The following is a 56,208-nucleotide window of genomic DNA, read 5'->3' as shown; positions in this document are numbered from 1 at the left end:
TGCGGCGACGACCTGCAGGTGACGCTGCACGTGGCGCAGGGCCAGGTGCAGGACATCCGCTTCAGCGGGCAGGGCTGCGCGATCTGCATCGCCTCGGCCTCGATGATGAGCGAAGCGGTTCGCGGGCACGACGTGGCGTTCGCACGGCAGCTGCAGCAGCGCTTCCGCGCGGTGCTCACCGGCGAGCTCGAGCCCGAGTCGGCCCACCTGGGCAAGTTGATCAGCCTGGCCGGCGTGCGGCGCTATCCGGGCCGCATCAAGTGCGCGCTGCTGGGCTGGCACGCGCTGATGCACGCGCTGGATGACACGCCGTGAGACCGCTGCGCGAACCGGTGGTGACCACGCGCGCCGTGCGCGTCGAGTGCATTCCCGACGGTCGGTCGGCCGACCTGCCGCCCGGCACGCCGGCACAGATCACGCAGGCCCTCGGCGGTTCGTTCACGCTGTGGGTCGAAGGCCAGTTGATGCGCCTGCGCGGCGTCGATGCAGACGCCATCGGCAAGCCGGTGCCCGATGCCGCCGTCGCCACCGCGGGGTCGGCGGACATCGGGCCCGATGAGCTGCGCGCTCTGGTCTGGCAGACCCTGAAGACCTGCTACGACCCGGAGATCCCGGTCGACATCGTGGAGCTGGGTCTGGTCTATGTCTGCGAGGTGCTGCCGATGGAAGACGAAGGCACCCACGACGGTGCGTTCCGCGTCGCCATCCAGATGACCTTGACTGCACCGGGCTGCGGCATGGGCGCGGTGATCGCCGACGAAGTCTGCGACAAGCTGCTGGCCCTGCCCGGCGTGGGCGAAGCCACCGTGGACATCGTGTTCGAGCCGCCCTGGAACCGCTCGATGATGTCCGAAGCCGCGATGTTGACACTCGGCCTGTGAGCCCGCGCAATACGCCCACGCCCGAGTGCGACTTGCCGTCGATCGGTTGCAGGGGCGAAGCGATGCCTCTAGAGTCTTCTCATGAGTTCCATTCCCTTCACCGGCGCCCGACGCGGTGCAGCTTGCCAGGCGGCCGCCCCGGTCGCGTGCCGGCAGCCTGCGCCCGCCCTGCGGGCCCGGGCAGGGACACGCACCTGTCTGCCGGCCGCACATCACTGAGCCCGGCGATCACTTCCACCCTTGTTGCGCAAACTTCAGATCGCCGGGCCACCTGCCCGCGCGAAGGCGTGTGTCGGCGCTGAACTGGACCATGTCCGCCTGCTGAACCTCGTGCGCCGCGACCGGCGCGGCGAGGGCCCCGCCACACCGCGGCTGGCGATCGAGCAGGTGCTCGACGCCTGCGCCATCGTGCCGTCGCGCCAGGCGCCGCCCGACGTGGTGACGATGTACTCGCAGGTCTTGCTGCAGGACCTCGGGACTGGCCAGCGCCAGGAGCTGACGCTGTGCTACCCGGCGGACGCGGAACCTGCCGCGGGATTCGTGTCGGTGCTGTCACCGGTGGGCGCCGGCCTGCTCGGCCTGACGGTCGGCAGCGTGGCGCGCTGGACCACCCCTGCGGGGAGCGAGCGAAGGGCCGAGATCCTGGCCATCCTTTTCCAGCCCGAGGCGAGCGGCGACTACACGGCATAGCCGCCGCGTGCAGCCACCGGCGGCGAGCGCGATCAAGGCCGGGGCCGACAGTACCAGGCCGATGCCGGCGCGGCCTTGATCGTCCTGCAGGTAGTTCACGCACAAGCGATCCGGCGTATCGAGAAAGAGGAGGCCGGCCGTCGCCAGCATCCAGGCCAGGTTGCCGACGAAGAACAGCCGCAGCTCGGCGTCCATGCGCCGCCAGCCGTCGGCCAGCAGCCAGCCGGCCAGCCACCAGCTGGCGTACTTGGCCGCGGCGACGTCGGGCAGCAGCAGCGCAGCGTCCAGGGCCGACGGCAGCATCCAGACCAGGGCGACCCCGCTGGTCAGCGTCGCTGCCGTCCAGCCATGCCAGTCCAGCAGGCGCTGCCGGCGCAGCCAGCGCCGCGACCGCAGGCGGCACAGGGCCAAGCTGCTGGCGCACCAGCCGGCGATGAACAACAACGGGAACTCGCCCAGCATGTGCAGCGACATGCGGCTCTCGACCGTGTGGCGCAACGCCGGCCACAGCAGCGTCAGCGGCAGCAGGGCCAGCACGAGCCGCCAGACGCCGTAACCTCGCGCGAGCCCTTGCTTCACCGCGTGGCCTCGGGCCGCATGAGCGCCAGCCGCTGCGCGGCTTCCAGCGCCTGCGGCCACTGGTCGAACGCGTAGAGGCCCCGCAAGCGCCCGCGCTCGTCCAGCAGATGGATGGCGCCGTTGTGCACGAAGCCGCCCGCCCCGTCCGGAATCACGACGACGCCGAGCGAGCGCAACAACGCGCTGGCGTTGTCTTGTGTGGCGGGCACCGCCAGCGTCCAGTAGCGTGGGTCGATGCGCATGTTGGCGGCGTAACGCGCGAGCTGCGCTGGATCGTCGTGCTCTGCATCGAACGAGATCGACACCAGGCGCACGTCGCGCCGCGTCGGCCCCGCACCTTGCCGCGTGGCCAGCTGCCGCTGCATTTGCTGGTACTCATCACCCAGCACGCGACAGACGCTCGGGCAACGTGTGTAGACAAAGGCGACGAGAGAGGCGGCCGGCGCAGCGTCGGCATCGCCCCACCATCGCAGCACGCTGCCGTCGCTGGCACGCAAAGGCACCGGACGCGCGCGCAGTTCGCCGGCTTGTACCTGTGCCTGCCGCCGCCCTTCGAAGGTCCAGACCTCGAAGCCATGGGTCCAGTGCGCCAGCCCCACGACGAGCACGACCATCAGGCCGAGGCACAGCAGGGCGCTGACGCGGCGCGCCATCGCCTCTGTGGCCAGCGCGGGTACACGCACGGTGGCGGGACGCGTGTTCACCTCAGCGGCATCAGCTCGGCGTCGCCCTTGAACGGCTCGGTGCGCGCTGCCGTTGCCTTGCGCACCGTGGCCACGGTGTCGGCCGTCACTGGCGCGGCGCTGTTGCCCCACTGGCTGCGCACATGCGTGAGCACGGCGGCGAGCTCCGCATCCTGCAGCTGGGAACCGAAGGCGGGCATGGCGCCGTTGTAGGTGCTGCCCTTGACCGTCAATGCGCCGCTGGCGCCGTGCAGCACCAGGGCCGCCAGCGTCGTCTCCTTGCCGGCGACCCATTCCGAGCCCGCGAGGGGCGGAAACACCCCGGGCAGCCCGGCGCCGCTGGCCTGGTGGCAGGCCACGCAGCGCGACGCATAGACCGCTGCACCGTCCACCGCGGCGCCGGCCGCCGCAGGGGCGGCCCCCTGCAGTTCGGCGGTCGAACGGCCATCGCCGAGTGCGGGTGCGTTGCCGATGGCCGATCGAGCGATGTAGAGCACGCCGAATCCCAGCAGCAGCGCGGTCAGGACGACAACGAACCACGGCATCGGGTTCGCGCCTTCCTGCGGCTCGGGGTTTTCGCGCTGCTGCTGGGGGTGGATCTCGGCGGGCTTCATCGGGGCGCTTCCTGCAAGGCGATGGTCATGGCTTCACCGCGGGTGCCGCGATCACCGGGTAGCTGCGGTTCAGCGACTGGAGGTACTTCACCAGGTCCACGGCCTGCGGGCGCGCCACGACCACCTGGCCAGCGGGCGCGTAGCCCGCCGGCAGGTTCACGACCACGTCGTCCCTGTCCGCCTGGGCCTTGGCCTCGAACAGGAACGGATAGCTCGGCATGATGCTGCCCGGCATGTAGGCGCGCGGCTGGTACAGGTGCCCGAGGTGCCACTGCTCGCTGGGTTGGCGAACGCCGATGTTCATCAGGTCCGGTCCGGTGCGCATGGTGCCCAGCAGGTGCGGCTGGTCGTAGGCGTAGTCGCCGGCCACGGTGGCCCGCCCCCAGCCGCGCGAGAAGTCCGGCGCGAAGGCCTTGGCGCGCGGCTGCTGCGAGTGGCAGTAGACGCAGCCGTTGGCGATGTAGACCTCGCGGCCGCGCAGCTCGGCGCTGCTGTAGGGCTTGAGGCCGGGCAATGGCGGCGCATCGTGCACCTGCAGGTAGGGCAGGACGACCAGCGCGCTGGTGGACAGCGCGAGCATCACCATGGCGCCGGAGACAAGCTTGATCTCGTTGTTCATGCCGTGGCCGCCTTGCGGAACAGGTGCCGGAACAGCGCCGGCTGATCACGATTCGGCCCGAAGCCCAGGGCCAGGGTGACGAAGTGCACGGCAAACACGATGTGGCCCAGCACCATGAAGGCGCCGCCCAGGCTGCGCCCCTTCAGGTAGGGCAGCGTCACCGCCACCGAGTCCATGAAGGGCCGTGCTGCGTCCAGCATCGCCACACCCTGCAGCCAGCCCGCGGTGGTCAGGCTCACGAAGTACAAGGCGAAGCCGCCGCTGACGAGCCAGAAGTGCGCCGTGATCAGCCAGGGGTAGGGCCACTCGCGCGCCGTGATGCGCGGCATCACGAAGTACATCGCGCCGAAGAACACGAAGCTCACGAAGCCGTACAGGCCCAGGTGCGCATGGGCCACCGTGTAGTGGGTGAAATGGGTGACGGCGTTCATGCTGCGCAGCGCCTCGAACGAGCCCTGCACCGAGCTGGCGGTGTACATGAGCCCGCCCACGCCGATGAAGCGCAGCGTCGGCGACCAGCGCAGCGCCGACAGGCGGCCCTGCAGCGTCTGGTACTGATTCACCGTGAACGCGGCGACCGGAATGATCATCATCATGCTCTGCACGATGGACAGCGTGATCATCCATTCCGGCACCGGCCCGCCGATCAGGTGATGGCCGCCGACCTGGCCGTAGAAGAACGCCAGCCCCCAGAAGCCCAGCAGCGACAGGTTGTACGACTGGATCGGCCGCCCGATCACCTTGGGCAGGAAGTAGTAGACCGAAGCCAGTGCCAGCGGTGTGTAGAACAGCCCCAGCACGTTGTGGCCGAACCACCAGTTCATCGCCGCCTGCTGCACGCCCTGGTGCAGACCCGGCATCTTCGCCACGACGAACAGCACCGGCAGCCAGAACAGCGCACAGGCCATGTACCAGACCGAGACGTAGAGGTGCTCGACGCGCCGGTTGACCAGCGTGAACACCAGCGGCAGCGCGATCAGTGCCCCGCCGACGGCGAACAGGATGCCGATCTGCCACGGGATCTCGAGCCACTCCAGGCCGTCGTTGATGCCCGCGGCGATGCTGCCCAGGCCGGCGATCAGCGCCGCATTCCAGAACACGGCACCGACGAACGCAAAGCGCGCGCCCAGCAGCGGCGTCTTCAGCAGCCGCGGGATCACGAACATCGCGATGCCCAGGCCCGCCATCGGCGCCCAACCGTAGGCCACCGCATTGAGGTGGATGGTGCGGATGCGCCCGAACGTGAGCCAGGCCTGCTGCACCAGCCAGTCGGGCTCATGCAGCTTGATCGACGCGGTGAGTCCGGCGGCAGACGCCACCAGCAGCCAGGCGATCGCGCAGCAGAACATGAAGAACACCAGCGGTGCGGTGGACGCGTCGGCGCGCGCGCGCTCGGCCAGTTCGTCCGCGTCGGCGCGCGTCGCGTGGCCCGCGCCCGCCGTGTCGATGGCGCCTTGCAGGCTGCCCTGTGCCGCGGGGGCCGCGGCAGGCTCCTCGACCCGCCCGATTTCGCCGGACGCGAAGATCACTTCGGCGCCCTTGCTGCTGCGGTCGAACAGGCCCGTGCGCTGCGACCAGATGAAGGCCAGCAACGCGACGAAGGACAGCACGAAGGCCGACAGCAGGATGGCAACGGTATGCATGGCGGTCAGCGTTCGAGTTCAGCGCGTTGATCGGTCACCGTCGGACGACACCGCACTCGCGCCTCTCTCTCTTCGATCGGCACCCGCCATGACGCGTGATCGATGGTGGTGGTCGGTGCAGCGCGCATGGAAGTCATTGGCTTTTAAGAAGCATGTTTGATGCATCTTAAGGCCCGGGTCGACCAAAAGCAATACACTGAATGCCTCTTTAGGGGCATCGATGCGTCTCGCCGAATACACCGACTACACCTTGCGCGTGCTGATGTACTGCGCGGCCCGCCCGCAGCAGTTGGTGACCATCAGCGAACTGGCCGAGCGCCACGCGGTGTCCAGGAATCACCTGATGAAGATCGTCACCGATCTCGGCCGCCAGGGCGTCCTGGAGACAGCCCGCGGGCGCGGCGGCGGGCTTCGCCTGAAGAAGGATCCGTCCAGGATCCGCATCGGCGACGTGGTGCGCGCCTCCGAGACGGACTTCCGCCTGGTCGAGTGCTTCGACCCGGGCACCAACCAATGCACGCTGACGCCTTCGTGCCGCCTGAAGGGCTTGTTCAATGCCGCGTTGCGGGCCTACTTCAAGGAGCTCGACGGCATGACGCTGGCCGACATCGTCGTGCCCGCATCGGCACCGGCCCCGGGGCGCACCGTGGCGCTGCGTGGTCGCGCGGGGGGCGAACCGGTGGCGGCGCCGCCAAGGCTTCGCAAGCCCGTCAGGACCGGGAAGTCCGATGCGTGAGCGCACCGCACCCGCCAGGCCGCTCGACCTGCCCGGGCACTCCGCGCCGGCCGCCGGCTTCGAAGTGCCGCTGGAGATGCTGGCGGCCTGTCACGGCCGTGTCCAGGCGCAGTGCGCCACGTTGCGGCGTCTCGCCGCGCACCTGGCCCGGCAGGGTGTCGACCAGCAGGCGCAGGACGCCGCAGCTGCGCTGATGCGCTACTTCGATACCTCCGCCGTGCATCACCACGCCGACGAGGAGGTGGATCTCTTTCCGGCGCTCCTCGAATCGATGGCCGGGTCCGATGCCGTCTGCCTGCGCCAGCTGACGGCTTCGCTGGCCGCCGAGCACCGGGAACTCGAACAGCGCTGGCGCGATCTGCGCCGCCGGCTGGAGCAGGTGACACGCGCAGACGCGACGACCCTGCCGGACGATGAAGTGCATGACTTCATCGACCTGTACGAACGGCACATCGCACGCGAAGAGGCCGAACTGCTGCCGATGGCCGGGCGGCTGCTGAGCGATGCCGAACTGGACCGCATCGGCCAGGCGATGCGCGCGCGCCGGGGCGCCTTCGAGCCCAGCGGGCGGTCCGATGCTTCCACCGCGTGACGCCTCGCGTCAGGCCCCTTCACTGAACCTTCCAGGAGCCCTCATGTCACAAGCTCATCTGCACTTGTCCCCCGACGCCATCTATCCGTTCGACGCCCGCGGCGTGGCCAAGCGCTTCCGACACGCTGCCATCTTCGGTGCACTGGACAGCCTGCAGCCGGGCGAGACCATGCGCTTCGCCAACGACCACGACCCGCTGCCGCTGCTGTCGCAGATTGCGCAGCGCTACGGCGATCGCGTCAGGGTGGACTACCGCCAGCGCGAGCCTGGCGCCATCGTGATCGACTTCAGCGTGCAGTGAGCGGGTCTGGGGGACGCTGCGGCCGCGCGCGCAAGCTCATGTCGCGCGCCGCACCATCATCTCCTTGATCTTGCCGATGGCCAGGGCCGGGTTCAGTCCCTTCGGGCAGACGTCGGTGCAGTTGAGGATCGTGCGGCAGCGAAACAGCCGGTAGGGGTCCTGCAGGTTGTCGAGCCTCTCGCCGCTGGCCTGGTCCCGGCTGTCGACCAGGAATCGATAGGCCTGCAGCAGACCAGCCGGGCCCACGTACTTGTCCGGGTTCCACCAGTAGCTCGGGCAGGCGCTGGAGCAGCAGGCGCACAGGATGCACTCGTACAGGCCGTTGAGCTGATCTCGCGCTTCGGGTGACTGCAGGCGCTCCACTTCAGGTGGTGGATCCTCGTTGACGAGCCAGGGCCGGATGGAGTGGTACTGCTTGAAGAAGCCGGTCATGTCGACGAACAGGTCGCGGATCACCGGCAGACCCGGCAGGGGCTTCAGGACCACGGTGTTCGGAAGCGAGCGCATGTTCGTCAAGCAGGCGAGCCCGTTCCTGCCGTTGATGTTGATGGCGTCGGAACCGCACACGCCTTCGCGACAGGAGCGCCGGAAGCTCAGGGACGGATCGATGGCCTTCAGCCTGATCAGCACATCGAGCAGCATGCGGTCCCCGTGCTCCATCGCCAGATCGTAGGTCTGCATGCGGGGCGATGAATCCTGGTCCGGGTCGTAGCGGTAGATCTGGAAACGATGCATGGCCAACCCTCCGCAACAACGGTGCGCGCCCGTCGGGTGAGCCCACTCTAACGCCGGGTGCTCGACACCCATCGGCCCACGCACGCCACAACCCCGGGCCGAACGGTGCCGTTCCGGATGCCCTGTGGGGCTTGACCGCCGAGCCAAAGACTATAAGATGCACGTCAGATGACTCTTTTAATCACCCGCCCGTTCACCGACCTGTTGGGAAACCTGCCATGAGTACCCCTGCTCCCGAACCCACGCTGGCCTCGCGTGATGAACTGCTGGCGGCGCTGAACGAACTGCTGGAGGCCGAACGTGCAGGTGCGCGGGTGGCCATGGAGACAGCGCGCGACATGCCGCCGAGCGCCTTGACCACGCTGGTGCAGGATGTCCACAAGGATGAAGTCCGTTGGTGCGGCATGCTGATGCGCACCATCCAGTCGCTGGAGGGCACACCGTCCAGCACGACGGGTGCGTTCTGGGGCAAGGCCATGGCGATTCCCGATCTCGAGCAGCGCCTGAGCTTCCTCAACCGCGGCCAGGCCTGGGTGGTGCGCCGCCTGGAGGCGCTGATTCCGCGTATCCAGGACGCGCAGGTCCGGACCGATCTTGGGGTCATGCTGGAAGCGCACCAGAGGAACATCGAGCGGGTCGACGCACGCGGCGGCGCGTGAACGCACACCGTGGTCAAGAAGTTCCCCATCCACCCCAAGCACCCCGAGCGCATCTGCTGGGGTTGCGACAAGTATTGCCCGGCGGATTCGCTGATGTGCGGCAACGGCAGCGTGGCGACGCTGCATCCGTCCGAACTGTTCGGTGAAGACTGGATGTCGTGGGGACTGGATGCTCCCAAGCCCGATCCACCCACGCCGCCAGAGGCTTCTGACTGAGTCGGCCGCCGCCGCGTGACGGACCACGGCACCGGATCGACACACACCCATGAGACTGAACGTCCTATCGGATCTGCACCTGGGATTCGATGCGATGGATTGGCCGGTCAACGATGCCGACGTGGTCGTGCTGGCCGGCGATATCGCGCGCCCGCGCGAAGCCATCGCCTGGGCCCGGACGTTCGACAAGCCCGTGCTCTACGTGCCCGGCAACCACGAGTTCTACGGCAGCAGCATCGACGGAGCGCTCGAAGAACTGCAGCGCCTGTGCCAGGGCACCCAGGTGCAGCTGATGGACCAGCGCGAGCTTGTCATGGGCGGGGTACGCTTCCTGGGCAGCACCTTGTGGACGGACTTCGAACTGTTCGACGACCCGCAGCAGCGCGCCGCGGCGAAGTCCGAGGCCCGGCGCCTGATGCGGGACTTCAGCCGCATCCGGGCCCGCGAGTCCTCGCCCGAAATCTTCACGCCGGAAGACTCGGTGCGTCTGTTCAGACAGCACTCGGCCTGGCTGGAGCGCCGGCTGGCCGAGTGCCATGCCGGGCCCACGGTGGTGATCACGCACCACGCACCGTCGCGCCACAGCATCCACCCGCGCTTCGCCGATTCGTTGCTCAATGCCTGCTTCGTGTCCGACGCCGCGCACCTGCTGCGCGCAGACCGGGTGTCGCTGTGGATCCATGGCCACACCCATGACAGCTTCGACCACCAGGTCAACGGCACCCGCGTCGTGTGCAACCCGCGTGGCTATGCCCGCGCCGGCGTCAACGAGAACCCGGCGTTCGATGCGAACTTCATCGTCGAGGTGGAGACCTCGAGCGACCCCAGCCGTCCTTCGCGGGGGCCGGCCAGCGATGTCGGCGGTCATCGGGGGAATGACACGCGGGAATGAACGGTGAGGGAATGGCACAGTCTGCGGTCCCGACGAGCGAGCCACTGGATCGCCTGCTGCAGGAGGTGCGGGCGTGCACGATCTGCGCGCCGCACCTGAGCACGCCGCCGCGCCCGGTGCTGCAGGCCGCCGCAGGGGCCCGCATCCTGGTCGCGGGGCAGGCGCCGGGGCGCAAGGTCGCTGCCAGCGGGGTTCCGTTCGACGACGCCAGCGGCGAACGGCTGCGTGCGTGGATGGGCATCGACAGGTCGTCGTTCTACGACCCCGACTTCATCGCCATCCTGCCGATGGGCTTCTGCTACCCGGGCCCAGGTCGCTCGGGCGACCTGCCCCCGCGACCCGAGTGCGCCCCGACCTGGCGGGCACGACTGCTGGACAAGCTGCCGTCCATACGGCTGACGCTGGTGATCGGCGCCTACGCGCAGGCCTGGCACTTGAAGCCGGGCACCGGCACGACCTTGACCGCGGCCGTGAGGTCCTGGCGCGAGCAGGGGTCGCAGGTCCTGCCGCTGCCACACCCGAGTCCACGCAACAACGGCTGGCTGCAACGCAACCCCTGGTTCGAGGCCGAGGTGCTGCCCGAATTGAAGGCGCGCGTGAGCGCGCTGCGCGGCCCGTAGGCGCACAGTCTGGCTGTCGCGCACTGCCGCCTGGTGGCACCGGGTGCCATTCTCGCGCGCAGCCCCCACCCTCACCCCTTCCCCTTCGGCGCTAACACCCAAGTCACGCGGCCCATCTCCTGCTCTTCCCACACCTGCCGCACCGCCACCTGGTAGCGGTGCGCGCGCAGCTTGTCGGGAATGGCCACCAGCAGCCGCAGCCGGTGCCGTGCCTTGGCCGCGAGCGACAGCCACGGCAGCGCATGCCGGCCCGAGGGCCGCAGCCGCAGGCGCACGACGCGCTTCTCGCGGTCGATCTCGGCCTGCTGCGCGGCTTCGCCCAGCTGGCCGGCCAGGCGCAGCGGCAGCTCGAGCACCAGCTTCGCTTCGGCCGGCAGCTTGGCCAGCACCTCGAGCCGGAAGCGACGCGGCTCGTCGAAGGCGCCGGGCATCAGGAAGGGCAGCGCGACGAAGCCCTTGGGCGCCTGCGGGTCGGTGGCGGGGTCGTTGTCGACGACGTTGAAGTTGCGCCAGGTGACGTTGTTGTTGTTGCGGATGAAATCGTTGAAGTTGTTCCAGTTCAGCAGCGCGCCGGGCGAGGGCGCGGGGTCGCGCGGGTGGTCGAGCAGCGCGACGAAGCAGTAGTGGCCGGGCGCGGGAATCTGCGCCGCGGGCCAGGTGATGGCGTCGGACACCGTCAGTACTTCGCCGGTGGGCACGTTGGGCAGCACCACGCTGCCCAGCGGGTGCCACAGGTCGGGGCTGACCAGCGTGGCCACCTCGGACCAGAACACCCGTGCGGTGACGTTGGCCGCCGCGCTGCCGCCCTGGTTCAGCACCCGCACGTAGACGAAGTTGTCCTGGCCGGCCTCGGCCGCGTCGCTCAGCGTGTTGCTGTTCTCGGTGCCGCTGCCGGGGCCGAAGGCCGCCTGCGGCGCGGCCACCGCCGCCTGGCGCAGGATGACGTCGGGGCTGGCCGAGATCGGGCCGGTGTGCGGCTCGCCGCTGTCGCCAACGAAGTCGCGCAGGTAGATGTCCGGCGCCAGCCCGAGCGCATTGCCGTCGATGATGGCGCGCAGGTTCGGCAGCCGGCTGATCGCGGTGGTCTCGCCGGCCGCCGGCGCGGTGCCGTTGGCCGGGTCGCGCAGCAGCGCGCGCATCTGGCGCGGGCCGAAGCGCAAGCCCAGTTGCGCCTGCGCCAGGCCCTGGATCGCCAGCACCGCACCGGTGACGATGGGGGATGCGCTGGACGTGCCGCTGAAGCCGCTGGTGTACAGCGTGGTGCTGCCGGCGTTGTTCGACGAGGTGGTGTTGACGTTCTCGCCCCAGGCATAGGCGTCGATGCGCTGGCCGTGCGGCGCCCACACCATGCGCGTGTGCGGCGCGGCGGAGGTGGCGGCGGTGACGATGATGGCGCCCGAATCGCGGAAGTCGGCGCTGGCCGGGTTGAACAGGTTGCGGCCCATCGGGTCGACGAAGCTGTCCATCGCCAGCGGCGGCGTGCTGCCGTTGTTGGTGCCGTTGCCGCCGGCCTCGACGACGATGATGCCCAGCGCGGTGGCCAGGCGGATCGCGTCGAACTCCTGGTCGAAGGCCTCGACCGGGCCCAGCAGGCTGGCGCCGTCCACCGTCACCTGCGCCTCGAGCAGCAGCACGTCGCCGAAGCTCAAGGCACCGATCGCCGCGATGATGGCGTCGGCCCGCGTGCTGCCGTTGTACGAGACGGTGCGCACGCTGGCGATATGGGGCACGATGCCGACGCAGCCCACCGTGTTGTCCACCGCGCACACCTCGCCCAGCACCGAGGTGCCGTGCGCGCGCGAGCTGTCCAGCAGGGTGCCGTGCAGCAGCGTGGCGCCGTGGGCAGTGAGGTCCTCGTGGCTGAAGGTCCAGCCGCGCTCCATGTCGATGAAGCGCTGGCCGGCGCCGTCGCCGCCGGCAAAGCCCCAGGCGTACTCGGCGTCGATGCCTTCGGGCGCCGGGTTCAGGTAGCCCTGGTTCGCTTCGCGCACGTCGTCGCCGGGGCTCACCAGCGGGTCGGGCGTCGGCCGGTCGATGTAGGCCACGCGCACCGCGGGCCAGCGCAGCAGTTCGTCGCGCAGGGCGGGCAGGTCCACGCGCTCGTCGCTGTCGACCCAGAAATAGCCGTCGAAATGGCCGGGCTGGTAGCTCGGGTCGCTGCGCTGCGCGCGTTCGATCAGCGCCTGCAGCGCCTCGGGCTGCGTGCTGCGCAGACCGCGCTTGAGCGTGATGCCGGGAAAGCGCTCGCGCAGCGCCTTCCACGGGCCGACGTGCAGGCGCTCGACCTCGGCCTCGGCACCGTCGCGCTGCGGCACCTCGTACTCGGCGCGGAACTGCAGCATCAGCCGCGGCCGGGTCGGCCAGGGGTTGTGCTCGCCCTGGGGGCCGCGATAGGGCGGACGTTGAGGGGGCTCATGGCCGCTGCGTTCGTTGCTGATCATCATCGGGCTCCCGGCGGAGAAGTGGTCAGTCCAGAATAGGCGCGGCCGTGGCGCAACGAGATCCATCAATGAAGGGACGCGCCGGATGCAACCTAGGGGTCCCCGATGAGCGACAGCACCGACACCGCCCGTTACCTGACGCGCATGCGCATCGCCACGCCCGAGAAGGTGTTCGCGCTCGGCGCGCCGGGGCCGGAGCCCGCGACGCGGCCACCTTCGCTGGCCAGCGAGGCGCGGCGCTGGAGCTATGTGCTGCGCAGCCGCGAACGCTGGCCCGCCGGGGCCGAGGTGGCGCTGCAGCAGCAGCAGGACGCGGCGGCCACCCTGCGCGGTTTCGGCCTCGACGATGCGGCGCTGCGCGCCATCGCCGCCGCCGGCCAGGCGGTGGTGCAGATGCCCTACGAAGCCGAGCACATCGGCTGGGACGGCCGCACCTTTCCGTGGGAATTCGTGCTCGCGCGGGCGACCAAGCCCTACCGCAGCGAAGGCCGCCAGCTCACCGTGATGCGCGAGCTGCAGATCGACGCGGCCGCGCAGATCCGCGCGCAGCGCTGGCCGCGGCATTTCGAGCCTACCGCCCTGGCGGCGCAGGCGCCGGCGCCGCGCGTGCTGTTCGTGCACAGCTACCCCGGCGCGCTGGCCCAGGCCTACGAGGTGCAGGGCGAGCAGGACCGCGTGCGCGCGGCCTTCGGCCTGGCCGCCGAGGACGCGGCGCGCTGGCAGGTGCTGGACACGCCCACGCTGGCGCAGCTGCGCGAGCGCTGTGCCGCGTTCCGGCCCGAGATCGTGCACTTCAGCGGCTGCGACAACCATGGCGGCCTGCTGCGCTACCGCGAAGCCGCCGGCCCCGATGCGCTGGTGGCCATGGACGGCCGCGTGCAGACCGTGAACGACTGGCTCAACGGCGACACCGTGGTGCTCGATGGCTGCCTGCTGAAGGGCGAGGGCGGCCTGCCGCAGATGACCGTGCCGCAGCCGCTGGGCGATGCGCTGGTGGCCGGCGGCCACGCGCCCTTCTTCGTCGGCCTGAACCTGTGGAACTCGGCCGCGCGCATCGCGCCGATGCTGCTGCCCGCGGGCGTGCTGGCCAGCATGGGCTTCCAGGACAGCTTCGAGAGTTCGCTGGCCGAGTATTTCTTCGACAACCTCTACGCCCGGCTGCGCCAGACGCACTGGCACCTGCCCGAGGCCTTCGTGCAGTCCTGGGCCGAGATGCGGCGCCAGGCCGACCTGATGCCCGGCACCGGCATCGCGCTGTGGGCGCGCGCGCCGCTGCTGCCCGCACCGGGCAAGGCGGCAGCGCCCCCGCCGCTGCCGGCGGCTGCGGTCGATATCACGCCAAAAGAGCGGCCCTCGGCGCCGGTCGAGCTGCTGTTCAAGGAGAAGACCGAGATCAACTATGCCGAGCTGCACAACCACCAGCCGCTGTTCGAGCGCTTCGAGCTGGTGCGCCTGCAGCCCGACGCGCAGCCGCGCCTGCGCATCGAGGTCGAACTGCACTGCGGCCCCGAGCGCGCACGCTACGACAGCGAGCTGGTGCTGCGCGAGCCGCGGCTGAACCTGCTCAAGCGCATCCGCCTGCCGCTCACCGCGGCGCTGATGCGCACGGCCTCCGAGGCGCTGCGCAGCGCGCTGTACGTCAAGGTGAGCGTCCTCGATGGGCCGACGCTGCTGGCCGACACCTTCCCCTTGCGCCTGCTGCCGGTGGACCAGTGGCGCGACAACCAGAAGAGCGGCCGCTGGCTGCCGTCGTTCGTGCTGCCGCGCGACCCCGCGGTGCAGCGCGTCATCACCGCGGCGCAGCGCTACGTGCGGGTGATCCGCGACGATCCCAACGCCGGCTTCGAGGGCTACCAGGCTGCCGCCGCGGGCACGCTGCAGCCCGACGACGAATCGCTGGACCAGGTCGACCTGCAGGTCGAGGCGCTGTGGGCCGCGCTGCTGCACGAGTGGCAGCTGGGCTACATCAATCCGCCGCCCGGCTACAGCGCCAAGCTCGATTCGCAGCGCCTGCGCACGCCCAGCACCATCGAGCAGGCGCGCATGGGCACCTGCATCGACCTGGCGCTGCTGTTCGCGGCCTGCCTGGAGCTGGTGGACATCTACCCGGTGATCTTCCTGCTCGAAGGCCATGCGCTGCCGGGCTACTGGCGGCACTCGGGCTTCCAGACCGAGTTCCGCGCCGCGCTGCCGATGGCGCGCGAGGCCACCAGCGACGAGCCCACCGACGCCGCGCCCACCGTGCGCGAGCAGCGCGAACCCTGGTGGAGCGCCGACCATGCCACGGTGTGGAAGCTGATCCGCGAGCGCCGCCTGGCGCCGCTGGAAACCGTGCGGCTGACCGAGCATTGCGGCTTCCGCGAGGCGCGCCAGGCCGGCATCGACGCGCTGCGCAGCGCGCGCGACTTCGACTCGGCGCTGGACATCGTGATCGCGCGCGAGCACCTGATCACGCCGCTGCCGATTTTGGGAGGCCGCGAATGAACGCCAGCACCAGCAGCCCCGCCAGCGGCCCGCTGGCCTTCAATGCCGCGCTGTGGCAGCAGGCCGACCAGCAGCTGAACCTGAGCGAGCCGCCCGGCACGCCGGTGGACGTGCCGATTGCCACGCGCCGGCGGCGCGGCTTCACGCCCGCGCTGCAGGACCCGCGCGCCAGCGTCAGCCTGATCGACGACGACGGCGTGCTGCGCTGGTTGTACGAGCCGCCGCCGGCGCAGGCGCTGCGCGGCCGCGCGCGGCGGGCCGGCGTGTTCGGCTTCGGCGACGTGCTGGCACGCTTCGCGTTCAGCGAAGACGACCAGCCCGATGTCGGCGCCAACCGCGTCACCACCGGCCTGACCGCGCTGGACGGCTGGCTGACGCCGAACCAGGGCCTGCGCCAGTGGCACAACGGCGCGCTGCGGCCGGCGCCGGCACCGCAGCTGCAGGGCCGCACCTTGCTGCTGGTGCACGGCACCTTCAGCAAGAGCGAGATGTGGTTCGAGCAACTGGGCGACGCCGCCAACACGCCCGGCCGCGCGCTGCTGCAGCAGTGGCAGCAGACCTACGGCGCCAACATCCTGGCCTTCGACCACGCCACGCTGTCGGTGGCGCCCTGGCTCAATGCGCTGGATCTGGGCGCCGCGCTGGCCGGCGTGCAGGGGCCGATCGACATCGTCTGCCACAGCCGCGGCGGGCTGGTGGTGTCCTGGCTGCTGCGGCTGATGCCGGTGAAGGTGGCGCGCGCGGTCTTCGTCGGCTCGCCACTGGCCGGCACCAGCCTGGCCTCACCGTACCGGCTGCGCGCCGCGCTGGACCTGCTGGCCAACGTGGCCAATGCGCTGTCGCAGCTGGGCGGCGCGGCCAGCGCGGTGTTCCCGCTGGCCGCTGGCGCCGCCGGCCTGGCCAAGGTGCTGGGCAAGACGCTGAAGCTCGGCGCCAGCCTGCCGGTGGCCGACGCCGCGGTGGCGCTGGTGCCCGGCCTGGCCAGCCAGCAGCGTACCGACAATAACGCCGAAACGCAGCGGCTGTTCGCCAGCCGCTGGCAGGTGCAGCCGGCGCTGTCGGCGGTCAGCGCCAACTTCGAGCCCAACCTCGGCCAGCCGCTGTGGAAATTCTGGACCCGCTTCCGCAACCCCGGCCTGCAGCTGGCCCACCTGGGCGCCGACATCGTCTTCCCTGGCGCCAACGACCTGATCGTCGACACCGAGACCATGAGCTTCTTCGGACAGCCACCGGGCGTGGTGCAGGGCGTGCCGACGATGCTGGCGTTGGGCCGCACCGCCGACACCTACCACACCAACTATTTCCAGAACCCGCAGGTGCTGGCGTTCCTGGGGCAGCGGCTGGGGTGAGCGCAGAGCGGTTCAGTCCGCGCGCCGCGCGGCCATGCGCTCCAGCGCAGCGGCCAGCGGCGGCAGGTCCTGTTCGATCACCAGCCAGACGGCTGCCAGGTCGATGCCGAGGTAGCCATGCACCAGCACGTTGCGGAAACCTGCCAGCTCGCGCCATGGCACCGCGGGTTCGGTGGCGCGTATCTCCTCGGACAAGCGCTGGCTGGACTCAGTCAATGTCTGCAGGTTGCGGACCACGGCATCCTGCACCATGCGCGATGTCTCGAATCGCTGGCGGTCGTGGCCGGTGTACTCGGCGATGCGCTGAAGACAGTCGCGCATGTGGATCAGCAACGCGCGGTCAGTCGCGGTACCGGGTGTCATAGCACCACGCAGGAGGCCAGCACCTCGTCGCGCAAGGCCGGATGGAGTGCCGCTTCGGTCACGACATCGACGGGTCGGTGCAGCAGCTCCTGCACATCCATCAACAGCCCACCCAGCGCCAGCGCGCTGGTGCCGGGCGGCAGCGTGACGAGCAGGTCGATGTCGCTGTCGTCCTTGGCATCGCCCCGCGCCATCGAGCCGAAGACGCGCAGATCGGCAATGCCGCGGCGGGCCGCAAGCTCGCGCAGCTGCTGGCGATGGGATTCGATGAGCGGATGCATGGCTGGAGGGTCAGGCGTCGCCGGCAGTTTAGCGGCCGATGCCTCACCGCGTTCACCCCATCGGCACCGCCCTCGCCAGCCGCACCACGGTGACGCCGGCGCGCAGCTGGCGCAGCGAGGGCATCACCAGCGTGCAGTGGTCGTAGGGGGTCGTGAAGGGTTCGCCGGCGTCCCAGCCGATCACGGTGCCGGCCTGCGCGATGCACTGGCCGCCATGCCAGTCCTGCGCGAAGCGCACATCCAGGCTGCGCGCGGCCACCGCGTGGGTGACGGCCAGCAGCTGCTGCGGTGCGGCGGGGCGCGGCTGCCACCAGTCGGGCGGGATGTCCTGCAGCGCCAGCGCGCCGCTGGCAGCGAGGAAGCGCGCCAGCATGTCCAGCGCCACCGTGCGGCTGGACAGTGCGCCGTGGTAGCCGCATTCGAGCAGCAGCGCGCGGTTGTCGCCGTCGGTCATCGCGCCGAAGCGGCCGTGGTCGCGCAGGCGCAGGCCCTCGCGGTGGCCGGCATCGCTGATGACGCAGCGCGGCGCCTGCAGCGCGTGCGCCAGGCGGATGTGGCGCCGGCCCAGGCCGGTCAGCAGCAGCGGCTCGCCGGGCTCGTGCATCGAGTGCAGGTCCAGCAGCCAGTCGGCCTGCTCGACGAACGGCAGCAGCGCGCGGGCGCGGCGACGCTCGGTGGTGGCGGCCTCGCCGGCCATGCGGGTCGCCAGGCCGGGGCCCCAGACGCGGTTGAAGTCCTCGTCGACGAAGCGCGAGGCGTCGGGCGCCGCGGCATCGAAGCGGTCGAACGCGGCGAGGTTGCAGAACGCCAGCGTCAGCGTGCCGCAGCGCGGGCGCAGCCCGGCTTCCAGCGCGGCCAGCAGCGCCCAGGCGCCGCACAGCTCGTTGCCGTGCACCAGCGCCGTCACCAGCACCGCGCGGCCGGGCTCGGCACCGTGGAACTGCCAGACGCCTTCGGTGCCGGTGTTGCCTTCGCGCCAGCGGCCGAGCGCAGGGCAGGGCAGTTCGAACGGGGCGGCCAGGGGAAGGGTGGCGTCACTCACTGCGGATCTTTGCGAAGTCGACGATGCGGGCGTATTTTTCCTGTTCCACCTTCTGGTAGGCCGTCAGCACCTCGTCGGGCTTGCCGCCGCCGGGGGCGGGGCGCGCGCCGGCCTCCTCGAGCTTGCGGCGCAGCTCGGGCGAGGCCATCGCGGCCTGGAAGGCCTGCTGCAGCTTCGTGGCCACCGGCGCGGGCAGCCCGGCCGGGCCGAACAGCCCGAACCAGATGCCGATGTTGACCTTGCGGAACGCCGGGTGCTCGCTGAAGGCCGGGATCTCCGGCGCGGCACTGGCGCGGCGGGCTTCGGTGATGGCCACCGCGTTCACCTTGCCGGCGCGGATCTGCGGCAGGCCGCTGGAGAGCACGAACACGCCGAAGTCGAGCTGGCCGCCGATCAGGTCGTTGGTCAGCGGGCCGACGCCGCGGTAGGGCACGTGCACCATGAACAGCCCGCCGGCTTCCTTCACCATCTCGCCGGCCAGGTGCAGGCCGGTGCCGATGCCCGAGCTGCCGTAGCTGTACTTGCCGGGATGGGCCTTTACCAGCGCGACGAAGTCGTCCAGCGTCTTCACCTTGGTGTGCGGCGCGGCCACCAGCACCATGGTCTGGCCGGCGATCAGGCCCACCGGCGTGAAGTCGCGCTGCGGGTCGTAGCGCAGCGCCGGGTTCACCAGCTTGCCGATCGCCATCTCGTTGTTCGAGCCGACGATCAGCGTGTAGCCATCCGGCGCGGCCTTGGCCACGCGCTGCGCGCCGATGGTGCCGCCGGCGCCACCGGCGTTGTCGATCACCACCGGCTGGCCGAGCTGCTTCGACAGCTCGGGCCCGAGGATGCGCGCCACCAGGTCGACGCTGCCGCCGGGCGGGTAGCCGACCACCAGCGTGATCGGGCGGCTCGGGTAGTCGGCCTGGGCCTGCGCGGCGGGCGCCAGGGCGGCGGCGGCCAGCAGGGCCAGGGGGGTGGTGATCCAGCGACGTCTTTGCATGCGGGGCCTCGGTTCGGAAGGGGGCGGTGTCGGGCAGTCTGATCGACGGGCCGGCGAAGCCCGTGCCGAATCGGCACCGATCCGTGCTGATCACGCAGCGCGTGCCGCCTCGCCCGGCGGCGCTACTGGTCCGTCGCCGCCCACGCCGCTTCCAGCAGCGCGCCCTGGCGCGCGCGCGGGCGGTACAGCCGCACCTGGAAGTGCACCTCGTCGCTGCGCGAACCCAGCACCGCCAGCGTGCCCTGCTTGCAGTCGCCGGCCACCATCGACCACGGCAGCCAGGCCAGGCCCAGGCCGCGCCGCACGAATTCGTGGATCGCGTCGGGCGAGTCGCACACGCAGCGCGTGCGGCCGGTGGCCTCGGGCATCGCGCGGCTCAGGTGGTCGAGCAGCAGCGCGCCCAGCGACAGCGAGGCGGCATAGGCGATCAGCGGCCCGTCGGCCAGCGCATGCAGCGGCTGCCCTTGGGCGTTGGCGCGCGACACCGGCACCAGCTTGTCGTGCGCCAGCGTCAGGTGGCGGAAGCGCTGGCCGCTCAGCCGCACCGACATCGCCGGATGCTCGTAGCAGCACAGCAGCTCGGCCTCGCCGCGTTCCAGTGCCTGCGCCACCTCGGTCATCGTGCCGGTGCGAATCTCGATGCGCTGGCCGTGCAGCGGCTGGCGCGGCCGCGACAGGCGCGCCAGCCAGTCGGCCAGCAGCGTGTGCCCCAGCGTGCGGCCGGTGGCGATGCGCAGCACCTCGCCGCCCTCGGCGCCGTGGTGCTGGCGCAGCGCGTCGCGCGTCTGCTGCAGGCCGTCGATCAGGCTGCGGCCCTGCTGCAGCAGCGCCTGCCCCGCGGTGGTGAGCTGCACCGGCGAACGCTTGCGGTCCACCAGCGGCACGCCGACCCAGGCTTCCAGCGCGCGGATGCGGCGGCCGAACGCGGGATGCGTGACATGCCGCGCCTCGGCCGCGCGCACGAAGCTGCGCGCCTGCGCCAGTGCCGCCAGGTCTTCCAGCAATTTCAGGTCCACGCGGCATTGTGCGGTGGCGCGCCTGCAGGGACTTGGTCTTGCCAAGGCCGGGGCAGCTGGCTACCGTGCCTGGCCGTCGCCGCTTGTGCGACGCAGCGGAGGTGCCGCATGGCCCAGGACTCCTCTTCGCAGCGCGCTGGTCCGCAGGCCGGCCGCCGCAGCCTGATCGGTGGCCTGGCCGCGGCTGCCGCTGGCCTGGGGCTGCCCGCCCGCGCCCCCGCCACCGGCCTGCCGCGCGTCGCGGTCATCGGCGCCGGCATGGCCGGTGTGGCCTGCGCCTGGCTGCTCGATGGTACCTGGGACGTCAGCCTGTTCGAGGCGCGGCCCTCGATCGGCGGCAATGTGCAGAGCGTGCCGATCGAGGTTGGCGGGCAGACCGCGATCGTCGATGTCGGCGCGCAGTATTTCCATCCCGGGCCGTACCCGACCTATGTGCAGCTGCTGACGCTGCTCGGGCTGTACCCGGCGTCCACCGGCGGCTCGCATGCCTTCGACGCCAGCATCACGGTGGACGCGGCCAACGAGGCCACGCCGCGCTTCGTCTCGCCGGTGCTGCCGGGCCGTGCCTGGCCGCTGCTGGCACCGTGGAACCGCAGCGGCATCCAGGCCTTCAACACGCTGCTGCGGGCGGCGCGGCGGCGCGAGGCGAACAATGCCTCGTACCTGCTGACCTTGGGCGACTGGCTGCCCACGCTGAACCTCACGCCGGCGCAGATCGACACGGTGATCCTGCCGTGGGTCGCCTCGCTGTACTCGGGCAACCTGGAGGAGGCGCGCACGCTGTCGGCCCGCGCGACGCTGGTGTTCGCCGCCAAGGCGGCGCCGGCGCAGCTGACCGACCCGCTGACCTACCACGTGCTAGACCGCGGCATGATCGACCCGCTGCAGCGCATGGTGGCGCAGTTCGCCACTGCCAGCGTGAGCACCGGCGCACCGGTGAACGCGGTGATGCGCGACGCCGCCGGCGGCTTCGTGCTGCAGGCCGGCAGCGGCGCGCCGCAGCACTTCGACCAGCTGGTGTTCGCCTCGTCCGGCCCGCCCACCGTGGCGCTGCTGCAGGCCCTCGCCGGCAGCGCGGCGCAGCGCATGGCGCTGCAGGGCATCACTTTCTTCGACGCGACGCTGATGATCCATGCCGACCCGCTGTATGCCGCGGCGCAGCCGGCCTGGCGCTCGTTCCTGAACTGCCGTGCCGAAGGCGCGTTCTGCGAGGCCAGCATGGACTTGGCGCGCGTGCTGCCGGCACCGGCCGGCGGCAGTGCACCGGCGCTGTGGAAGAGCTGGGTCACGCATCGCGGCGCACTGCCGGCCGCGCCGCTGGCCGGCGCGCAGTTCCAGCACATGCTGCCGAACGTGGCCACGCTGCAGGCACAGCGCCGGCTGGCAATGCTGCAGGGCCAGGGCGGGCTGTGGTTCGCCGGCGGCTACCTGCGCCCCTTTGACGCGCAGGAGACGGCGCTGCTGTCGGCGATGGACGTGGCCGACGCGCTGAACCCCGGCAGCGCGCGATTGGTCGCGCTGCGCGGTGGCGTGTGACCCCGCGGCTGACCCGGGCGCCCCGTGCTGGTGAACTCGACAGGGTCTGATGCGGCGGCCAGCCGTCCGCTGGTGTCGCCGATCGGCGTTTCAACCCACCGCGCCGACGGTTCGTCGCCTGCCCCCTCGGCGCGGCCGGGCGGCGCCGTTATCCTTCCGGCCCTTGGCCACAAGTCAAGACACCCGAAGAACATGGAGCTCCCGTCGATGAAGCGAATCCATTGGCTGGCCGTCGCGGCCGCCGTCACCCTCGCGGCCTGCGGCAAGTCCGGCAAGGAAGGGGCCGACGCGGCCAAGCCGGGCGCCTCGGCCGCCGTGGCCTCGGCCAAGGGCGCCTCCGCGCCGGCCCAGCCGCTGCTGATCAGCCCCGAAGACCTGCGCACCGTGGGTCGCAGCGTGCAGGGTTCGGGCCCGCTGCTCACCGGCTCGATCCAGCCCGAGCGCCGGGCCGACCTGCGCGCCGAGGTGTCCACCGTGGTGCTGCAGGTGCTGAAGGAGAATGGCGAGCCGGTCAAGCGCGGCGAGCTGCTGGTGCGGCTGGACGACCAGGCCATCCGCGACAGCCTGGCCTCGGCCGACGAGGCGGCCCGCGCCGCGGCCCAGAGCTTCGAGCAGGCCGAGCGCCAGTTCCAGCGCCTGCGCACCTTGCAGGCCCAGGGCATGAGCTCGATCCAGGCGATGGAAGATGCCGAGGTGCGCCGCAATAACGCGCAAAGTGACCTGGTGGCGGCGCGCGCCCGCGTCGCCTCGGCGCGCCAGCAGCTGCAGCGCACCGAGGTGCGGGCGCCCTTCGACGGCGTGGTCTCCGACCGCAAGGTCTCGGCCGGCGACACCGCGCAGGTCGGCAAGGAGCTGGTCAAGGTGATCGACCCCACCAGCATGCGGCTCGAAGGCCAGGTCTCGGCCGAGCGCATGCAGGAGATCAAGGTCGGCCAGCCGGTGAGCTTCCGCGTCAACGGGCTGGGCGCCAGCGAGTTCAGCGGCCGCGTCAAGCGCATCGACGCCGCGGCCAACGCCACCACGCGCCAGGTGGAGGTGCTGGTGGAATTCACCGGCGACGCGCGGCCCCAGGTCTCGGGCCTGTATGCCGAAGGTCGCATCCAGACCGGTTCGGCCGAGGTGGTGATGGTGCCCGAGGCCTCGCTGGTGTGGACCGGCGAGGAGGCCAGCGTCTGGCGCGTGGCCGGCGGCAAGCTGCAGAAACAGCGCGTGCAGCTGGGCGAACGCGATGCGCGGCGTGGCATGTACGTGCTGCGCTCGGGCCTGAGCGAAGGCGACAAGATCCTGCGCAACCCCAGCGGCACGCTGGTGGACGGGCAGGCGGTCGAGATGGCTGCCGCGAGCCCGGCCGCCGCCGCCTCGGGCGGCCCGGCGGTGGCCCCGGTGGCGGCCAGGTCCTCGGGAGGCTGACGCCATGTTCCTGTCCGACTTCAGCATCAAGCGTCCGATCGCGACGATCGTCATCATCATCGCGCTGATGTGCCTGGGCCTGCTGGCCCTGAGCAAGCTGCGCGTGAACCAGATCCCCGATGTCGAGCAGCCGGTGCTGGTGGTGAACATCACCTACCCAGGCGCCTCGCCCGACACGGTGGAGCGCGAGATCATCAACCGCATCGAGAAGCCGCTGCAGAGCGTCTCCGGTGTCGACCAGAGCCGCGCCACCGCCAGCGAGGGCAATGCGCGGGTGGTGCTGATCTTCAAGTTCGGCACCAACATGGTCCAGGCCGCCGACGAGGTGCGCAACGCCATCGGCTCGGTGCGCCACAAGCTGCCGATCGAGATGCGCGAGCCGGTGCTGCAGCGCCTGGACCCGTCGGCGCAGCCGATCATGCAGCTGGCGCTGTCCTCCAGCACGCAGACGCATGCCGAGATCTCGCGCCTGGCCGAGGACAAGCTGGCCGACCGCTTCCGCGGCATTCCAGGCGTTGCGGTGGTCAACGTCAACGGCTCGTTGAAGCGCGAGCTCAGCGTGCTGTTGCGCGCCGAGAAGCTGCGCGAGTTCAACGTCTCCATCACCGACGTGACCAACGCGCTGCGCAACCAGAACACCACCGCGCCGGTGGGCAAGGTGCGCGGCACGCTGGAAGACCAGAGCATCCGGCTGGTGGGCCGGCTCGAATCGCCGGCCGACTTCGAGCGCATCGTCGTCAAGCGCCAGGGCGACGAGACCGTGCGCCTGGGCCAGCTGGCGCAGGTGCGCGACGGCTTTGCCGAGCTCACCAGCCAGAGCCTGCGCAACGGGCTGCCGAACGTCGGCATGTCGGTGGTGCGCTCGCGCGATGCCAGCACGGTGTCGGTGGCGGCCGAGGCGCGCAAGCTGGTGGCCGAGATCAACAAGACGCTGCCGCAGGGCACCAAGCTCGAAGTGACGCAGGACGGCGGCATCGACGCGCAGAACAGCCTGAACAACGTGATCGACGCGCTGGTGTTCGGCGCCGGCCTCACGGTGCTGGTGGTCTACGTGTTCCTGAACTCGTGGCGCTCGACGATGATCACCGCGCTCAGCCTGCCGACCTCGGTGATCGCGGCGTTCATTGCGGTGTGGCTGTGCGGCTTCACGCTCAACTTCATGAGCCTGCTGGGCCTGTCGCTGGCGATCGGCGTGCTGATCGACGACGCGATCGTGGTGCGCGAGAACATCGTGCGCCACATGGAGCTGGGCGAGGACCGGCGCACCGCGGCGCTGCGCGGCACCGCCGAGATCGGGCTGGCGGTGGCGGCCACCACCTTCTCGATCGTCGCGGTGTTCATCCCGGTGGCCTTCATGCCCGGCGTCTCGGGCGAATGGTTCCGGCCCTTCGGCCTGACCGTGGTGGCCTCGGTGCTGGTGAGCCTGTTCATCTCCTTCACGCTGGACCCGATGCTGTCGGCCTTCTGGGGCGACCCGCCGGGGCACCACGAGGCGCCCAAGCGCGGCATCAGCAAGCTGCTGGCCGGCTTCAACCACTGGTTCGACCACCAGGCCGACCGCTACGGCAAGGTCATCGCCTGGGCGCTGCACCACCGCGCCTGGATGTTCTTCTTCGCCTTCGCCAGCCTGGTGGCCGCGATCGGCATGCAGGCCAGGTTCGGCGGCTCCAGCTTCCTGCCCAGCTCCGACTACGGCACCATCGCGATCGAGGTGCGCACGCCCTCCAGTGCCAACCTCGACTACGCGCGGCTGAAGGTCGAGGCCGCGGCCGCGCTGGCGCGCACGATGCCCGAGACCAAGGCCACCAACGCCACCGTCAACGTCGGCGGCGGCCGGGTCTATGTGGACGTGGGCAAGAGCCCGACGCGCAAGCGCAGCGCGATCGAGATCGCCAAGGAACTGCGGGTGCTGACGGCGCGCCTGGTCGGCGCCGAGTACACCGTGCTCGACGACCTGAACAACGGCGCGCAGAAGCCCGTGCAGATCCGCTTCACCGGCCCGGATTCGCGCAAGCTGCTCGAGATCACCAACGCCTTCATGGACAAGCTGCGCAAGGTGCCGGGGGCGGTGGACGTGGGCCTGTCGGAGCAGGACCCGCAGGACGAGCTGAAGATCGAGCTCGACCGCGGCCTGGCCAACGCGCTGGGCATCTCGGTCAACGACACCGCGCAGGCCCTGCGCGTGGCCTTTGCCGGCATCGAGGTGGGCGACTGGATCGACCCCTCGGGCGAGGCGCGCGACGTCGCGGTGCGGCTGCATCCCGACGACCGCGTCGAGGCCGGCAACATCGAGCGGCTGCCGATCGCCGTCACCGGCACGCAGCGCATGGTGCCGCTGGACCAGATCGCCACCGTGTCGATGGGCAAGGGGCCGTCGCAGATCCAGCATGCCGACACCAAGCGCACGATCTCGGTCACCGCCAATGCGCAGGGCCGCTCGCCCGGCGAGGTGACGGCCGACGCGCTGAAGATCGCCAAGGCGATGGACTACCCGCCCGGCTACGGGCTGGAGCTGGCCGGCGCCTCGCGCGACCAGCAGGAGGTGTTCCGCGAGATGGGCATCGCGCTGTTCAGCGGCATCGGGCTGATGTACCTGATCCTGGTGATGCAGTTCGGCTCGTTCACGGCGCCGCTGCCGGTGATGATCTCGCTGCCGCTGAGCCTGATCGGCGTGGTCGCGGCGCTGCTGATCACCGGCGGCACGCTGAACCTGATGAGCTTCATCGGCGTGATCATGCTGATGGGCCTGGTGGCGAAGAACGCGATCCTGCTGCTGGACGCCGCGCGCTCGCTGGAGCACGAGGGCGTCGACCGCGAGGACGCGCTGATGGCCGCCGGCCGCAAGCGCCTGCGGCCGATCCTGATGACCACCTTCGCGCTGATCGCCGGCATGATGCCGGTGGCCATCGGCGTCGGCGAGGGCGGCGAGTTCTACCGTCCGATGGCCGTGGCCATCATCGGCGGCACGATCACGTCCACCTTCCTCACGCTGCTGGTGATCCCGAGCTTCTACGACTCGATCGAGATCAAGCGCGACAGCCTGGTGGCCAAGTTCCACGCCCGTTCGGCGCGCTGGGGCGCCTTCGCCGGCTTCGTGCTGTGCCTGGTGGAAGTGCTGCTGTGGGCCACCTTCGTCCGGCTGGTGTACCGGCTGGTCGCGCGGCTGCTGCGCTGGGCCTTCGGGCGCGGCCGCGTCGAGGTCAAGCCGTACAAGGCGGCGTGAGCGCGCGGGCCGCCACGCGCGGCCCGATCGTCACGATGCCGCCATCGCGGTGGCCGCGGCCGGCGCGCCCAGCGCCTGGGCCAGCTGCTCGCAGCACTGCGCGGCGCGTTCGAAATCCAGCGCCGACATCGCCTCGGCCAGCGGCTGCAGCGCGTCGGCCCACGCTTCCTCGTGCGCGGCCTGCAGCGCGGCAAAGGCATCGGTGGCGGCCATGTCCGAGGCCTGCAGCAGCTGCAGCAGCGGCGGCAGCAGGGCGCGCAGCGCCGCCGGGTCGCGCGCGGCGGGCGCCGCGGCCGCGGGCTGCAGCGCCTGCAGGTCGCCGATCAGGTCGTCGAAGCCGTCCAGGGCCTGCGCGATCGCATCTGCCAGCTGACCGGCCAGCGCGGGGTCGGGCGCGATGCCGGCGCTGGCGGCCCGGCGCAGCCCGGCCTCGGCCTGGGCCGCCTGTTCGGCCAGCGGCACGGCCCCCAGCGTGGCGGCCACGCCCTTGAGCGTGTGCATCTGCGCCGCCGCATCGACCGCACGGCCCTGGGCCAGCAGCTGGCCGAAGCGCTGGCCGATCAGCGGCAGTTCGGCCACGAAGGACTGTGCGCTGCGCAGCCACACGCTGCTGCGGCCGCCCAGCCGGCGCAGCGCACTGGCCAGGTCGAGCCGGTGGGCGCGGGCGCGCGCCAGCAGCGTGGCCGGCAACTCGGGGCCGGCCGTGCTGGCCGCGGCCGGGGCCGTGCCGCCGGGCTGGGGCAATGCGCCGGGGCGCAGCAGGCGCAGCAGGGTGGCCACCAGCGCGTCCAGGTCGAAGGGCTTGCCGACATGGTCGTCCATGCCGGCCTCGAGGCTGGCGGCGCGGTCGCTGGGCATCGCATTGGCGGTCATCGCGATGATCGGCAGCCCGCCGCGGCCGGGCAGCGCGCGGATGCGGCCGGCGGCGGTGTAGCCGTCCATCACCGGCATCTGCACGTCCATCAGCACCGCGTCGAACGGCGGCTCGGCACCGACCACCGCGGCCACGCCCTGCAGGCCGTCGGCCGCCAGGCGCACCGTGGCGCCCTCGGCCTCCAGCAGTTCCTGGGCCACCTGCTGGTTGTTGGCGTTGTCTTCCACCACCAGCAGGCGCAGGCCGCTCAGGCGCGCGCCGGCGGGGGCGCCGGCCGCTGCGGCGGTGTCGTGCAGCGGCAGGTCCTGCTCGTCGCCAACCGGCAGCCCGAGCTCGAAGCTGAAGCAGCTGCCCTGGCCCGGCGTGCTCTGCAGCGCGATGCGCCCGCCCATCAGCGACACCAGTCGCTGGCAGATCGACAGACCCAGCCCGGTGCCGCCGAAGCGGCGCGTGGTCGAGGCCTCGGCCTGCGCGAAGGCGTCGAAGATGTGCTGCTGCTGCTCGGGCGCGATGCCGATGCCGGTGTCGCGCACCGTGATGCCCAGGCGCACCCGGTCGCCCGGTGCGCCGCCACTGCCGCGTGTTTCGTGCGCCAGCAGCTGCAGCTCGACGGCGACCTCGCCCTCCTGCGTGAACTTGATGGCGTTGCCGGCCAGGTTGACCAGGATCTGCTGCAGCCGCAGGTCGTCGCCCACCACCACCGCCGGCAGCGCCGGGTCCAGCCGCAGCGTCAGCGCCACCGGCTTGGCGTCGAGGTTGGCGCGCAGGATCACGTCCAGCTCGTCCATCAGCCGCTGCAGCCGGAACGGCCGCGGGTCCAGCGCCAGCTTGCCGGCTTCGACCTTGGAGAAGTCCAGGATGTCGTTCAGCAGCCCGAGCAGCGCGCGCGCGGCGCCCTCGGCCTTGGCCGCGTAGTCGTGCTGCCGGCCGTCGAGCGCGGTGTGCTGCAGCAGCTTGAGCATGCCCAGCACCGCGTTCATCGGCGTGCGGATCTCGTGGCTCATGTTGGCCAGGAACTGGCTCTTGGCCACGCTGGCCTGCTCGGCCCGGTCGCGTGCCAGCGTCAGTTCCTGGTTGGTCTCGCGCAGGCGTTCCTCGGCGTGGCGGCGGTCGCTGATGTCGGTGTAGGTGGTGACGAAGCCGCCTTCGGGCATGGGCGCGCCGCGGATGTCCAGCGTGCTGCCGTTGGCGCGCACGCGCTCGATCTGGTGCGGTGCCGGCTGGCGGGCGCGCGCCAGGATGCGCGCGACGATCTCGTCGACATCGCCGGGGCCGTACTCGCCCTGCTCGGCGTTGTGGCGGATGATGCTTTCGAAGCTGACCTGCGGCGGCGCGAACAGGTGGTCGGGCAGGCCCAGCAAGGTGCGGAACTGCTGGTTGTGCACGCGCAGCTGCAGGTCGCCGTCGAACACGCTCAAGGCGCAGGGCAGGTTGTCGACGATCGAGCGCATCAGCGCCATGCTGTGGCGCAGCTCGGCCTCGGCGCGCTTGAGCGAGCTGACGTCCAGGGTGAGCGCCACGTAGCCGTGGATCGCGCCCTCGCGCATGTCGGGGATCATGTGCGTCAGCGTCTGCACCGGGCGGCCATCGGGGCCGGTCTCCTCGCGTTCGATGCTGCAGGCCGCACGCGCCATCACCGCGGTCAGCAGCGCGCCGCCGCGGAAGCGTTCCTCGCCCAGCACCGCCACCGCCGGCTGGCCCAGCAGGCGCTCGGCGGGCCCGAAGTGCGCGAAGAAGGCCTGGTTGCCGAAGCGCAGCGCGAGCTGCTCGTCCCAGTAGGCGATGCGGCCCGGCATGTTGTCGGTCACCAGCCGCATCAGGTGTTCCTGGTCGCGCAGCCCGGCCTCGGCCTGCTTGCGCGCGCTGATGTCGAGGTGGATGCCGGCCACCCATTCGGGCCGGCCGTCCGGCGTGCGGGTGGCGATGCGGCCGCTGACCTGCACCCACACCCAGCCGCCCTGGCGGTGGCGCAGGCGCAGCTCGCATTCGTAGAAGTCGCGCCCGCCGGCCAGGTGGTCCCGCAGCGCATGCGCTGCCGCCGGCAGGTCTTCGGGGTGCACCGTGTCGCGCCAGGCGGCCAGCGTCACCGGGCCGAAGCTGTCGGCCTCGTGGCCGATCAGCTCGAGCCAGCGCTCGTTGACCAGCACCGCGTCGGTCTGCGGGTTCCACTCCCAGGTGCCGGCGCGGGTGCCGCGCAGGATGGCGTCGAGCCGGCGGTGCTGGCGCTGCAGCTGCTCGGTGGCGGCCGCCAGCTGCTCGCTGGCGCGGCGCTTTTCGGTGATGTCGCTGCCGATCTCCATGAAACCGGTGAGCCGGCCCTGGTCGTCGTGCAGCGGCTGGATCTCGGTGTCGACCCAGTATTCGCGGCCGTCGCGCCTGCGGTTGAGCACTTCCACGCGGCAGGGCCGGCCGGCCGCGGCGGCGTCGGCCAGCTGCTGCAGCACCGCCGGGTCGGCCTTGCCGCTGGCGAGCAGCGCGCCCGGCGTGCGGCCCAGCGCGGCCTCGGCGTCGTAGCCGCTGATGCGGGTGAAGCCCTCGTTGATCCAGGTGATGCGCAGCTGCGGGTCGGTGATGGTCACCGCATTCGAGGTGTGGCGCACCACCTGCGCCAGGCGCTCGAGGTCGGCGGTCATGCGCTCGGCCAGCGTCTGCGCGCGGATGCGGCCGGAGGCCAGCGCCCACACCACCAGCGCCAGCAGCACGCTCAGCAGCGCACCGCCCAGCGCGGTGACCAGCAGCGGCCGCTGGTCGACCGAGGCCTCGAAGCCGGCCGCGGGCATGACGTGCAAGGTGAGCGGCCGTCCGCCGAACACCAGCGTGCGCACGCCGTGCAGGTCGCCGGCGCGCGCGGCGGCGTCCGCGTCGCGGGTGTCGAACACCAGCTGCTCGGGGCGCGAGCCGTCGCCGTCGAAGAGCTGGAAGTCCAGCGCGCCGTCGGCGGCGGCGCTGGCCACGCCGCTGAACAGCTCGCGCACGGCCATCGGCGCGAACAGCAGCGTGTCGGCGCCGGGCACCGGCGCCAGCAGCACGAAGCCGGGCAGGCGTTGCGTGCCCTGCACGATGCCGGGGTGGCGGGCCAGCGTCACCTCGCCGCTGGCCTGCGCCTGCTCGATGGCCCGGCGCATGCCGGCATCGGCCCCGAGGTCCTGGCCCAGGCTGTCGGCGTTGGGCGCCCGCGGCTCGATCTGCTGCACCAGGTACAGCGCGTCGGTGCCGCTGTCGCCGCGCAGCGTGTAGCCGGGCGCCCCGTCGGCGCGCACCGCGGCCAGGAAGGCCGGCAGCCCGGCCCGCGGCACGCGCCGGATCACGCCGAAGGCACGCGTGCCGGGAAAGGACACGGTCGGGTTGCGCAGCGCCACGTAGCGCTCGAACTGCGCGTGCGGCACCGTCATCCCCGCGGCATAGGCGGCGGCCGCGCCCTTCAGCCCCAGGGCGGGCAGGTTCAGGCGCCGCTGCAGCTCGGTTTCCAGGCGCTCGGTCTGGCGCTCGAAGCGCTGGCGCAGGTCGTCGTCGATCTGCTGCTTCAGGTAGCTGACGATCAGCGCGGTCAGGCCGATGCCGACCATCTGCGCGGTGGCCGTCATCGCGATCGCGCGGCGGCGGCGCTGGTCGTGGCGGGCGGCCGCGCGTGCGCCGGTGCCGAAACCGCTGGCGGCGGCCGGCTGCCGGTAGGCTTCGCGCACCGCCTCCATCGCGCGCCAGTACAGCGCCGGCGCGGCCAGCAGCAGCAGCGCCAGCACATGCGCCATGCCGCGCTGGCGGTCCGGCAGCAGCGGCGCCAGCCAGGGCAGCAGCGCCAGCAGGCCGGCTTCGACCGCGGCGACGATCAGCAGCGATTCGAGCAGCAGGCGACTGGGAACCCGGCCGGGCTTGTTCATGGCAGGCGCGCGTGCGCCGCAGGGGCCGCACGCGCAGAAGACGCGGGACGCCTGCATTCTGAGCGCCGCCGCCAACCCGAAATGCGGAAATTGATAGTGGCTTCGACGCCAACTCGGGCTTTTCGGCGCGGCGTTGTGCCCAGTCCGGCGCGCCGCGCCGGACCGCCCCGCCGTGCGCCGCATCAAGCCGGCGCGCGAATGGCCGATAGACAGCCGACAGACTTTCGACTGCCGGACCTGGGAGACACCACGATGACTGCCTTGCGATCGACCATCAGCCTCGGAACGCGCCTGTGGTGCGCGGTGGGCCTGCTGATGCTGGCGCTGGTGACGCTGTTCGGCCTGGCCGCCTGGCGCGTGACCGAGGTGCAGCAGCGCGGCGCCGCCGAGCTGGGGCTGAGCGACGCCAAGGTGCGCGGCGCCACCGAGTGGGCGAGCCTCACCGAGACCACGGTGGCCCGCATGACCGGCTCGACGCTGGGCTACAACCCGGAGCTGATCGAAGCCTTCAAGGCGCCGATCGCGCAGGCCTTCGGCCGCATCGACAAGATCCGCGAGGCCATCGGCCGCATGCCGCAGCGCGACGCCGAGAAGGCGCTGGTGGGCCAGCTCGACCGCGAGCGGGCCGCGCTGCTCGAAGCGCAGAAGGAAGCCATGCGCTTTGCCGAGGCCGGCGACATGCAGATGGCCAAGGCCGAGTTCGACAAGCGCTTCAACCCCGCGGCGCAGGCCTACCTGAAGTCGGTGCAGGCCTACGCCGCGATGCAGCGGGCCGACGCCGAGCAGCTGCAGCAGCGCTTCACCGCCGAGCGCGACCAGGTGCTCAAAGCCACCGGCATCGGCCTGTTCGTGCTGCTGGCGGCGATCGCCGGCGGCGCCAAGCTGCTGATCCGCTCGATCCACCGGCCGCTGCGCCAGGCGGTGCAGGTGGCGCAGCGCATTGCCAGCGGCGACCTGACCGAGCAGGTGGCGGTGGACCGCCACGACGAATTCGGCGACCTGCAGCGTGCGCTGCACGAGATGTCGGCCGCGCTGGCCTCGCTGGTGGGCAAGGTGCTGCACACCAGCGACGGCGTGGTCAACACCTCGCAGGAAATCGCCAGCGGCAGCCAGGACCTGTCCGACCGCACCGAGCGTGCCGCGGCCTACCTGCAGCGCACCGCCGGCGCGATGGCCGGGCTGACGCAGACTGTGCAGCAGTCGGCCGACGCGGCGCTGGCCGCCGACCAGCTGGCGCGCGGCGCCACCGAGGCCGCGCAGCGCGGCGGCCGCGTGGTGGGCGACGTGGTGGCCAACATGAACGAGATCGCCGCCACCTCGAAGAAGATCGCCGACATCATCGGCGTGATCGACGGCATCGCGTTCCAGACCAACATCCTGGCGCTCAATGCCGCGGTCGAGGCCGCGCGCGCCGGCGAGCAGGGCCGCGGCTTCGCGGTGGTGGCCGGCGAGGTGCGCAGCCTGGCGCAGAACAGCGCGAAGGCGGCACGCGAGATCAAGACGCTGATCGGCGCTTCGCTCGGCACAGTGGAATCGGGCGCGCAGCTGGTGTCCACCGCCGGCAGCACGATGGACGAGATCGTCGCCGCCATCGCCCGGGTCAACCAGACCATGGCGCAGATCACGCAGTCCACCGCGCAGCAGCGCGACGGCCTGGGCGAGGTGAACACCGCGGTGGCCCAGCTCGACGACATGACGCAGCAGAACGCCGCGCTGGTGGAGCAGTCCAGCGCCGCGGCCAAGGCGATGAGCGAGCAGGCCCGCGGCCTGGCGCTGATGGTGCACGTGTTCCGCACCGCCGAAGCGGCGTGACGGGCTGCACGCCGCCGCCGCCCGCGCCGGCGGCAGCAGGCGTTTACCCGTAAGCCCGCGACAGCCGATTGACAGCCCGCCTCCCGACCATGGCCCCTGCCGCAGTGGCGCAGGAGACGAGGGCGATGCTGAGCAGAAGGACATGGTTGTCGGCGGCCGTGGCCGCCGCAGCGGGCGGCACGACGCACCCGGGCTGGGCCGCAACGGCCGCCGCGGCCCGGGCCGCGCCGCTGCCGCAGCTGGACATCGTCATCCCCGCCGGTGCCGGCGGCGGCTGGGACCAGACCGGCCGCGCACTCGGCGCCGCGCTGCAGGGCGCCGGCCTGGTCAAGGACATCGCCTACGAGAACAAGGGCGGCAAGGGCGGCACGCTGGGCCTGGCCGACTTCGTGCAGCGCCGCGCGACGCAGCCCAACGCGCTGTTCATCAGCGGCTTCGTGATGGTCGGCGCGCTGGCGCTCGACCAGAAGCCCGAGGCGATGAAGCAGCTGGTGCCGCTGGCGCGCCTGACCGCCGACTACCCGGTGCTGTGCGTCGCGCCCGGCCAGGGCATCGCCACGCTCGACGACCTGGTGCGGCTGCTCAAGCGTGACGTGGCGGCCGTCGGCTTCACCGGCGGCTCGGCCGGCGGCGTCGACCACATGCTGGCGGCGATGGTGCTGCGCGTGCTGGGCCAGGATGCCGGCGCGATGCACTACCTGCCCACCAGCAGCGGCAAGGAGGCGCTGGAGGCGCTGGCCTCGGGCCGGGCCCGCGTGGCCATCTCGGGCTACAGCGAATTCAAGACCGCGATCGAGGAGCGGCGCGTGCTGCCGCTGGCAGTGTCCTCGCGCCGCAAGCTGTTCGGCATTGCCTCGCTGCACGAGCAGGGCGTCGAGACCGAACTGAGCAACTGGCGCGGCGTGTTCGCCTCGGCCGCGCTGGCGCCGGCGCAGAAGGACGCCCTGCGCAAGCTGGTGCTGGCCGCCACCGACACGCCGCAGTGGCGCCAGGCGCTGGTGGACAACAACTGGGTCGGCTCGCTGCTGGTGGGCCGGGAGCTGGACAGCTTCGTCGAGGTGCAGCAGGGCGTGGCGACCATCGTGGCCAGCCTGCTCAAGCTCAAGCGTTAGCGGGTGCCAACACCGGCGGTTGCGGCCGGCTGTCCCTTAGCACAAGGCCGTTAAGCCTTGCTGACCCAGCGTTGCCGGCGCCCGTGGTACCTTTCCGGCCCACGACAAGACCACGAGGCACACCATGGGCCTGAACAACGCACTGGGCGCGCTGGCGCTCGACAGGCTCAAGGGCATCCGGCGCGGTGTCGAGAAGGAAAGCCTGCGTGCCGACGCCCACGGCGAACTGGCGATGACGCCGCACCCGGCCGCGCTGGGGTCGGCGCTGGAAAACCCGCACATCACCACCGATTTCAGCGAATCGCAGCTGGAATTCATCACCGGCGTGCACGCCACGCCCGAGGCCACGCAGGCCGAGCTGACGCAGATCCACCAGTACGTCTACCGCGCCATCGGCGACGAGATGCTGTGGGTCGGCAGCATGCCCTGCGGTCTGCCCTCGGACGAGAACATCCCGATCGGGCGCTACGGCACCTCGAACGTCGGCCGCGCCAAGAGCGTCTACCGCATGGGCCTGGGCCACCGCTACGGCCGGCGCATGCAGACCATCTCGGGCATCCACTACAACTGGTCGCTGCCGGGCGTGTCCAGCGAGCAGTATTTCGGGCTCATCCGCAACTTCCGCCGCCATTCGTTCCTGCTGCTGTACCTGACCGGCGCCTCGCCGGCGGTGTGTTCGAGCTTCGTCGAAGGTCGGCCGCACCGGCTGCAGCCGCTGTCGGCGCACACGCTGTACCTGCCGCATGCCACCTCGCTGCGCATGGGGCGGCTGGGCTACCAGAGCGATGCGCAGGCTTCGCTCTCGGTCAGCTACAACAGCCTGGAAAGCTATGCGGCCTCGCTGCAGGACGCGATGACGCGGCCCTATCCGGCCTACGAGACGCTGGGCGTGCGCAACCCCGGCGGCGAATACAACCAGCTGGCCACCAGCCTGCTGCAGATCGAGAACGAGTTCTACGGCACCATCCGCCCGAAGCGGGTGATCCGCAAGGGCGAGCGGCCGCTGCATGCGCTGCGCGAGCGCGGCGTCGAGTACGTCGAGGTGCGCTGCATGGACCTCGACCCGTTCGAGCCGGTGGGCATCAACGCGCAGACCATGCGCCTGCTGGATGTGTTCCTGCTGCACTGCCTGCTCAGCGACAGCCCGCCGGACACACCGGCCGAGATTGCCGCGCTGGCGCGCAACCAGCACCGCGCCGCCGAACATGGCCGCCAGCCGGGCTTGATGCTCGAGCGCGGCGGCCAGGAGATCACGCTGCTCGACTGGGGCCGCGAACTGCTGGCCGAGTGCGCACCGATCGCCGCCGCGCTGGACCGCGCCCACGGCGGCGAGGCCCACCGCGAGGCGCTGCGCGTAGCCGCCGGGCGGCTCGACCAGCCGGACAGCGCGCCGTCGGCCCGCGTGCTGGCGGCGATGCAGCGCGATTTCGAGGGCTCGCACATCGGCTTCATCGGCGCGCAGTCGCAGGCCACCAAGGCCCACCTGCTGGGCCTGCCGTACGAAGACGCCGTGGCCGCGCGCCTGCGCCGCATGGCCGAGCAGTCGGTGCTGGACCAGCGCGCGATCGAGGCCGCCGACCGGCTGCCGTTCGAGGAATTCCGCCGCCAGTACCTGTCGCCCGAGCAATTGCGGGTGGCCGTGCCGGCCTGAGGCGCCGGCGTCGCCCGCGTCGTCGCGACGATGAGCACGCCCGAGTTCGCGCCCTTCCTGCCGCGCATCCTGGTGGCGCTGGCGCTGGGCTCGCTGGTCGGCCTGGAGCGCCAGTGGCACCGGCGGCTGGTCGACCTGAAGACCAATGCGCTGGTGTCGATGGGCGCGGCGCTGTTCATGAGCGCCTCTGCCGATGCCAGCGGCTTCGTCGAGCCGATCCGCATGGCCGGCCAGATCGTCGTCGGCGTCGGCTTCATCGGTGGCGGGCTGCTGTTCCGCGACGGGGCGCAGATGCGCGGCATCAACACCGCGGCCACGTTGTGGTGCTGTGCGGCGCTGGGCACGCTGTGCGGGCTGGGCCGGCTGCTCGAGGCCAGCTGCGCGGCGGTGCTGCTGGTGCTGGCCAACTCGGTGCTGCGCAAGGTGGCGCGGCAGCTGAACCTGCGCATGGGCCTGAGCGACAGCCTGACCGAGCAGCTGTGCTTCGACTTCGAGTGCCAGCCCGCGCAGTCGGCCGCGGTGCGCGAGAAGCTCGAAGCCGTGCTGCTGGCGCGTCGGGCCGAGCTGCGGGCCTTGAGCGAGACCCGCAACGAGCGTGGCTACGTGGTGCTCAGCGCGGTGGCAGCCTTCGAGACGCCGGACATCCGGCACGAGATCGACACGCTGCTGCGCACGGCCGAAGGCTGGGGCCTGCAGTCGGTGTCGTGGCGGCGGCTGTAGTCAGTCCTCGAATCCGCCGACGCGGCGCAGCGCAAGCGTGGCGCTGCCGGTCAGCAAGGTCACGAAGCGCTCGGCCAGCTCGGCATCCAGCGCGCGGCGGCTGACCGCGGCGGTGTAGGTGGTGGCCAGCTCGAACGCGTCGGGCAGCGGCCCGACCAGCAGCACGCCGGGGGTGTACAGGATCTCGGTCACCTGCGTGCAGCCGATCGGCTGCCGCGCGGTGGAGGCGGCCAGCGCGCGCATCGCGGTGGCGCCGTTGGGATGGGTGACAAAGTGAGCGGCCAGTGCCTCGTGCAGGCCCAGCTCGCGCAGCACGCCGGCGAAGTGGATGCCGGCGGTCGAGCGCACCGGGTCGGGAAAGTGGATCGCGTCGGCCGCGCGCAGCGCCGCGGCCAGCGCCTCGGGCGTGCGGACGTCCGGCCGGTCCTGCCCGCTGCGCACCGCGATGCCGGTGCGCACGCGGCCGAGCGGCCGCCGCGTCGCGCCGTCGAGCCGGCCGGCGGTGGCCAGCGTGTCGACCATGGCATCGGTCACCACCATCACGTCGCAGGGCTCGCCGGCGGCCAGCATCTCCGTGAGCGCGCCCACCGCACCGAAGCGCGCGTTCAGCATTGCGCCGGTCTCGGCCTGCCAGCGCGGCTCCAGCGCCTTCACCAGCCCCTGCGCGGCGCCGGCGCACAGCAGGTTCAGCGGATGGCCAGGAGCGTCCATCGCGGACTCACTCCGGCTTGGCGCCGGAGATCTTGACGATCTGCGCCCACTTGGCGATGTCGGCCTCGAGATAACGCGTGAAGTCCTCGACGTTCATCGTCATCGGCACCGTGCCCTGCACGCCCCAGGCGCGGCGGATCTCGGCGTTCGACGTGATCTTCGCCACCTCGACATTGAGCCGCTGCACCACCGCCGCCGGCGTGCCCCTCGGCGCCATCAGGCCCAGCCACAAGGTGGCCTCGTAGCCCGGCAGGCCGGCCTCGGCCATGGTCGGCAGGTCGGGCAACACGGTGGAGCGCTGGCGGCCGGTGGTGGCCAGGCCCTTCACGCGGCCGGCGCGGATGTGCTCGGCCATCGTCGGCACCGCGTCGAACATCATCTCCAGCTGGCCGCCCAGCACATCGGTGCGCGCGCCGGCGCTGCCCTTGTACGGCACGTGCACGATGGCGACGCCGGCCATCGCCTTGAACAGCTCGCCGGCCATGTGGTACGGCGTGCCGGGGCCGGACGAGGCATAGGACATGCCGTCCGGCCTGGCCTTCGCGGCCTTGATCAGCTCGGCCAGGCTGTTGACCGGCAGCGCGGCCTTGGTCACCAGCACCAGGTCCGAGGCGCTGATCGGCGCCACCGGCGTGAAGTCGCGCAGCAGCACGAAGGGCTTGTTCGGGATCAGCGACTCGTTCACCGTGTGGGTGTTCGACATCAGCAGCAGCGTGTAGCCGTCGGCTGGCGCCTTGGCCACCGCGTCGGTGCCGATCAGCGAACCGCCGCCGGGGCGGTTGTCGATGACCACGTTCTGGCCCAGCGCTTCCTGCAGCTTCTGCGCGACGACGCGGCCGAAGACGTCGGCCGAGCCGCCGGGCGCGAAGGGCACGATGATGCGGATGGCCCGCTGCGGCCAGGCATCAGCCCCCGGCGACGCGGCCTGTGCCCAGGCCGGCACCGGCAGCGCGGCCGCGCTGGCCGCCAGCAGCACCCAGCGGCCGGCCTGCGCCAGCCAGCGCCTGCGCGCCCTCGTTGCTTCCTGCCACGCCTCGGTTGGCCGCATGCCTGTCTCCTGGCAGATTGGGCCTGATTGGCAATCCTTGGCCCGTGCCTCGCGACTGTAGCGCCGATCAGGAGCCGAGCATGTTGGTACGAACGTGAATCAGGTGCGCGCGGCACAGCGCGCGGGCGCGCTCGGCATCGCGCTCCTTCAGCGCCTGTACCAGCGCGCGGTGCTCTTCCTGGTACTCGCGGCGGCGCTCGGGCGTGGCGCTGCGGCGCTTGAGCACGCCCCATTCGGCCTGCGAGCGCACCTCGTTGATCAGGCGGAACACCGCCATCACGAAGCCGTTGTGCGCGGCCAGCGCAATGGCCTCGTGCAGCGCGGCGTCCCAGTGCTCGAAGTCTTCCAGCGTGGTGGCCGCCTCGGCCTGGGCATTGCACTCGTCCATGCGCTGGAAGTCGGCCGCGGTGGCGTTGCCGATGGCCGCGTCGATCAGCGCCGGCTCGAGCAGCAGGCGCGCGTTCATCAGCTCGGCCGGGCTCACCGCCAGCGCCGGCGGCGGCGGTGACAGCGCGCTCAGCGCTTCGTGCACCTGCTCGGACACATAGGTGCCGCTGCCCACCGTCTGCGTGATCAGGCGCTTGCGCTTGAAGTCGGTCAGCACGCGGCGCACGGTGCTGCGGCTCAGGCCGAACTGCTCGCTGAACGCGCGCTCGGTCGGCAACCGGTGGCCGGCCCGCCACTGGCGGCTGCGCAGCTGGTCGAGGATGGCTTCGCGCAGGCGGGAAACGGCGTCCATGGTTCCAAATGGTAGCATTTGGTCGAACTGCAGGAGCAAGCCGTGCGAATCGCGACCGTGTTGCACCAGGGGCGGCGCCGGGTGGGCCGCCTCAGCGCCGATGGCGCGGCGATCGAGTTGTTCGACGTCGAGGGAGACGCCGGCGCGCTGGCCGTCATCGCACGGCCAGCGCTGCCGGACGTCACGCACGCCGTGCCACTGGCCGAGGTGCAGCTGCTGGCACCCATCCCGCGGCCGCGGCGCAACATCTTCTGCGTCGGCCGCAACTACCACGCCCATGCCCGCGAGCTGAAAGACTCGGTGTTCCGCGACCACAAGGCCGAGGGCTGGCCGATCGTCTTCACCAAGGTGCCCGAGACGGTGATCGCGACCGGAGAAGCGGTGCAGCTGCCCGGCGCCGCGATCTCGAGCCAGATCGACTACGAGGCCGAGCTCACCATCGTCATCGGCCGCGGCGGCCGCAACATCCCGCGCAGCGCGGCGATGGACCATGTGTGGGGCTACACCATCGTCAACGACGTCACCGCGCGCGACGTGCAGATGCGCCACTCGCAGTGGGACCTGGGCAAGAGCTTCGACACCTTCTGCCCGATGGGGCCGTGGATCGTCACGGCCGACGAACTGGACGGCCGCGACACCCGCGTGCGCTGCTGGGTGATGCCCGCCGGCGGCGCGCCGGAGCTGCGCCAGGACGCACGCACGCGCGACCTGATCTTCGACATTCCCACGCTGATCGAGACCTGCTCGCGCGGCATCACGCTGCTGCCGGGCGACCTGATCGCCACCGGCTCGCCGGCTGGCGTCGGCATGGGCATGAACCCGCCGCGCTGGCTGGGCCATGGCGATGCGGTGCGCATCGAGATCGACGGCCTGGGCGTGCTGGAGAACCGCTTCGTCGACCCCAGCCGGACCGCTGCCGGAGCGGCCGCATGATCGCGCGCCGCCAACTGCTGATCGGCGCGGCCACGCTGGCCGCCACGCGCGTGCAGGCGCAGGTCGCGTGGCCAGCCAAGCCGCTGGTGATGATCGTGCCGTTTCCGCCCGGCGGCGTGGCCGACACCGTGGCGCGGCCGGTGGCCGAGGTGCTGGCGCGCGAGTTGAAGCAGAGCGTGGTGGTCGAGAACCGCGTCGGCGCCGGTGGCGCGGTGGGCATCGCCGCGGCGGCGCGTGCGCCGGCCGACGGCCACACGCTGCTGATGAGCCTGTCGTCGATCTCGATCCTGCCCGAGGCCGATGTGCTGTTCGGCCGCAAGCCGGCCTACACGCTCAACCAGCTCATCCCGATCGCCCGCTTCACCGCCGACCCCACGGTGCTGGTGGTGCGCGCCGACGCGCCGTGGAAGACGCTGGCCGAGTTCGTCGCCGACGCCAAGCGCCGGCCCGGTGCCTACAACTATGGCAGCTCGGGCAACTACGGCACGATGCATGTGCCGATGGAAATGTTGAAGGCCGGCGCGGGCTTCCGCATGACGCACATCCCCTACACCGGTGCCGGCCCCGCGGTGCTGGCGCTGCTGTCGGGCCAGGTCGATGCGGTGGCCAGCGGCCCGGCCACCGTGGTGCAGCACATCAAGTCCGGCAAGCTGCGGCCGCTGGCGCACTGGGGCGAGCGGCCGCTGCAATCGCTGCCCGACGTGCCGAGCCTGAAGCAGGCCGGCTATGACGCGAGCTTCGCGCAGTGGTGCGCGCTGTTCGTGCCGGCCGGCACGCCGGACGACATCGTGCAGAAGCTGCGCGCGGTGGCGAAGAAGGCCGCTGCCGACCCCGCGGTGGTGGCCACCATCGGCCGCGCCGGCAGCCCGATCGACTACCAGGACGCGCCCGAGTTCCAGGCCTACTGGGACGCCGACGCGAAGCAGATGGTCGACGCGGTGCGGCGCATCGGCAAGGTGGAGTAATCTGGCCGACCCATGACCTGGTCGATCATCGCGCGGGACGAACAAGGCCGCTTCGGCATCGCGATCGCCAGCCGCTTCTTCGCGGTGGGCGCCCTGTGCGTGCATGCGCGCGGCGGTGTCGGCGCTTTATGCACGCAGGCGCTGATGAATCCCACCTACGGCCCGCGCGGCCTGGCGATGCTGGCCGAAGGCCGCAGCGCCGCGCAGGTGGTGGCCGCGCTCACCGGCTCGGACGCCGGCCGCAGCCAGCGCCAGCTGCACCTGCTGCCCGCGCGCGGCGCCGGCGCCGCGCACACCGGCGGCGACTGCATCGGCTGGTGCGGCCACTGGCAGCGCGAGGACTTCAGCGTGGCCGGCAACATGCTGGCCGGCGAGTCGGTGATCGTGGCCACCGCCGCGGCCTATGTCGCGCACAGCGACCTGCCGCTGGCCGAACGCCTGATCATGGCCATGCGCGCCGGCGAAGCCGAGGGCGGCGACAAGCGCGGCCGCCAGTCCGCCGCGCTGCGCATCCAGGGCGCGGAGGACTACCCCGAGCTGGACCTGCGCGCCGACGACCACCCGGACCCGCTGGGCGAGCTGCAGCGCCTGTACGCGGTGAGCCTGGAACGCTTCCAGCCCTTCATCGCCTGCCTGCCGCGGCGTGCCCAGCCGGCGGGCGAGCTCGACCGCGAACGCATCGAGCAGCACATCACCGAATTCCACGCGGCGCATCGCAAGGCGCCGAAGACCTAACACCCGATCAACGCGTCCAGGAGCGCTGCCATGTCCGTCCGAAAACTGCTGCTGATGTTGTGCTGCATGCTCGCGCCGCTGGGCGCCGCGGTGCAGGCGCAGACCCTGCCGGCCCTGCGGGTGGGCCTGGCCGAAGACCCCGACGTGCTCGACCCTACGCTGGCGCGCAGCTTCGTCGGCCGCGTGGTGTTCTCGGCGCTGTGCGACAAGCTGTTCGACGTCGACGAGAAGCTCAACATCGTGCCGCAGCTGGCCGAGAAGTACGAGTGGTCGGCCGACAGCAAGGCGCTGACGCTGAAGCTGCGCCCGGGTGTGCATTTCCACGACGGCGAGAAGTTCGACGCCGCCGCGGTGAAGTACAACATCGAGCGCCACAAGACGATGCCTGGCTCCAATCGCCGCGGCGAATTGGCGCCGGTGACCAGCGTCGACGTGGTCGACCCGATGACGGTGCGGCTGAACCTCTCGGCCCCGTTCTCGCCGCTGCTGGCCGCGCTGTCCGACCGCGCCGGCATGATGGTCTCGCCCAAGGCCGCGCAGGCCGCCGGCGACAAGTTCGGCGCGAAGCCGGTGTGCAGCGGGCCGTTCAAGTTCGTCGAGCGCGTGGCGCAGGACCGCATCGTGCTCGAACGCTTCGACGGCTACTGGAACAAGGCTGCGATCAACCTCGGCCGCATCACCTACCTGCCGATCCCGGATGCCACCGTGCGGCTGGCCAACCTGAAGTCGGGCCAGCTCGATTTCATCGAGCGCGTCGCGCCCTCGGACATCGAGAAGCTGCAGCAGGACAAGCGCTTCAAGGTCACCCGCATCACCGAGATCGGCTACCAGGGCATCACCATCAACGTCGGCAAGAGCGACAAGGCGCAGGCCACCCCGCTGGGCAAGGACGCCCGCGTGCGCGAGGCCTTCGAGCTCTCGCTGGACCGGCAGGGCCTGGCCCAGGTGGTGATGGACAACGAGGCCACGGTGGGCAACCAGTGGGTCGCGCCGAACAACGCCTACTACGCGAAGAACATGCCGGTACCCAAGCGCGACGTCGAGAAGGCCCGCGCGCTGCTGAAGGCCGCTGGCGTGCCCAACCCGAGCTTCACGCTGCTGACCGGCACCACGTCCGACGCGCAGCGCCTGGCGCTGGTGGTGCAAGCCATGGCCAAGGACGCCGGCTTCGACATCAAGATCCAGGCCGCCGAGTTCGCCACCTCGCTGAACATGGCCGACAAGGGCGACTTCGAAGCCTACGTGCTGGCCTGGAGCGGCCGGCCCGACCCCGACGGCAACCTCTACAGCTTCGACGCCTGCAAGCAGCCGCTGAACTACGCCGGCTACTGCGACGCCGAGACCGACAAGCTGCTGAACGCCTCGCGCACGACGCGCGACCCGGCCGAACGCAGGAAGCTCTTCGAGCAGATCGCCGCGCGCGTGCTGAAGGAGCGGCCCATCGTCTACCTGTACCACCGCAACTGGCTCTGGGCCTACACCAACAAGCTGGGCGGCGTGCGGCAGATTCCCGATGGGCTGCTGCGCGTGGGCGGCCTGAAGCTGGCAGCCAACTGATCGCGGCGGCATGACCAGCTACACCCTGATCACCGGCTACGAGCAGATGGACCTGCCGGCCGTGCACGCCTTCCTGGCCACCACCTACTGGTCGCCGAACGTGCCGTTCGAGGTCGTCGACCGCGCGGCACGGCATTCGCTGTGCTTCGGCCTGCGCGACGGCGCCGGCCAGCAGGTGGCCTACGCGCGGGTGGTGAGCGACCGCGCCACCTTCGCCTACCTGGCCGATGTCTACGTGCTGGAAGCGCACCGCGGCCGGGGCTTGTCGACGCAGTTGCTCGATGCCGTGTTCGCGCATCCGGACCTGCAGGGCCTGCGCCGCTTCATGCTGGCCACGCGTGACGCCCACGCGCTGTATGCGCGTTATGGCTTCACACCGCTGGCCAACCCGCCGCGCATGATGGAACGGCACCGCCCGGACGTGTACGCCACGGCGGCACCGGCCCCGGCCGGCCGCTGAACCGTCGGCACACCCCGCATGCGCGCGTTCCTCGTCAAGCGCCTGCTCACGCTGCTGCCGACGCTGCTGTTCGTCTCGATGCTGATCTTCGGCCTGCAGCAGCTGCTGCCGGGCGACCCGGCCAAGATCCTGGCCGGCGAGGAGCAGGACCCGGCGGTGGTCGCCCACCTGCGCGAGAAGCTGCACCTGGACGACCCGCTGCCGCTGCGCTATGCGCACTGGATGGGCGGGGTGCTGCGCGGCGACCTGGGCGATTCGCTGCGCATGCAGCAGCCGGTGGGGGAACTGGTGCTGCAGAAGCTGCCGGTCACGCTGGAGCTGGCCGTGCTGGCCTTCGCCATCGCGCTGGCCATCGGCATTCCGGCCGGCATCGCGTCGGCGGTGGGCCGCGGCCGCTGGTGGGACGCGCTGGCCAACGGCTTCGCGCTGTGGGGCATTTCCACGCCGAACTTCTGGCTCGGCATCCTGCTGATCATGCTGTTCTCGGTGCAACTGGGCTGGCTGCCGGCCTCGGGCTACGTGAGCCCGTTCGAGGACCTCAAGGCCAACCTGGCCGCGATGATCATGCCGGCCTTCGTGCTGGGCAACGCCATCAGCGCGGTGCTGATGCGCCACACCCGCGGCGCGATGCTGCAGGTGCTGTCGGCCGACTACGTGCGCACCGCGCGCTCGAAAGGCCTGCCCGAGCGCAGCGTGGTGCTGCGTCATGCGCTGCGCAATGCGCTGGTGCCCATCATCACGCTGGGCGCGCTGGAGTTCGGCACGCTGCTGTCGGGCGCGGTGCTCACCGAGCAGGTGTTCACGATCCCCGGCTTCGGCAAGCTGATCGTCGACGCGGTGTTCAACCGCGACTACGCGGTGGTGCAGGGCGTGGTGCTGGTGACGGCCACCACCTACATCACGCTGAACCTGCTGGCCGACCTGGCCTACTTCATCGTCAATCCGCGGCTGCGGGGTTAGTGCGATGCGGCGAATCGGGGTGCGGCACGAAGTAGGGCGTCGACTGCAGCGGAGGGCTGCTTGCGGTTCGAGGCGGTCGTTTGCTGGTTTGCTTTTGGTGAGAGCCTGCGCTTGCACAGGTGCCGGGTCCCGCCCCGGCGGGCGGGTCACTTTCTTCTGCGGGCCCAGAAGAAAGTCACCAAAGAAGAGGGCCTCGAACATCCGATCTGGCCTTGACGCTGCCATGGGCCTCCGGTTTTCCTTGGCTCTGGCAGCTCAATACCCCGAACCGACGGCCACCAGCGTGGCACGAACCAGGCCCTGGCAGCCGCTGGCATGCGGGTGCCGGCGCGCAGGGGATGCCAGAGCGGTGTACGCGCCACGTTGCAGCCCGACGGTTCGGGGTATTGAGCTGCCAGAGCGGCGGACAGGCGGAGGCTCTGGTCACCACTCCGCAAGAACGGGCCGAGAGCGAACGGCCTTGATCCGCGCTGTGCTGCGCCGCGCAGCACATCGAAGCCGAATGGAGACGATGGGCCGATGACCTCCACCAACCCGTTCGCCCAGCTGTCCACCGGCGCGGCCGCGTCCGGCGCCACCGCCGGCCCCTGGTACCGCGCGGCGATGAAGCTGCTGCGCCGGCGCAGCGCGCTGTTCGGCGCGGTGGTGGTGCTGGGCTTCGTGCTGCTGGCTTTGTTCGCCGGCGTGATCGCCAGTCACGATCCCATCGCCACCAGCTGGAGCGCGATCCGCAAGCCGCCCAGCGCCGAGCACTGGTTCGGCACCGACGAGATCGGCCGCGACGTGCTGGCCCGCGTGGTGTGGGGCACGCGCGCGTCGCTGATGGCCGGGCTGGTGTCGGTGTCGATCTCGCTGCTGCTGGGCGTGCCGATCGGCCTGGCCGCGGGCTTTCTCGGCGGCGCGGTCGACAGCCTGATCTCGCGCCTGACCGATGCCTTCCTGGCCTGCCCGTTCCTGATCCTGGCCATCGCGCTGGCGGCCTTCCTCGGCCCCAGCCTGAGCAACGCGATGGTCGCCATCGGCATTTCGGCCACGCCGGTGTTCGTGCGGCTCACGCGCGGGCAGGTGCTCAACGTCAAGGTCGAGGACTACATCGAGGCCGCGCGCGCCCTCGGCAACCCGCCCTGGCGCGTGGCGCTGCGCCACGTGCTGCCCAACATCGTCGGCCCGCTGATCGTGCAGGCCACGCTGGCGATTGCCGCGGCGGTGATCGCCGAGGCCAGCCTCTCGTTCCTGGGCCTGGGCCAGCAGCCGCCCGCGCCCAGCTGGGGCAGCATGCTGAACACCGCCAAGAACTACGTCGACAGCGCGCCGTGGATGGCGTTCTGGCCGGGCCTGGCGATCTTCCTGCTGGTGCTGTCGTTCAACCTGCTGGGGGATGGGCTGCGCGACGCGCTGGATCCGCGGCAGCTGTGAGTCGCGGATGTCGCTGCGCGATCGCCTGAGACTGCACCCCGATGTGCTCAAGCTCGGGGTGGTGAGCTTCCTGACCGACGTCAGCTCCGAGATGATCTTCGCGGTGTTCGCGGTCTTCTTCACCACGGTGGCCGGCGCGTCCACGGCGCTGCTGGGATGGGTCGAGGGTCTGGCGGACTTTGCGGCCTCGTCGCTCAACTACCTGGCCGGGTGGTTGTCGGATCGCAGCGGACGGCGCAAGGGGTTCGCGACCGCGGGCTATGCCTTCTCGACGCTGGCCAAGCTCGTGCTGCTGGTGTCGTCCTCGATCGTCGCGCTGAGCGTCTTTCGTGTCGTCGAGCGGCTGGGCAAGGGCTTTCGCGGCCCGCCCCGCGATGCCTGGCTGGCCTCGCTGGCCGACAAGGAGTCACGGGGCTTTGCCTACGGCGTGCACAAGGCCCTCGACAAGTCCGGCGCGGTGATCGGGCCGCTGCTGGCCTACGGGCTGCTGTCCTGGCGGGGCGAGTCGGCCAGCACCTACGCCACGCTGTTCCTGGTGGCCTTCGTGCCGGCGGTCCTGGGCGTGCTGGTGCTCGCGCGCATGCCCGACCAGCCGGGCGTCGTTCACGAGCGCGAGGGTGTGCGGCAGAACTGGCAGCACCTCACGCCAGCGTTCAAGCGCTTTCTCCTGCCGAGCGCGGTCTTTGGGCTGGCGTACTTCAGCCTGGGTTTCATTCTGCTCAAGGCGCATGCGCTGGGATTCGGCATCGCCGAGGTGGTGCTGTTGTATGCGCTGTTCAACGCCAGCTGCGTGATGGCAGCGCCCTGGGTCGGCCGGCTGGGCGACCGCATCGGGCGCCGCCGCATCGTCCTGCTCGGCTATGCCGCGTATGCAGGCATCAACCTGTGGCTGGTGTTCGCCAGCAGCCGCTGGGAGATCGGCGCCGTGTTCGTCGTCTACGGCCTCTTCTATGCCATCGACGAATCGCAGAGCAAGGCCTTCATCGCCGACCTCGAGCCCGAGCGGCGCGCCACGGCCGTGGGCGTCTACAACTTCGTGGTGGGCATGATGTACCTGCCGGCATCGCTGATCGCCGCGGCGTTCTGGGCCATCACGCCGAGTGCCGCGTTTGCGGCGTCCGCGCTGCTGTCGGTCGCGGCGATGGGCGCGCTGCTGCGCGCGCGCTGAGCGACCTGGGCGCGCGATGTGTTTTTGAAAACCTTTGGGGCCGTTTGGGGACGAGGCCGGGGTGCGCGAACGACAGTGCAGGCACCCGCCACCCCAGCACTGCGAGGACAGACATGTCGGCCCCATCGCTCGAACCTTCCGCGCAGGAGATGCGCCAGATGCTTGCCACGACAGGCGAGCGGGTCATCGCCTATCTCTCGAATCTCGGCCAGGAGATCGCGTCCAGTCCCGCCAGCCACCTCGCGGTGGCGCCGATGCCGATGCCGCCCGCGGCCGGGCAGCCGCTGGAGGCGCTGCTGGCCCACCTTTTCGACGAGGTCCTGCCGCCGGGCGTGAACACCGCCGGGCCGGGCTACCTGGGGTACGTGCCGGGGGGCGGCCTGTTCCAGTCGGCCCTGGGCGACTTCATCACCAAGTGCATCAACCGGCACGCCGGGCACGAGTCGATGGCGCCGGGACTCGTCCGCCTGGAGTGGAACGTCGTGCGCTGGTTGTGCAGCGTCCTCCAGATGCCGGACACCGCCGGCGGCGTGCTCACCACCGGTGGATCGATGTCGAACCTGATGGCCATCGTCGCGGCCCGTGTCGACCGGCTGCCGGAGAACTTCCTGTCCGGCGTGATCTACGTGTCGGACCAATGCCACCACTCGGTGCGCCGCGCGGCCCGCACCGCCGGGTTCCCCGGCGCGCAGATCCGCCGCCTGCCCACCGACGCCCGCTTTCGCCTTTCGCTGCCGCACCTGGCACAGGCCGTGCGGGCCGATCGCGCGGCGGGCCTGCAGCCCTTCATGGTGGTCGGCAATGCCGGCACGACCAACACCGGCGCGGTCGACGATCTGGACGGCCTGGCCGATCTGGCCCGCGACGAAGGCCTGTGGCTGCACGTCGACGGGGCCTACGGCGGCTTCTTCATGCTGACCGCCGACGGCCAGCGCGCGCTTGCGGGCATCGCGCGCGCCGACTCGGTGGCGCTGGACCCGCACAAGGGCCTGGGCCTGCCGTACGGCACGGGCTCGCTGGTCGTGCGCGATCGCGCGCTGCTGCGGCGCGCGTTCGGCGATCAGGAGCAGGCGGGCTACCTGCCAGCCCTGCAGGACGACGAGATCAACTTCTGCGACATGAGCCCCGAGCTCTCGCGCGAGATGCGTGGCGTGCGCCTGTGGCTGCCCCTGCAGCTCTGCGGGGTCGATGCGTTCGCGGCCCATCTCGACGAGAAGCTGCAGCTCGCCCGGCAGGCGGCGCGTGAGTTGCGGCAGGTTCCCGGGCTCGAGCTGATCGACGAACCGCAGCTCTCCACGGTCGCCTTCCGCCTCAGCGACATGCCCGATGCATCAGGAGACCTCGATGCCGACACCCGCGAGCTGCTGCGGCGGGTGAACCACCGTGGCAGCGTGTTCCTGTCCCCCACGACGCTCAACGGTCGCGTCTGGATCCGGCTGTGCGTGCTGAGTGTTCGCACGCACGAAGAGCATGTCGCGGTCGCGATCCGCGACATCCGCGCCGTGGCGGCCGAGATCATCGAAGGCCGCGCGCCGGTGGCGCCGCGCCGGGGCGACTCGATCTCCGCGCGCTTCGTCGACGTGGCGCAGGCCCATCCCAACGCCCCGGCACTGCGCACGTCGAAGGGCACGGTGACGTACCGGACCTTGCTGGCGCGCGCCTCGCGCCTGGCGATGGTGCTGCGCGATCGCGGCGTCGCCGCCGGCTTGCCGGTGGGCATCGCGCTGCCGGGCTCGGCGGACGCCGTCGTCGCGATGCTCGGTGTGCTGCTGGCCGGCGGGGCCTTCGTGACCATCGATCCGCTGCAGCCCGCCTGGCGGGTGCGGCAGATCGCGGACGACTGTGGCGCGCCCCTCATCCTGTGCCGCGACGCGGGCGCGCTGGAGGGGCTGCCTGCGTCGCGCCGCCTCGCCCTGGACAGCCTGCCCGAGCCTGCGGCCAACGCGCCCGCGCTGCCGGTGTTCGCGCAGGACCGCTTGCTCTGCGTCCTCCACGACGGCGCCGGCACGGGGCCTCTCCAGGCGGAGCGCTGTACGCATGCAGCCACGCTGCGGCGCCTGGAGAAGGACTGGCACGCCGCGCCGTTCGCGCCCGGCGAGGTGGTCACACTGCCGGCGTCGCTCAAGCGCGCCGATGACGTGGTGGCCTTGTTCTCGGGCCTGCTGCGTGGCATGCCGAGCACCATCGTCGATGCCCCGCCACCCGGGTCGCGCCCGCAGGTCGTGGCAGCCAGCACCGTCGACCCGCTCGTGCTGGCGCGCCTGGTCGCGCAATCGTTCGCGGCCCGCGAGCCGATGGCCGTGGCCACCGCGGTGACGGCGGACGAGTTCCTGGCCTTCGCCGTCCAGGTGGTCGCTGCCTGCGCAGGCTCGCCGCTGTCCTTCGTTTCATGCGACGCGGCCACCGGTGCCGTGACCGGCTTCTGCATGGCGGCAGATCTGCATCACGTCCCGGTCATCAGCGCCGCATCGCTTGCGCCTTCGCTGGGGCCGACGCTGGCGCTGCTGGACCAGCTGGGCCAGGCCTACGCGCAGCAGGGCGGCCCGGTGCGCAGCGGTGAGGTCGTGGAACTGGTGGTCACCGGCGTGCTGCCCGGCCAGTTTGGCTACGGGGTCGCCTCGATGCTGGAGAGGCGGTCCCTGGCGGCCGCGCGGGCGCTGGGCTTCCTGCGCGCCGTGACGATCTGCACGCACCGCGTCACGGCGCAGCTGGCCCAGCGCACCGGGTTCCGGCGCCTGTTCGCGCAGCCCTATGCGAGCTTCGAGTTCGACCGGCGCCGCGTCTTCGCGTCGATCAGCGATGCCCACGGCGAGGCGGCGGTCTACGAGCGAATGCTGGCCGAGGACCCGCACCCCCACCTGCACCGGCACGCGCCCAGGCCCGTCGCTGCAGCCGCTCGCTCGGCCCCGCCCACGCTGCGTGGCGACGCGCTGTGCTGCACGCGCTGAGGCGGTGGCCATGCCCGGCGCCATTCGCAACGCGCGCGAGCGCCTGCGCCAGACCCTGTGCTTCGAAGCCGGCGGCCTGCTGCTGGTGGCGCCGCTGTTCGCGCTGCTGGCGGGGCATGGCATGCGCGCTTCGTTCGCGCTGATCGCCGTGCTGACGCTGCTGGTGATGGGCTGGTCGGCGCTGTTCAACACCGCGTTCGATCTCGTCGAGCACAGGCTGAGCGGCCGTCTGGCGAGCGAGCGACCGCAGTGGCTGCGGGTGTTGCACGCGCTGCTGCACGAGGCCAGCGCCGCGGTCTTCACCTGGCCGACGATCGTGGCGATGACCGGTCTGTCATGGCGCGCGGCGCTGGCCGCCGACATCGGGCTCACCCTGGCTTATGCGCTGTATGCGTATGTCTTTCATCTCGTCTACGACGCCTGTCGGCCCGTCCCGGCCGCGCGCTCAACGGCCGCCGCGCAGCGTGATCGTCGTGGCGCGGCGCTCGATCACGCCCTGCTGCTCCATCGCGGCCAGGGTCCGGTACAGCGCTTCGTGCGTGAGCCCCAGCTCGGCCGCCAGGTCCTTCACCGACCCGCGCAGCGTGTACTGGTGCGCGAGGCCCTTGCCCTCGGTCAGCAGCAGGTGCCGCACGCGCTCGGCGGCCCCCTTCAGCGACAGCCGTTCGACGCGCGCCCGTGTCTGCCGCAGCTGCCGCGACAGGATGGCCACCCAGTGCATCGCGAACTCCGCATCGCGCTGCAGCAGCTCGCGCAGCGCCGATGAGGGAATCGAGGCCACGAGCGCCGGCTGCAGCACCTCGGCATCGCAGTGGTAGCGCTCGCTGTGCAGCGAGGCCTCGGCAAAGTACTCGCCGGCCAGCGCGGCATGGATGACCACCGCTTCGCCCTGCCGCCCGAAGCGGCTGAGCCGGACCTGGCCCTGCACCAGGAAGTGCACGTGGCGGGCCGCGGCGCCAGCCCGGAACACCCGATCGCCCGCCGCGAAGGACTGCTGCTGCGCCAGCGCCGCGAGCGCCTTCGGCAGCGGCGGGCTGGCGGCGCTCACGGCGATGTCATGGTGCTGTCCATATGATCGAAATCATAGGCCTGGCGCGGCGCCCGCGGCGAGCATGCGCATGCTCCGGAGGCATCTTGAACACCGCGACCCGACGAACCCTGGCCGCCCTGGCCCTTGTGTTGCCCACGCTGGCCCTGCCACAGACGCACCCGGCGGGTGGCCACGTACATCCTGCGGCCGGCCCCGCGCAGGACCCGGCCGCGGCGGCCGACCCGCGCCGGCCGGTGGCGTTTCCCGAGCCACTGCGCCGCCACACGCTGGCCAACATGCGCGACCACCTGCTGGCGCTTGGCGAGATGCAGGACGCGCTCGCGAAGGGCGAGTTCGACCGGGCGGCCGATGTCGCCGAGCAGCGGCTGGGCATGTCCTCGCTGAAGACCCATGGTGCGCACGAAGTCGCCCGCTACATGCCGCAGGGCATGCAGGACGCCGGCACGGCGATGCACCGCGCGGCCAGCCAGTTCGCCACCGTGGCCAAGGATGCGTCGGTCACCGGCGACCTGCGGCCGGCGCTGGCGGCCCTGGCGCGCGTGAACCAGGCCTGCGTGGCCTGCCATGCGGCCTATCGGCTGAATTGAGCGGCCTCGCCCGCCGTCAGCGCCAGCAGCGCCGCCACGCCGACCGGCGCCTCGCGCCGCCACGCCAGCAGCGCGCAGCGTGAGGCCGAGCACTCGCGGACATGCGCGATGAACGGCGCCTCGTAGGCGCCGCGCTGCTGCAGCACCGGGTCCTGCGTGCCGCTGGCCAGCAGGCTCTGGTTGATGACCCACGCGAAGGGCTCGATGCCCGCGCGCCGCAGGTCGGCCTGCAGCCGCTCGGCCTCGTGCACCGGCGTCGCCTCGGCCAGCGTGACGATCAGCACCCGCGTGAAGGCCGGGTCGCGCAGCCGGGGCAGCAGCGTGCGCACCGGCTCCGGCGTGTCGCCTTGCGTGCGGCTCACCTCGCGGTGGTAGGCCTCGGCCGAATCCATCAGCAGGATCGTGTGGCCGGTGGGCGCGGTGTCGAGCACGACGAAGGCGTCGCGGGCCTTGTCCACGGTCTCGGCGAACGCGCGGAACACCGCAATCTCCTCGGTGCAGGGCGAGCGCAGGTCTTCCTCCAGCATCGCCCGCGCCTGCGGGTCCAGGCCCGGGCCGGCCTTCGCCAGCACTTCGTGCCGGTAGCGCGCCACCTCGGCCGCGGGGTCGATGCGTTCGAGCGAGAGCCGCGGCACCGGCTCGTCGAGCGACCAGGCCAGGTGGGCCGCAGGATCGGTGGTCGACAACACGACGCGATGACCGCGCTGCGCCAGCGCGACGGCGACGGCCGCGGCGACGGTGGTCTTGCCCACGCCGCCCTTGCCCATCGTCATCACCAGGCCGTGGCCGGCAGCCTCGATCTCGTCCACCAGCGCGGCCAGGCCGTGGTCCGCTGCATCGGCGGTGGGCATGGCGGGCGCGGCCGGCGGCTCGGCCGGCGGGTGCAGGAAGGCTCGCAACGAGGCGAGGCCGACCATGCCGCGTGGAATGAACCCGGTGCGGCTGCACGGCAGGGCCGACAGGCCCGCGCTCATCTGCGCCGTCGCGGCCGCATGGCGCGAGGCCATCGCCCTTGCGACGGGATCGTCGGACGCCGCCTCGTAGACGCCGTTGAGCGCCAGCACCTGGCGGCGCACCCCGAGGTCGGCCAGCTCGTGGCGCGTGCGTTCCGCCTCGCGCAGCGCCGACACCTCGGGGCGGGCGACGAGCACCACCGTCGTCAGCGCGCCGTCGGCCAGCGCGCGCACGGCCGCGGCATAGGTGGCCCTGTTCTTCTCCAGGCCGGCCAGCGGACCGAGGCACGAGCTGCCCGTGGTGTTGGTCGCCAGGAACGTGTTCCACGCCGAGGGCAGCGACAGCAGCCGCAGCGTGTGGCCGGTGGGCGCGGTATCGAAGACGACATGGTCGAACGACGCGGTCACCGCGTTGCCGGCCAGCAGCTCGGCGAACGCATCGAAGGCCGCGATCTCGACGGTGCAGCCGCCGGAGAACTGCTCTTCCATGCTGCGGATCGCCGCGGCCGGCAGCACGCCGCGGTAGGGGCCGACCATGCGTTCGCGGTAAGCCGCCGCGGCGGCTTCGGGGTCGACGTTCAGCGCCTGCAGGCCCGGCACGCCGGCCACGGCGGTGGGGGTCGAGTTCAGCGGCGTCTCCAGCACCTCGTCGAGGTTCGAGGCCGGATCGGTGCTGACGAGCAGCACGCGCCGCCCGTGCTCGGCGAGCCGGACGGCGCAGGCGCAGGCCAGCGAAGTCTTGCCGACGCCGCCCTTGCCCGTGAAGAAGGCGAAGCGGGTCTCGATCTTGGGCAGGGCCATGCCAGCGACCGCGGGCTCAGTGGCACTGGCCCGGCGCGCAGCCGCAGTCGCCCAGCTTGATGCGCGGCTTGTCGGCCGTCGGAATGGGCAGGCCCAGCTTGCTCAGCAGCTGCGCCTTCGACGGGTAGACGCCGGTCGACACGATGTGACCGTCGATGGTGACGATCGGCAGCCGGTCCATGCCGGCGGCCATTTCCTTCACGACCTCGGCATGCGCGGCGAAGGCCGCGGGCGCGTGGCTGAGGCTGTGGCGCGCGATCTCGACGCCCTGCTGGGCCAGCGCCTGCAGGTCGGCATTGAACTGGATCAGCACCGGATCGACGCTGACACCGCACACGCCGGTGGGGCAGCACATCGCGGGTTCGAAGACTTCGAGTTTGCGCATCAGGATTCCTTGACGGACTGCGCCGATGTTGCGCTGGGGGCGGCCCGCGGCGTTTGCGCGCCCTCAAGTCGAAGGGCCTTGCACCCCACCTGCCGTGGGCTCGGGCCGTTCGCCCGAGCGCCCTCGGCGGCCGCCCGGGCCGAACCGTCAAGACTGCGCCCGCACGCAGCGCTGCCGCGCCCCCGGGCAGCGAGGCGCCGTTGAACGAGGCCGGCACGCTGCCGGTGTTGACGACCACCGCCACGTCCTGCAAGAGGTCGCCGAACGCGCCGCCCCGGCAGGCCCGCAGCGGCGCGGCCACGAAGCCCACGCTGCAGTCGACCGGTGCCAGCGCACCCTGGCCCAACAAGCTTCATCTCGGGGCTCCTGTTCGGCCATTCGGTTGCGGGTTCGTTCCCGTACGACCGGACGGCCTGGCGCCCGCGAACCGGACATCGCCGGCACAGCGCGCCGGCCGGCACCGCGCGACCGGCCGCGTGCCGCACTCGATAGACTGTCATGGGACACCCGCCATGACCGACGCCCCCCGCCGCCACAGTCCTGCCGCCGAGCGCAACGCGGCGCCCATCCTCGTGCAGCTGCAGCGCCTGCTGCCGGCTCGCGGCGTGCTGCTGGAAATCGCCAGCGGTACCGGCCAGCATGCGGCCCATTGCAGCGCAGGATTGCCCGGCTGGCGCTGGCTGCCGAGTGACTTCGACGCCAGCGCGTTGCCGTCCATCGCCGCCTGGTGCGCGAACCTGCCGCAGGTGGCAGCACCGGTCCAGCTGGACGTGCTGCAGCCCCACTGGCCCGGCGTGCCGGCCGTGGTGGACGCGATCTACTGCGCCAACATGCTCCACATCGCGCCCTGGGCCTGCTGCGGCGGGCTGATGCGCGGCGCGGCGCGCCATCTGGGGGCCGCCGGCCTGTTGATCACCTACGGCCCGTACCTCGAAGACGAGGTGCCCACGGCGCCGAGCAACCTGGCCTTCGACGCCGACCTGCGGGCGCGCGATCCGGCCTGGGGTCTGCGGCGCCTGGCCGACGTGGCGCAGCAGGCGGCGCTGGCCGGCCTCGCGCTGCGCGAGCGCGTGCCGATGCCGGCCAACAACCTGCTGCTGGTGTGGGGCCGGCCCGCGCCGGCGTGAACCTGAAGTACCTGCAGGGCTACGCGCCCGAGCTGCTGGCGCAGGTAGCCGCGATGATCGAGGCCGGCACGCTGGCGGCCGCCGTGGCACGGCGCCATCCCGAACCGCATGCGGTGCGCAGCGAGCGCGCCTTGTTCGAGTACGTCAACGCGCTGAAGGCGCGCCACCTGAAGAGCGCGCCGCCGTTGGCCAAGGTGGCCTACGACCCGAAGCTGAACCTGCTGAAGAACGTGCTGGGCACGCACACGCGCGTGTCGCGGGTGCAGGGCGCGCAGCTGAAGGCCAAGCGCGAGATCCGAATCGCCACCTTGTTCAAGGACGCGCCGGCCGACTTCCTGCGCATGATCGTCGTGCACGAGCTGGCGCACCTGAAGGAGCCTGAGCACGACCGCGCGTTCTACGCGCTGTGCGAGCACATGGAGCCGCACTACCACCGGCTCGAGTTCGACCTGCGCCTGTGGCTGACGGTGCGCGAGCTGGCGTCCGCGGGGGCCGACCCCGCCGCCTGACACCGCGCCACCGCCGCGCCACCGTCCGGTCGACGACAGCGACCGTTCCCGCCTAGGCGCGGACCCCTCGTCGCAATCGCCTGTGACGCAAAGTCCGGCGCCGCGACAGTGCAGCCATCGAAGACATCCCGTCGTCGATGCAACCCGAAGGAACTCACCATGAACACCCCTCAGCAAATGCCCTGTACCTGCACGCAATGCCCCGGCGCCGCCTGCACCTGCGGCTGCCAGCCCGCCGTCGCCCCGATGGCCTGCGCCTGCGGCCCGCAGTGCGCCTGTGGTCCGCAGTGCGCGTGCGGCGCGGGCGCCACCGGCGGCCAGTCATAAGGCCCGTCTCAACCCATCCCGCCACCCCCGACGGAGCCTGCCCGTGAACGCGTTCGTCCTCGCCTTTGCCGGCGGCATCGTCGGCGCCGTCCTGATGGACATCACCGAGACGCTGGCCGCCCGCGCCGGCCTGACCAGCGGCGTCAACGTCGCCCTCGTGGGTCGCTGGGCGCGAGGCCTGCTGCGCGGGC

At 71.4% G+C, this 56,208-nt stretch carries 49 protein-coding genes and 1 pseudogene (1 of these 50 only partly in view); 32 read left to right on the top strand and 18 right to left on the bottom strand.

The features are described 5' to 3' along the window. From sufU to ACILR4_RS16855, 3 genes are all read left to right on the top strand, one after another. Positions 1–315 carry the 3' portion of a Fe-S cluster assembly sulfur transfer protein SufU gene (gene sufU, locus ACILR4_RS16865; protein WP_395702018.1) on the top strand. Its footprint begins 126 nt before the window's first position, so 315 of the gene's 441 nt are visible here — the last part of the coding sequence; its start codon lies beyond the left edge, outside the window; it ends in the stop codon at positions 313–315. Next, a complete protein-coding gene (gene sufT, locus ACILR4_RS16860) occupies positions 312–881 on the top strand; it encodes a putative Fe-S cluster assembly protein SufT (protein WP_395702017.1) in 570 nt (189 codons plus the stop codon). Before sufU ends, sufT begins: the two co-directional genes overlap by 4 nt. Positions 882–1,325: 444 nt before the next feature. Further along, on the top strand, positions 1,326–1,571 hold the full coding sequence (locus ACILR4_RS16855; protein ID WP_395702028.1) for a GreA/GreB family elongation factor: 246 nt from the start codon (positions 1,326–1,328) through the stop codon (positions 1,569–1,571). A 575-nt stretch (positions 1,572–2,146) separates the two neighbouring features. Here ACILR4_RS16855 and ACILR4_RS16850 read toward each other — a convergent pair. From ACILR4_RS16850 to ACILR4_RS16835, 4 genes are read right to left on the bottom strand one after another with little or no spacing between them, the layout of a single operon-like run. Further along, entirely contained in the window at positions 2,147–2,803 is a 657-nt protein-coding gene (locus tag ACILR4_RS16850; RefSeq protein ID WP_395702016.1) for an SCO family protein, read from the bottom strand. Positions 2,804–2,850: 47 nt separating this feature from the next. Then, positions 2,851–3,447 carry a c-type cytochrome gene (locus tag ACILR4_RS16845; protein WP_395702015.1) on the bottom strand — a complete coding sequence of 199 codons (597 nt, stop codon included), beginning with the start codon at positions 3,445–3,447 and terminating at the stop codon, positions 2,851–2,853. Between the two features lie 25 nt (positions 3,448–3,472). Beyond that, entirely contained in the window at positions 3,473–4,066 is a 594-nt protein-coding gene (locus ACILR4_RS16840) for a cbb3-type cytochrome c oxidase subunit II (protein ID WP_395702014.1), read from the bottom strand. Further along, positions 4,063–5,709 carry a cbb3-type cytochrome c oxidase subunit I gene (locus ACILR4_RS16835; RefSeq protein ID WP_395702013.1) on the bottom strand — a complete coding sequence of 549 codons (1,647 nt, stop codon included), beginning with the start codon at positions 5,707–5,709 and terminating at the stop codon, positions 4,063–4,065. Before ACILR4_RS16835 ends, ACILR4_RS16840 begins: the two co-directional genes overlap by 4 nt. 220 nt (positions 5,710–5,929) lie before the next feature. Here ACILR4_RS16835 and ACILR4_RS16830 point away from each other — a divergent pair, with 220 nt between their 5' ends. Genes ACILR4_RS16830 through ACILR4_RS16820 form a run of 3 tightly spaced genes read left to right on the top strand, consistent with a single transcriptional unit; the run spans position 5,930 to position 7,338 of the window. Next, complete coding sequence (locus ACILR4_RS16830; RefSeq protein ID WP_395702012.1) at positions 5,930–6,445, top strand: RrF2 family transcriptional regulator; 516 nt, start codon at positions 5,930–5,932, stop codon at positions 6,443–6,445. Further along, positions 6,438–7,037 carry a hemerythrin domain-containing protein gene (locus tag ACILR4_RS16825; protein WP_395702011.1) on the top strand — a complete coding sequence of 200 codons (600 nt, stop codon included), beginning with the start codon at positions 6,438–6,440 and terminating at the stop codon, positions 7,035–7,037. Before ACILR4_RS16830 ends, ACILR4_RS16825 begins: the two co-directional genes overlap by 8 nt. Positions 7,038–7,080: 43 nt before the next feature. Continuing rightward, positions 7,081–7,338, top strand: coding sequence for a DUF2249 domain-containing protein (locus tag ACILR4_RS16820; RefSeq protein WP_395702010.1), 258 nt, complete (start codon positions 7,081–7,083; stop codon positions 7,336–7,338). 36 nt (positions 7,339–7,374) lie between these two features. On the opposite strand, the gene ACILR4_RS16815 is transcribed toward ACILR4_RS16820, so the two are convergent. After that, the gene (locus ACILR4_RS16815) at positions 7,375–8,073 is read right to left on the bottom strand and encodes a succinate dehydrogenase iron-sulfur subunit (protein WP_395702027.1); all 699 of its coding nucleotides are present in this window, start codon (positions 8,071–8,073) and stop codon (positions 7,375–7,377) included. A 218-nt stretch (positions 8,074–8,291) separates the two neighbouring features. Between ACILR4_RS16815 and ACILR4_RS16810 the strand changes: the two genes are divergently transcribed. The 4 genes from ACILR4_RS16810 to ACILR4_RS16795 are packed head-to-tail and all read left to right on the top strand — an operon-like array spanning position 8,292 to position 10,460. Continuing rightward, entirely contained in the window at positions 8,292–8,732 is a 441-nt protein-coding gene (locus tag ACILR4_RS16810) for a DUF6306 domain-containing protein (RefSeq protein WP_395702009.1), read from the top strand. Between the two features lie 9 nt (positions 8,733–8,741). Continuing rightward, complete coding sequence (locus ACILR4_RS16805) at positions 8,742–8,948, top strand: DUF3079 domain-containing protein (RefSeq protein WP_395702008.1); 207 nt, start codon at positions 8,742–8,744, stop codon at positions 8,946–8,948. A 49-nt stretch (positions 8,949–8,997) separates the two neighbouring features. Continuing rightward, on the top strand, positions 8,998–9,840 hold the full coding sequence (locus ACILR4_RS16800) for a metallophosphoesterase (RefSeq protein WP_395702007.1): 843 nt from the start codon (positions 8,998–9,000) through the stop codon (positions 9,838–9,840). An 11-nt stretch (positions 9,841–9,851) separates the two neighbouring features. Continuing rightward, complete coding sequence (locus ACILR4_RS16795; protein WP_395702006.1) at positions 9,852–10,460, top strand: uracil-DNA glycosylase family protein; 609 nt, start codon at positions 9,852–9,854, stop codon at positions 10,458–10,460. Positions 10,461–10,531: 71 nt separating this feature from the next. Here ACILR4_RS16795 and ACILR4_RS16790 read toward each other — a convergent pair whose 3' ends face one another. Beyond that, complete coding sequence (locus ACILR4_RS16790) at positions 10,532–12,904, bottom strand: S8 family peptidase (RefSeq protein ID WP_395702005.1); 2,373 nt, start codon at positions 12,902–12,904, stop codon at positions 10,532–10,534. A 102-nt stretch (positions 12,905–13,006) separates the two neighbouring features. Here ACILR4_RS16790 and ACILR4_RS16785 point away from each other — a divergent pair, with 102 nt between their 5' ends. Together ACILR4_RS16785 and ACILR4_RS16780 are read left to right on the top strand one after the other, a co-directional pair. Then, positions 13,007–15,385 (top strand): hypothetical protein, encoded by a 2,379-nt coding sequence (locus tag ACILR4_RS16785; protein ID WP_395702004.1) that lies wholly within the window; start codon positions 13,007–13,009, stop codon positions 15,383–15,385. Continuing rightward, positions 15,382–16,734 (top strand): esterase/lipase family protein, encoded by a 1,353-nt coding sequence (locus ACILR4_RS16780; protein WP_395702003.1) that lies wholly within the window; start codon positions 15,382–15,384, stop codon positions 16,732–16,734. Before ACILR4_RS16785 ends, ACILR4_RS16780 begins: the two co-directional genes overlap by 4 nt. Positions 16,735–16,746: 12 nt before the next feature. Here ACILR4_RS16780 and ACILR4_RS16775 read toward each other — a convergent pair whose 3' ends face one another. From ACILR4_RS16775 to ACILR4_RS16755, 5 genes are all read right to left on the bottom strand, one after another. Then, positions 16,747–17,055, bottom strand: coding sequence for a DUF86 domain-containing protein (locus ACILR4_RS16775; RefSeq protein WP_395702002.1), 309 nt, complete (start codon positions 17,053–17,055; stop codon positions 16,747–16,749). Positions 17,056–17,093: 38 nt separating this feature from the next. After that, on the bottom strand, positions 17,094–17,378 hold the full coding sequence (locus ACILR4_RS16770; protein WP_395702001.1) for a nucleotidyltransferase family protein: 285 nt from the start codon (positions 17,376–17,378) through the stop codon (positions 17,094–17,096). Between the two features lie 52 nt (positions 17,379–17,430). After that, complete coding sequence (locus ACILR4_RS16765; RefSeq protein ID WP_395702000.1) at positions 17,431–18,420, bottom strand: succinylglutamate desuccinylase/aspartoacylase family protein; 990 nt, start codon at positions 18,418–18,420, stop codon at positions 17,431–17,433. Then, on the bottom strand, positions 18,413–19,405 hold the full coding sequence (locus ACILR4_RS16760; RefSeq protein ID WP_395701999.1) for a Bug family tripartite tricarboxylate transporter substrate binding protein: 993 nt from the start codon (positions 19,403–19,405) through the stop codon (positions 18,413–18,415). Before ACILR4_RS16760 ends, ACILR4_RS16765 begins: the two co-directional genes overlap by 8 nt. 122 nt (positions 19,406–19,527) lie before the next feature. Next, the gene (locus ACILR4_RS16755; protein ID WP_395701998.1) at positions 19,528–20,421 is read right to left on the bottom strand and encodes a LysR family transcriptional regulator; all 894 of its coding nucleotides are present in this window, start codon (positions 20,419–20,421) and stop codon (positions 19,528–19,530) included. A gap of 108 nt (positions 20,422–20,529) precedes the next feature. Between ACILR4_RS16755 and ACILR4_RS16750 the strand changes: the two genes are divergently transcribed. From ACILR4_RS16750 to ACILR4_RS16740, 3 genes are all read left to right on the top strand, one after another. Further along, entirely contained in the window at positions 20,530–21,957 is a 1,428-nt protein-coding gene (locus ACILR4_RS16750) for an FAD-dependent oxidoreductase (RefSeq protein ID WP_395701997.1), read from the top strand. A gap of 207 nt (positions 21,958–22,164) precedes the next feature. Then, positions 22,165–23,367: an efflux RND transporter periplasmic adaptor subunit gene (locus ACILR4_RS16745; protein WP_395701996.1), complete on the top strand. Its 1,203-nt coding sequence runs from the start codon at positions 22,165–22,167 to the stop codon at positions 23,365–23,367. Positions 23,368–23,371: 4 nt separating this feature from the next. Beyond that, on the top strand, positions 23,372–26,590 hold the full coding sequence (locus ACILR4_RS16740) for an efflux RND transporter permease subunit (RefSeq protein ID WP_395701995.1): 3,219 nt from the start codon (positions 23,372–23,374) through the stop codon (positions 26,588–26,590). Positions 26,591–26,620: 30 nt separating this feature from the next. Here ACILR4_RS16740 and ACILR4_RS16735 read toward each other — a convergent pair whose 3' ends face one another. After that, entirely contained in the window at positions 26,621–31,342 is a 4,722-nt protein-coding gene (locus ACILR4_RS16735) for a PAS-domain containing protein (RefSeq protein WP_395701994.1), read from the bottom strand. Between the two features lie 252 nt (positions 31,343–31,594). Between ACILR4_RS16735 and ACILR4_RS16730 the strand changes: the two genes are divergently transcribed. From ACILR4_RS16730 to ACILR4_RS16715, 4 genes are all read left to right on the top strand, one after another. Next, the gene (locus ACILR4_RS16730; protein WP_395701993.1) at positions 31,595–33,154 is read left to right on the top strand and encodes a methyl-accepting chemotaxis protein; all 1,560 of its coding nucleotides are present in this window, start codon (positions 31,595–31,597) and stop codon (positions 33,152–33,154) included. A gap of 89 nt (positions 33,155–33,243) precedes the next feature. Further along, on the top strand, positions 33,244–34,266 hold the full coding sequence (locus tag ACILR4_RS16725; RefSeq protein WP_395701992.1) for a Bug family tripartite tricarboxylate transporter substrate binding protein: 1,023 nt from the start codon (positions 33,244–33,246) through the stop codon (positions 34,264–34,266). Positions 34,267–34,390: 124 nt separating this feature from the next. Further along, entirely contained in the window at positions 34,391–35,917 is a 1,527-nt protein-coding gene (gshA, locus tag ACILR4_RS16720) for a glutamate--cysteine ligase (protein ID WP_395701991.1), read from the top strand. 30 nt (positions 35,918–35,947) lie between these two features. Continuing rightward, the gene (locus ACILR4_RS16715) at positions 35,948–36,637 is read left to right on the top strand and encodes an MgtC/SapB family protein (RefSeq protein WP_395701990.1); all 690 of its coding nucleotides are present in this window, start codon (positions 35,948–35,950) and stop codon (positions 36,635–36,637) included. Here ACILR4_RS16715 and ACILR4_RS16710 read toward each other — a convergent pair whose 3' ends face one another. The 3 genes from ACILR4_RS16710 to ACILR4_RS16700 all read right to left on the bottom strand — a co-directional run bounded on the left by ACILR4_RS16710 (position 36,638) and on the right by ACILR4_RS16700 (position 39,135). Next, the gene (locus ACILR4_RS16710; RefSeq protein WP_395701989.1) at positions 36,638–37,348 is read right to left on the bottom strand and encodes a molybdate ABC transporter substrate-binding protein; all 711 of its coding nucleotides are present in this window, start codon (positions 37,346–37,348) and stop codon (positions 36,638–36,640) included. It abuts the gene before it with no gap. 7 nt (positions 37,349–37,355) lie between these two features. Beyond that, on the bottom strand, positions 37,356–38,396 hold the full coding sequence (locus tag ACILR4_RS16705; RefSeq protein WP_395701988.1) for a tripartite tricarboxylate transporter substrate binding protein: 1,041 nt from the start codon (positions 38,394–38,396) through the stop codon (positions 37,356–37,358). A gap of 67 nt (positions 38,397–38,463) precedes the next feature. Continuing rightward, entirely contained in the window at positions 38,464–39,135 is a 672-nt protein-coding gene (locus tag ACILR4_RS16700) for a FadR/GntR family transcriptional regulator (RefSeq protein ID WP_395701987.1), read from the bottom strand. A gap of 42 nt (positions 39,136–39,177) precedes the next feature. Here ACILR4_RS16700 and ACILR4_RS16695 point away from each other — a divergent pair, with 42 nt between their 5' ends. From ACILR4_RS16695 to ACILR4_RS16650, 10 genes and pseudogenes are all read left to right on the top strand, one after another. After that, complete coding sequence (locus tag ACILR4_RS16695; protein WP_395701986.1) at positions 39,178–40,068, top strand: fumarylacetoacetate hydrolase family protein; 891 nt, start codon at positions 39,178–39,180, stop codon at positions 40,066–40,068. After that, positions 40,065–41,033, top strand: coding sequence for a Bug family tripartite tricarboxylate transporter substrate binding protein (locus ACILR4_RS16690; RefSeq protein ID WP_395701985.1), 969 nt, complete (start codon positions 40,065–40,067; stop codon positions 41,031–41,033). Before ACILR4_RS16695 ends, ACILR4_RS16690 begins: the two co-directional genes overlap by 4 nt. A gap of 12 nt (positions 41,034–41,045) precedes the next feature. Then, a complete protein-coding gene (locus tag ACILR4_RS16685; RefSeq protein WP_395701984.1) occupies positions 41,046–41,768 on the top strand; it encodes a DUF1028 domain-containing protein in 723 nt (240 codons plus the stop codon). 30 nt (positions 41,769–41,798) lie between these two features. Next, positions 41,799–43,325 (top strand): ABC transporter substrate-binding protein, encoded by a 1,527-nt coding sequence (locus ACILR4_RS16680; protein ID WP_395701983.1) that lies wholly within the window; start codon positions 41,799–41,801, stop codon positions 43,323–43,325. Positions 43,326–43,335: 10 nt separating this feature from the next. Then, positions 43,336–43,785 (top strand): GNAT family N-acetyltransferase, encoded by a 450-nt coding sequence (locus tag ACILR4_RS16675; protein WP_395701982.1) that lies wholly within the window; start codon positions 43,336–43,338, stop codon positions 43,783–43,785. 18 nt (positions 43,786–43,803) lie between these two features. Further along, entirely contained in the window at positions 43,804–44,745 is a 942-nt protein-coding gene (locus ACILR4_RS16670) for an ABC transporter permease (RefSeq protein WP_395701981.1), read from the top strand. Between the two features lie 519 nt (positions 44,746–45,264). Next, on the top strand, positions 45,265–46,161 hold the full coding sequence (locus ACILR4_RS16665) for an ABC transporter permease (protein WP_395701980.1): 897 nt from the start codon (positions 45,265–45,267) through the stop codon (positions 46,159–46,161). 7 nt (positions 46,162–46,168) lie between these two features. Then, complete coding sequence (locus ACILR4_RS16660) at positions 46,169–47,329, top strand: MFS transporter (protein ID WP_395701979.1); 1,161 nt, start codon at positions 46,169–46,171, stop codon at positions 47,327–47,329. A gap of 158 nt (positions 47,330–47,487) precedes the next feature. Next, complete coding sequence (locus ACILR4_RS16655) at positions 47,488–50,277, top strand: aminotransferase class V-fold PLP-dependent enzyme (RefSeq protein ID WP_395701978.1); 2,790 nt, start codon at positions 47,488–47,490, stop codon at positions 50,275–50,277. 10 nt (positions 50,278–50,287) lie between these two features. Continuing rightward, positions 50,288–50,695, top strand: a pseudogene (locus tag ACILR4_RS16650) (chlorhexidine efflux transporter); the annotation flags it as partial. Between the two features lie 27 nt (positions 50,696–50,722). Here the strand turns inward: ACILR4_RS16650 and ACILR4_RS16645 are convergent. Then, positions 50,723–51,325, bottom strand: coding sequence for a Crp/Fnr family transcriptional regulator (locus ACILR4_RS16645; protein WP_395701977.1), 603 nt, complete (start codon positions 51,323–51,325; stop codon positions 50,723–50,725). Positions 51,326–51,411: 86 nt separating this feature from the next. On the opposite strand from ACILR4_RS16645, the gene ACILR4_RS16640 reads away from it, so the two are divergent. Beyond that, the gene (locus tag ACILR4_RS16640; RefSeq protein WP_395701976.1) at positions 51,412–51,915 is read left to right on the top strand and encodes a hypothetical protein; all 504 of its coding nucleotides are present in this window, start codon (positions 51,412–51,414) and stop codon (positions 51,913–51,915) included. Here ACILR4_RS16640 and arsA read toward each other — a convergent pair. Together arsA and arsD are read right to left on the bottom strand one after the other, a co-directional pair. Further along, positions 51,900–53,669, bottom strand: coding sequence for an arsenical pump-driving ATPase (gene arsA, locus ACILR4_RS16635; protein ID WP_395701975.1), 1,770 nt, complete (start codon positions 53,667–53,669; stop codon positions 51,900–51,902). The two genes, ACILR4_RS16640 and arsA, sit on opposite strands and share 16 nt — an antisense overlap. A 16-nt stretch (positions 53,670–53,685) precedes the next feature. After that, the gene (arsD, locus tag ACILR4_RS16630; RefSeq protein ID WP_395701974.1) at positions 53,686–54,054 is read right to left on the bottom strand and encodes an arsenite efflux transporter metallochaperone ArsD; all 369 of its coding nucleotides are present in this window, start codon (positions 54,052–54,054) and stop codon (positions 53,686–53,688) included. 512 nt (positions 54,055–54,566) lie between these two features. On the opposite strand from arsD, the gene ACILR4_RS16625 reads away from it, so the two are divergent. Both ACILR4_RS16625 and ACILR4_RS16620 read left to right on the top strand, forming a co-directional pair. Further along, a complete protein-coding gene (locus ACILR4_RS16625; protein ID WP_395701973.1) occupies positions 54,567–55,181 on the top strand; it encodes a DUF938 domain-containing protein in 615 nt (204 codons plus the stop codon). 2 nt (positions 55,182–55,183) lie between these two features. Further along, complete coding sequence (locus ACILR4_RS16620) at positions 55,184–55,690, top strand: M48 family metallopeptidase (RefSeq protein ID WP_395702026.1); 507 nt, start codon at positions 55,184–55,186, stop codon at positions 55,688–55,690. The last annotated feature ends 518 nt before the right edge of the window (positions 55,691–56,208 follow it).

Source organism: Aquabacterium sp. (assembly GCF_044226965.1).
Lineage (GTDB): Bacteria > Pseudomonadota > Gammaproteobacteria > Burkholderiales > Burkholderiaceae_C > Pseudaquabacterium.
The sequence above is the reverse complement of the archived record's forward strand: the minus strand, read 5'-3'. Positions and strand labels throughout refer to the sequence as shown.

Excerpts from the sequence above, each read along its gene's own strand:
- ACILR4_RS16780 (WP_395702003.1), top strand. The coding sequence starts at position 15,382 with ATGAACGCCAGCACCAGCAGCCCCGCCAGCGGCCCGCTGGCCTTCAAT.
- ACILR4_RS16800 (WP_395702007.1), top strand. The coding sequence starts at position 8,998 with ATGAGACTGAACGTCCTATCGGATCTGCACCTGGGATTCGATGCGATG.
- ACILR4_RS16785 (WP_395702004.1), top strand. The coding sequence starts at position 13,007 with ATGAGCGACAGCACCGACACCGCCCGTTACCTGACGCGCATGCGCATC.
- ACILR4_RS16655 (WP_395701978.1), top strand. The coding sequence starts at position 47,488 with ATGCTTGCCACGACAGGCGAGCGGGTCATCGCCTATCTCTCGAATCTC.
- ACILR4_RS16675 (WP_395701982.1), top strand. The coding sequence starts at position 43,336 with ATGACCAGCTACACCCTGATCACCGGCTACGAGCAGATGGACCTGCCG.
- ACILR4_RS16850 (WP_395702016.1), bottom strand. The coding sequence starts at position 2,803 with ATGGCGCGCCGCGTCAGCGCCCTGCTGTGCCTCGGCCTGATGGTCGTG.
- ACILR4_RS16825 (WP_395702011.1), top strand. The coding sequence starts at position 6,438 with ATGCGTGAGCGCACCGCACCCGCCAGGCCGCTCGACCTGCCCGGGCAC.
- ACILR4_RS16775 (WP_395702002.1), bottom strand. The coding sequence starts at position 17,055 with ATGCGCGACTGTCTTCAGCGCATCGCCGAGTACACCGGCCACGACCGC.
- ACILR4_RS16790 (WP_395702005.1), bottom strand. The coding sequence starts at position 12,904 with ATGATGATCAGCAACGAACGCAGCGGCCATGAGCCCCCTCAACGTCCG.
- gshA (WP_395701991.1), top strand. The coding sequence starts at position 34,391 with ATGGGCCTGAACAACGCACTGGGCGCGCTGGCGCTCGACAGGCTCAAG.
- ACILR4_RS16710 (WP_395701989.1), bottom strand. The coding sequence starts at position 37,348 with ATGGACGCTCCTGGCCATCCGCTGAACCTGCTGTGCGCCGGCGCCGCG.
- ACILR4_RS16685 (WP_395701984.1), top strand. The coding sequence starts at position 41,046 with ATGACCTGGTCGATCATCGCGCGGGACGAACAAGGCCGCTTCGGCATC.
- ACILR4_RS16770 (WP_395702001.1), bottom strand. The coding sequence starts at position 17,378 with ATGCATCCGCTCATCGAATCCCATCGCCAGCAGCTGCGCGAGCTTGCG.
- arsA (WP_395701975.1), bottom strand. The coding sequence starts at position 53,669 with ATGGCCCTGCCCAAGATCGAGACCCGCTTCGCCTTCTTCACGGGCAAG.
- ACILR4_RS16680 (WP_395701983.1), top strand. The coding sequence starts at position 41,799 with ATGTCCGTCCGAAAACTGCTGCTGATGTTGTGCTGCATGCTCGCGCCG.
- ACILR4_RS16845 (WP_395702015.1), bottom strand. The coding sequence starts at position 3,447 with ATGAAGCCCGCCGAGATCCACCCCCAGCAGCAGCGCGAAAACCCCGAG.
- ACILR4_RS16725 (WP_395701992.1), top strand. The coding sequence starts at position 33,244 with ATGGCCCCTGCCGCAGTGGCGCAGGAGACGAGGGCGATGCTGAGCAGA.
- ACILR4_RS16820 (WP_395702010.1), top strand. The coding sequence starts at position 7,081 with ATGTCACAAGCTCATCTGCACTTGTCCCCCGACGCCATCTATCCGTTC.
- ACILR4_RS16810 (WP_395702009.1), top strand. The coding sequence starts at position 8,292 with ATGAGTACCCCTGCTCCCGAACCCACGCTGGCCTCGCGTGATGAACTG.
- ACILR4_RS16625 (WP_395701973.1), top strand. The coding sequence starts at position 54,567 with ATGACCGACGCCCCCCGCCGCCACAGTCCTGCCGCCGAGCGCAACGCG.
- ACILR4_RS16830 (WP_395702012.1), top strand. The coding sequence starts at position 5,930 with ATGCGTCTCGCCGAATACACCGACTACACCTTGCGCGTGCTGATGTAC.
- ACILR4_RS16855 (WP_395702028.1), top strand. The coding sequence starts at position 1,326 with ATGTACTCGCAGGTCTTGCTGCAGGACCTCGGGACTGGCCAGCGCCAG.
- ACILR4_RS16795 (WP_395702006.1), top strand. The coding sequence starts at position 9,852 with ATGGCACAGTCTGCGGTCCCGACGAGCGAGCCACTGGATCGCCTGCTG.
- ACILR4_RS16740 (WP_395701995.1), top strand. The coding sequence starts at position 23,372 with ATGTTCCTGTCCGACTTCAGCATCAAGCGTCCGATCGCGACGATCGTC.
- ACILR4_RS16700 (WP_395701987.1), bottom strand. The coding sequence starts at position 39,135 with ATGGACGCCGTTTCCCGCCTGCGCGAAGCCATCCTCGACCAGCTGCGC.
- ACILR4_RS16665 (WP_395701980.1), top strand. The coding sequence starts at position 45,265 with ATGACCTCCACCAACCCGTTCGCCCAGCTGTCCACCGGCGCGGCCGCG.
- ACILR4_RS16705 (WP_395701988.1), bottom strand. The coding sequence starts at position 38,396 with ATGCGGCCAACCGAGGCGTGGCAGGAAGCAACGAGGGCGCGCAGGCGC.
- ACILR4_RS16815 (WP_395702027.1), bottom strand. The coding sequence starts at position 8,073 with ATGCATCGTTTCCAGATCTACCGCTACGACCCGGACCAGGATTCATCG.
- ACILR4_RS16840 (WP_395702014.1), bottom strand. The coding sequence starts at position 4,066 with ATGAACAACGAGATCAAGCTTGTCTCCGGCGCCATGGTGATGCTCGCG.
- ACILR4_RS16715 (WP_395701990.1), top strand. The coding sequence starts at position 35,948 with ATGAGCACGCCCGAGTTCGCGCCCTTCCTGCCGCGCATCCTGGTGGCG.
- ACILR4_RS16660 (WP_395701979.1), top strand. The coding sequence starts at position 46,169 with ATGTCGCTGCGCGATCGCCTGAGACTGCACCCCGATGTGCTCAAGCTC.
- ACILR4_RS16690 (WP_395701985.1), top strand. The coding sequence starts at position 40,065 with ATGATCGCGCGCCGCCAACTGCTGATCGGCGCGGCCACGCTGGCCGCC.
- ACILR4_RS16670 (WP_395701981.1), top strand. The coding sequence starts at position 43,804 with ATGCGCGCGTTCCTCGTCAAGCGCCTGCTCACGCTGCTGCCGACGCTG.
- ACILR4_RS16745 (WP_395701996.1), top strand. The coding sequence starts at position 22,165 with ATGAAGCGAATCCATTGGCTGGCCGTCGCGGCCGCCGTCACCCTCGCG.
- ACILR4_RS16750 (WP_395701997.1), top strand. The coding sequence starts at position 20,530 with ATGGCCCAGGACTCCTCTTCGCAGCGCGCTGGTCCGCAGGCCGGCCGC.
- ACILR4_RS16735 (WP_395701994.1), bottom strand. The coding sequence starts at position 31,342 with ATGAACAAGCCCGGCCGGGTTCCCAGTCGCCTGCTGCTCGAATCGCTG.
- ACILR4_RS16760 (WP_395701999.1), bottom strand. The coding sequence starts at position 19,405 with ATGCAAAGACGTCGCTGGATCACCACCCCCCTGGCCCTGCTGGCCGCC.
- ACILR4_RS16835 (WP_395702013.1), bottom strand. The coding sequence starts at position 5,709 with ATGCATACCGTTGCCATCCTGCTGTCGGCCTTCGTGCTGTCCTTCGTC.
- ACILR4_RS16730 (WP_395701993.1), top strand. The coding sequence starts at position 31,595 with ATGACTGCCTTGCGATCGACCATCAGCCTCGGAACGCGCCTGTGGTGC.
- arsD (WP_395701974.1), bottom strand. The coding sequence starts at position 54,054 with ATGCGCAAACTCGAAGTCTTCGAACCCGCGATGTGCTGCCCCACCGGC.